The sequence below is a fragment of the Actinomadura kijaniata NBRC 14229 genome (assembly GCF_001552175.1).
Lineage (GTDB): Bacteria > Actinomycetota > Actinomycetes > Streptosporangiales > Streptosporangiaceae > Spirillospora > Spirillospora kijaniata.
On record NZ_BCQR01000107.1, the window covers coordinates 1 to 42,665 of the forward strand.

Annotated in this window: 38 protein-coding genes and 1 pseudogene; 19 read left to right on the plus strand and 20 right to left on the minus strand. The window is 72.6% G+C overall.

The annotated features are described in order from the left end of the window. Positions 1 to 181: 181 nt before the first annotated feature. The 4 genes and pseudogenes from AKI01S_RS30020 to AKI01S_RS30035 form a co-directional block, all read right to left on the minus strand. Positions 182 to 686, minus strand: a pseudogene (locus AKI01S_RS30020) (IS110 family transposase); the annotation flags it as partial. 886 nt (positions 687 to 1,572) lie between these two features. After that, a complete protein-coding gene (locus tag AKI01S_RS30025) occupies positions 1,573 to 1,917 on the minus strand; it encodes a nucleoside triphosphate pyrophosphohydrolase (protein ID WP_067825300.1) in 345 nt (114 codons plus the stop codon). A 31-nt stretch (positions 1,918 to 1,948) separates the two neighbouring features. Continuing rightward, entirely contained in the window at positions 1,949 to 2,839 is an 891-nt protein-coding gene (locus AKI01S_RS30030; protein ID WP_067825373.1) for a hypothetical protein, read from the minus strand. A 137-nt stretch (positions 2,840 to 2,976) separates the two neighbouring features. Next, on the minus strand, positions 2,977 to 4,263 hold the full coding sequence (locus AKI01S_RS30035; RefSeq protein ID WP_067825303.1) for a citrate synthase: 1,287 nt from the start codon (positions 4,261 to 4,263) through the stop codon (positions 2,977 to 2,979). 131 nt (positions 4,264 to 4,394) lie between these two features. Here AKI01S_RS30035 and AKI01S_RS30040 point away from each other — a divergent pair, with 131 nt between their 5' ends. Together AKI01S_RS30040 and AKI01S_RS30045 are read left to right on the plus strand one after the other, a co-directional pair. Continuing rightward, positions 4,395 to 5,057: a thiaminase II/PqqC family protein gene (locus AKI01S_RS30040; RefSeq protein WP_067825306.1), complete on the plus strand. Its 663-nt coding sequence runs from the start codon at positions 4,395 to 4,397 to the stop codon at positions 5,055 to 5,057. A gap of 114 nt (positions 5,058 to 5,171) precedes the next feature. After that, positions 5,172 to 5,957 (plus strand): hypothetical protein, encoded by a 786-nt coding sequence (locus AKI01S_RS30045; RefSeq protein ID WP_067825309.1) that lies wholly within the window; start codon positions 5,172 to 5,174, stop codon positions 5,955 to 5,957. A 364-nt stretch (positions 5,958 to 6,321) separates the two neighbouring features. Here the strand turns inward: AKI01S_RS30045 and AKI01S_RS30050 are convergent, their stop codons facing one another. Then, complete coding sequence (locus AKI01S_RS30050) at positions 6,322 to 7,473, minus strand: hypothetical protein (RefSeq protein WP_067825312.1); 1,152 nt, start codon at positions 7,471 to 7,473, stop codon at positions 6,322 to 6,324. Positions 7,474 to 7,926: 453 nt separating this feature from the next. On the opposite strand from AKI01S_RS30050, the gene AKI01S_RS30055 reads away from it, so the two are divergent. Next, positions 7,927 to 8,886, plus strand: a complete 960-nt coding sequence (locus AKI01S_RS30055) for a class II glutamine amidotransferase (RefSeq protein ID WP_067825315.1) — start codon at positions 7,927 to 7,929, stop codon at positions 8,884 to 8,886. A gap of 162 nt (positions 8,887 to 9,048) precedes the next feature. Next, entirely contained in the window at positions 9,049 to 9,261 is a 213-nt protein-coding gene (locus AKI01S_RS30060) for a helix-turn-helix domain-containing protein (protein ID WP_067825317.1), read from the plus strand. A gap of 39 nt (positions 9,262 to 9,300) precedes the next feature. On the opposite strand, the gene AKI01S_RS30065 is transcribed toward AKI01S_RS30060, so the two are convergent. Together AKI01S_RS30065 and AKI01S_RS30070 are read right to left on the minus strand one after the other, a co-directional pair. After that, the gene (locus AKI01S_RS30065) at positions 9,301 to 10,416 is read right to left on the minus strand and encodes a DUF2786 domain-containing protein (RefSeq protein ID WP_157420248.1); all 1,116 of its coding nucleotides are present in this window, start codon (positions 10,414 to 10,416) and stop codon (positions 9,301 to 9,303) included. A gap of 477 nt (positions 10,417 to 10,893) precedes the next feature. Beyond that, positions 10,894 to 11,160 carry a hypothetical protein gene (locus AKI01S_RS30070; protein WP_067825321.1) on the minus strand — a complete coding sequence of 89 codons (267 nt, stop codon included), beginning with the start codon at positions 11,158 to 11,160 and terminating at the stop codon, positions 10,894 to 10,896. A gap of 250 nt (positions 11,161 to 11,410) precedes the next feature. Between AKI01S_RS30070 and AKI01S_RS30075 the strand changes: the two genes are divergently transcribed. Further along, positions 11,411 to 12,934: a long-chain-fatty-acid--CoA ligase gene (locus tag AKI01S_RS30075; RefSeq protein WP_067825323.1), complete on the plus strand. Its 1,524-nt coding sequence runs from the start codon at positions 11,411 to 11,413 to the stop codon at positions 12,932 to 12,934. Here AKI01S_RS30075 and AKI01S_RS30080 read toward each other — a convergent pair. From AKI01S_RS30080 to AKI01S_RS30090, 3 genes are read right to left on the minus strand one after another with little or no spacing between them, the layout of a single operon-like run. After that, positions 12,931 to 14,025 carry a winged helix DNA-binding domain-containing protein gene (locus AKI01S_RS30080; RefSeq protein ID WP_067825325.1) on the minus strand — a complete coding sequence of 365 codons (1,095 nt, stop codon included), beginning with the start codon at positions 14,023 to 14,025 and terminating at the stop codon, positions 12,931 to 12,933. The two genes, AKI01S_RS30075 and AKI01S_RS30080, sit on opposite strands and share 4 nt — an antisense overlap. Before the next feature lie 56 nt (positions 14,026 to 14,081). Beyond that, entirely contained in the window at positions 14,082 to 15,269 is a 1,188-nt protein-coding gene (locus AKI01S_RS30085) for a low temperature requirement protein A (RefSeq protein ID WP_067825327.1), read from the minus strand. Between the two features lie 21 nt (positions 15,270 to 15,290). Continuing rightward, the gene (locus tag AKI01S_RS30090; RefSeq protein ID WP_218009873.1) at positions 15,291 to 16,220 is read right to left on the minus strand and encodes a LysR family transcriptional regulator; all 930 of its coding nucleotides are present in this window, start codon (positions 16,218 to 16,220) and stop codon (positions 15,291 to 15,293) included. Between the two features lie 142 nt (positions 16,221 to 16,362). Between AKI01S_RS30090 and AKI01S_RS30095 the strand changes: the two genes are divergently transcribed. From AKI01S_RS30095 to AKI01S_RS30105, 3 genes are all read left to right on the plus strand, one after another. Beyond that, the gene (locus tag AKI01S_RS30095) at positions 16,363 to 17,790 is read left to right on the plus strand and encodes an MFS transporter (RefSeq protein WP_067825332.1); all 1,428 of its coding nucleotides are present in this window, start codon (positions 16,363 to 16,365) and stop codon (positions 17,788 to 17,790) included. Between the two features lie 275 nt (positions 17,791 to 18,065). Continuing rightward, positions 18,066 to 18,635, plus strand: a complete 570-nt coding sequence (locus tag AKI01S_RS30100) for a hypothetical protein (protein WP_157420250.1) — start codon at positions 18,066 to 18,068, stop codon at positions 18,633 to 18,635. Between the two features lie 567 nt (positions 18,636 to 19,202). Next, a complete protein-coding gene (locus AKI01S_RS30105; protein WP_067825336.1) occupies positions 19,203 to 19,835 on the plus strand; it encodes an RlpA-like double-psi beta-barrel domain-containing protein in 633 nt (210 codons plus the stop codon). A 363-nt stretch (positions 19,836 to 20,198) separates the two neighbouring features. Here the strand turns inward: AKI01S_RS30105 and AKI01S_RS30110 are convergent, their stop codons facing one another. Then, positions 20,199 to 21,452 carry an aminoglycoside phosphotransferase family protein gene (locus AKI01S_RS30110; RefSeq protein WP_174567432.1) on the minus strand — a complete coding sequence of 418 codons (1,254 nt, stop codon included), beginning with the start codon at positions 21,450 to 21,452 and terminating at the stop codon, positions 20,199 to 20,201. 47 nt (positions 21,453 to 21,499) lie between these two features. Between AKI01S_RS30110 and AKI01S_RS30115 the strand changes: the two genes are divergently transcribed. After that, positions 21,500 to 22,480 (plus strand): DUF418 domain-containing protein, encoded by a 981-nt coding sequence (locus tag AKI01S_RS30115; protein WP_067825338.1) that lies wholly within the window; start codon positions 21,500 to 21,502, stop codon positions 22,478 to 22,480. Here AKI01S_RS30115 and AKI01S_RS30120 read toward each other — a convergent pair. Then, positions 22,449 to 22,991: a hypothetical protein gene (locus AKI01S_RS30120; protein WP_067825340.1), complete on the minus strand. Its 543-nt coding sequence runs from the start codon at positions 22,989 to 22,991 to the stop codon at positions 22,449 to 22,451. The genes AKI01S_RS30115 and AKI01S_RS30120 overlap by 32 nt on opposite strands. A gap of 124 nt (positions 22,992 to 23,115) precedes the next feature. Here AKI01S_RS30120 and AKI01S_RS30125 point away from each other — a divergent pair, with 124 nt between their 5' ends. After that, positions 23,116 to 24,804 (plus strand): GMC oxidoreductase, encoded by a 1,689-nt coding sequence (locus AKI01S_RS30125; protein ID WP_067825342.1) that lies wholly within the window; start codon positions 23,116 to 23,118, stop codon positions 24,802 to 24,804. A 13-nt stretch (positions 24,805 to 24,817) separates the two neighbouring features. On the opposite strand, the gene AKI01S_RS30130 is transcribed toward AKI01S_RS30125, so the two are convergent. Beyond that, complete coding sequence (locus AKI01S_RS30130; RefSeq protein WP_067825343.1) at positions 24,818 to 25,753, minus strand: TIGR03621 family F420-dependent LLM class oxidoreductase; 936 nt, start codon at positions 25,751 to 25,753, stop codon at positions 24,818 to 24,820. A 141-nt stretch (positions 25,754 to 25,894) separates the two neighbouring features. Between AKI01S_RS30130 and AKI01S_RS30135 the strand changes: the two genes are divergently transcribed. The 3 genes from AKI01S_RS30135 to AKI01S_RS30145 all read left to right on the plus strand — a co-directional run bounded on the left by AKI01S_RS30135 (position 25,895) and on the right by AKI01S_RS30145 (position 28,795). Then, positions 25,895 to 26,125, plus strand: coding sequence for a DUF3311 domain-containing protein (locus AKI01S_RS30135; protein ID WP_067825345.1), 231 nt, complete (start codon positions 25,895 to 25,897; stop codon positions 26,123 to 26,125). Then, complete coding sequence (mctP, locus tag AKI01S_RS30140; protein ID WP_067825347.1) at positions 26,122 to 27,759, plus strand: monocarboxylate uptake permease MctP; 1,638 nt, start codon at positions 26,122 to 26,124, stop codon at positions 27,757 to 27,759. The genes AKI01S_RS30135 and mctP overlap by 4 nt, the downstream gene beginning before the upstream one ends. Positions 27,760 to 27,877: 118 nt before the next feature. After that, positions 27,878 to 28,795, plus strand: a complete 918-nt coding sequence (locus AKI01S_RS30145) for an oxygenase MpaB family protein (protein ID WP_067825349.1) — start codon at positions 27,878 to 27,880, stop codon at positions 28,793 to 28,795. Here the strand turns inward: AKI01S_RS30145 and qcrB are convergent. Together qcrB and AKI01S_RS30155 are read right to left on the minus strand one after the other, a co-directional pair. Next, positions 28,779 to 30,218, minus strand: a complete 1,440-nt coding sequence (gene qcrB / locus AKI01S_RS30150; protein ID WP_067825351.1) for a cytochrome bc1 complex cytochrome b subunit — start codon at positions 30,216 to 30,218, stop codon at positions 28,779 to 28,781. The genes AKI01S_RS30145 and qcrB overlap by 17 nt on opposite strands. Positions 30,219 to 30,324: 106 nt before the next feature. Next, positions 30,325 to 31,383 carry a phosphotransferase family protein gene (locus tag AKI01S_RS30155; RefSeq protein ID WP_369688750.1) on the minus strand — a complete coding sequence of 353 codons (1,059 nt, stop codon included), beginning with the start codon at positions 31,381 to 31,383 and terminating at the stop codon, positions 30,325 to 30,327. 121 nt (positions 31,384 to 31,504) lie between these two features. Here AKI01S_RS30155 and AKI01S_RS30160 point away from each other — a divergent pair, with 121 nt between their 5' ends. From AKI01S_RS30160 to AKI01S_RS30175, 4 genes are all read left to right on the plus strand, one after another. Then, a complete protein-coding gene (locus tag AKI01S_RS30160; protein WP_067825353.1) occupies positions 31,505 to 32,797 on the plus strand; it encodes an acyl-CoA dehydrogenase family protein in 1,293 nt (430 codons plus the stop codon). Continuing rightward, positions 32,794 to 33,444 (plus strand): TetR/AcrR family transcriptional regulator, encoded by a 651-nt coding sequence (locus tag AKI01S_RS30165; protein WP_067825356.1) that lies wholly within the window; start codon positions 32,794 to 32,796, stop codon positions 33,442 to 33,444. The genes AKI01S_RS30160 and AKI01S_RS30165 overlap by 4 nt, the downstream gene beginning before the upstream one ends. A gap of 166 nt (positions 33,445 to 33,610) precedes the next feature. After that, positions 33,611 to 35,044, plus strand: a complete 1,434-nt coding sequence (locus AKI01S_RS30170; protein WP_067825358.1) for a hypothetical protein — start codon at positions 33,611 to 33,613, stop codon at positions 35,042 to 35,044. Continuing rightward, entirely contained in the window at positions 35,041 to 36,201 is a 1,161-nt protein-coding gene (locus AKI01S_RS30175; protein WP_067825360.1) for an ARPP-2 domain-containing protein, read from the plus strand. The genes AKI01S_RS30170 and AKI01S_RS30175 overlap by 4 nt, the downstream gene beginning before the upstream one ends. 189 nt (positions 36,202 to 36,390) lie before the next feature. Here the strand turns inward: AKI01S_RS30175 and AKI01S_RS30180 are convergent, their stop codons facing one another. The 4 genes from AKI01S_RS30180 to AKI01S_RS30195 form a co-directional block, all read right to left on the minus strand. Beyond that, positions 36,391 to 37,200, minus strand: coding sequence for a PIG-L family deacetylase (locus tag AKI01S_RS30180; RefSeq protein ID WP_067825362.1), 810 nt, complete (start codon positions 37,198 to 37,200; stop codon positions 36,391 to 36,393). Positions 37,201 to 37,274: 74 nt separating this feature from the next. Then, positions 37,275 to 37,787, minus strand: coding sequence for a hypothetical protein (locus AKI01S_RS30185; protein ID WP_067825364.1), 513 nt, complete (start codon positions 37,785 to 37,787; stop codon positions 37,275 to 37,277). A 39-nt stretch (positions 37,788 to 37,826) separates the two neighbouring features. After that, entirely contained in the window at positions 37,827 to 38,681 is an 855-nt protein-coding gene (locus tag AKI01S_RS30190; protein ID WP_067825379.1) for a class II glutamine amidotransferase, read from the minus strand. Positions 38,682 to 38,797: 116 nt separating this feature from the next. After that, the gene (locus tag AKI01S_RS30195) at positions 38,798 to 40,258 is read right to left on the minus strand and encodes an amino acid permease (protein WP_067825366.1); all 1,461 of its coding nucleotides are present in this window, start codon (positions 40,256 to 40,258) and stop codon (positions 38,798 to 38,800) included. Positions 40,259 to 40,501: 243 nt separating this feature from the next. Between AKI01S_RS30195 and AKI01S_RS30200 the strand changes: the two genes are divergently transcribed. After that, a complete protein-coding gene (locus AKI01S_RS30200) occupies positions 40,502 to 41,005 on the plus strand; it encodes an HAD domain-containing protein (protein WP_067825369.1) in 504 nt (167 codons plus the stop codon). A gap of 51 nt (positions 41,006 to 41,056) precedes the next feature. Here the strand turns inward: AKI01S_RS30200 and AKI01S_RS30205 are convergent, their stop codons facing one another. Next, on the minus strand, positions 41,057 to 41,686 hold the full coding sequence (locus AKI01S_RS30205; protein ID WP_245681837.1) for an HNH endonuclease family protein: 630 nt from the start codon (positions 41,684 to 41,686) through the stop codon (positions 41,057 to 41,059). Between the two features lie 221 nt (positions 41,687 to 41,907). Here AKI01S_RS30205 and AKI01S_RS30210 point away from each other — a divergent pair. Beyond that, on the plus strand, positions 41,908 to 42,665 hold a 758-nt coding region (locus AKI01S_RS30210), incomplete at its 3' end, for an SDR family NAD(P)-dependent oxidoreductase (protein WP_067825371.1).

Below are 42,665 nucleotides of genomic sequence, written 5' to 3' on the forward strand. Positions count from 1 at the left end.
AGCCCAGGTGCGTCGACTCGGACATGACCCCAGCACGATAGCCATTTCGGGAAAGCAGCGTCTCTGCTTGCGAGCCTGCGAGAACACCTCGCGCAGCGCATCCCAGAACCCCACCGCGCCATCGCCCACGGCGAAGACTGAGGCGCACATGCCGCGCCGCTGGCATTCGCACGACAGGCCGCCCCAGGACTCGTTCCAGCGAGGGACGGACCTGGGGCAGCAGGCCGTGCCGCCGGTTCGAGACCCGGGTGGCCTCGCCAGTGAGGTCGTCATCGAAGCCGGCGATCATCTCCGGCTCGGCGATCGTCCCGTCCTGACCGTCGATCGCAGCGCGTCCGCGATATCGCGCGGGCCGTGTCCACGATGATGAACGCGTCATGGGCGTCGATCTTGGCCTCACCCGGATGGAGGTCGGCGATCCGCCGCATCGTCCGGCCGGGCAGATAGGTGACCGAGCAGCCCATGTCCCGTGCGACCGCCAGCGGCAGGGCCCCGATCGGGGCCGACCGGCCGACCACGACCAGCACCGTTCCGTGCTTGGCCTGCAGCTCGCCGAGCTTGGGCTCGATGTCGGGCAGGCGGTTGTCGAATGCCCTCTTGCCGGCCGGGGTGACGGGGGTGGCGTGGTGTTCGCCCTTGCAGACGTCCAGGCCGAGGAAGACGTCGATGTCGCCGGTGCCGATCACGTGCGGGCCCCTCCCTCACGCTTTCGTCCGGCCTCGCCAGGACCCCGAGCCGTCACCTCCATGTCACGGAGAGATCTTCTGGCTCGGGTGAAGCCGGTGCTCAAGTCCCTCATCAGCGGTCCGTCGCTGCTTTCGGATCCGGTGGCACGATCCCCGGACCATGAACAACAAGGGGGGTGATGTCATGCCGGAGCCGAAGGCTGGAGGCCCCATTGCGGAGCCACGAAAGAGATGAAGGGGGCGCGCCGCGTGCGTTCAGCGCACGCGGCGCACCCTTGAGCGGGGCGCTCTTACGGATCGCGTGCCCTTCGTGCAGGTTGCGCCGTCTCTCCGGGCTGCTGATGAGGGCTGTCCCTCGCATGCTGATCGCGTTGTGGGTACGAGGTTCCGCGCAGGCATGCTGCGCCGTTCGCACACCGAGCGTTGTTCACGCGGAACGGGTGGAACGTGCGGTTTGTGGAAGCTGTGATCCTCGGATGGGTCGCGTCGTTTGTATGGCGTGCGCTGTGTGTACGGGACAAGTCGTTCATGAGTGCCTCCGGGAACGTTCTTGGGATTGCGGCTGATCTGGCGTCGGCGGGGGCTCCGCGCTGACGGGATCGTTGGGGGGCTGGTTCGGTCGAGGGGAGTTGAGCTGCTCGTGTGCGGTGGATGCTTACGCGAGGCGCGCTGTGTAGGCGATCGAACGCTGATGTGATCGGTTTTGAGTGAGGGTGCTGGCGGAGCTGGCCAGAGAGCTATTGGTGCTTCGGCTGGCTCTTGCGTTGGACTGCGCGTGTGCGTCGGATGCTTGTGGGGTGCGGCGCGCATGTGGTGGTACTCGGATGTCTGGGCCGGGCTCGTTTCGTTCGGTGGATGTGCCCCTTGGCGTGTGCTTTGGGGCTCGTTACGGGGTCTGGGTGGGGTGGGGCGGCGGTGTAGGGACTTGTAGGACCATGCGGGCTTGGAAGCCGCCACGTTCGGACGCTTTGGCGGCGCGTAGGGCCTCCAGCTTCTCGGGGGTCAGGTCGTGCAGGGCGGCCAGGGCGTGGAGCACCTCAAGGATGTCGGCCAGTTCGGCGGGGTCGTTCTCCGCCGTGTACTCGGCGACTTCTTCGTGAAGTTTGGCCCGGAGCAATGTCGCGTACTCGTCTTCGGCTGCGACGCGGGCGTCCGGGGTCGCGCCGCTCGCCCGGATGATCTCGGGGATGCGGTCGCGGACGAGTTTCTCGATGTGGCCGGTGGCGCTCATGGGGCATGACGTTAACGCTCCTTTCCGCCTGTCAGGCCGCGACCCGCTCCGGTGAGCAGGCGACCAGTTCGTGCAGGGCCGGTGGCAGCCCCTTCCCGAGCCACTCGTTGAGTGAGCCGGGGAAACGGGTTGGTGGGTCCACGCGCAGCAGGCGCTGATCGAGCGGGGTCAGGCGGATGGGGACGGGGTCGCCGTCCCAGGCCGGGTCTCGCACACCCCAGTGGGCGGCGAGGTCGTTGCCGGTCAGCTCCAGCTGTTCGGGTAGGCGGTGGAGGCCGGGGCGGTTGCAGAGCGGGAGGAGTCGCTGGGCCGTGGTGCGCAGGAGGTTGAGGGCGGCCAGGCCGTGTGCGCAGGCGGCGCCGGCGAGCCGCAGTTCGGGCAGGCCGAACCGGCCCATGCCCCTGGTGGTCAGGGTGACGCAGGCGCAGCCCTCCGCCGTGCCCTCGGCGGTGGCGCACGCGCCGTCGGACGTGTCCTCGCGTTCGGGCGGCAGCCAGACGCCCAGCCAGTCGTCGGCCGGAACGAAGCTGGGGTGCTCGACCGGGCCGGGAAGCACCTGGCCGGTGTCGGCGTCGACCGGCACTCCGTGAACGGCGAGGGCGATCGCGCGGGCCACGGCCCGCGCCACCCGCAGACCGAACGGCCGGTCGGTGGCGGGCAGCACGGCGGTGACCCCGACGTGCCAGCGGGCGGCGTGGGCGCGGTCCGCCAGCCAGCCGGTCCGCGCGCCGGGCTGCAGATCCCAGGGGGACAGGGCCGCCGGATGGGTGGTGATGCCGAGGCGGGTGCTGCCGACCCGGCGCGCCGCCTCGGCGGTGAACGGCCCGGGCAGCGAGGGGATGCCGCTCGGCCGCCGGTCGGCGGCGACGACGAACGTCGCCGTGGTGCCCTCGGGAACGGTGATGGTGACGCTGCCTGACATGGTCGCCTCCATGGGCCGGTGACGCTTTCCGTTGACGCACACCACGGTGCGTGACCGGACCAGGGCGACGGAAGACAGAATCCGATTCTGTGGATAACTCGGTTCGGAAGCCCCGAAAGGGCGGTGCGGTCAGCGCGTCAGCGCGCCGACGGGTCGATGTAGTGGCGCTCGCCCGGACCGACGTAGACCTGCCGCGGACGGCCGATCTTGGTGGCCGGGTCGTTCATCATCTCGCGCCACTGCGCGATCCAGCCGGGCAGGCGGCCCAGCGCGAACAGCACGGTGAACGCGTTGGTCGGGAAGCCGATCGCCCGGTAGATGATGCCGGTGTAGAAGTCGACGTTCGGGTACAGCTTGCGCTCGATGAAGTACTCGTCGTTGAGCGCGACCTCTTCCAGGCGCATCGCCAGGTCCAGCAGCGGGTCGGACTTGCCGAGCGCGTCCAGGACCTTGCTGGTGGCCTTCTTGACCACGGCGGCGCGCGGGTCGTAGTTGCGGTAGACGCGGTGACCGAAACCCATCAGCTTGACGCCGGGCTCCTTGCGCTTGACCCGCTCGACGAACGAGTCCACGTTGTCGCCGCCGGAGTGGATGCGCTCCAGCATCTCCAGCACGGCCTGGTTGGCGCCGCCGTGCAGCGGGCCGAACAGCGCGTCCACGCCCGCCGACACCGAGGAGAACAGGTTGGCCTGGCTGGAGCCGACGAGGCGGACCGTGGAGGTGGAGCAGTTCTGCTCGTGGTCGGCGTGCAGGATGAACAGCATGTCCAGCACGCGCACGATCTCAGGGTCGACCTCGTACGGCTGGGTGGGCAGGCCGAAGGTCATCCGCAGGAAGTTCTCCACGTACCCCAGGGAGTTGTCGGGGTACAGCAGCGGCTGGCCGATCGAGGTCTTGTAGGCGTAGGCGGCGATCGTCGGCAGCTTGGCGATCAGCCGGATGCTGGACTGGTCGACCTGCTCGGGGTCGAACGGGTCCAGGCTGTCCTGGTAGAAGGTCGACAGCGCGCTGACCGCCGAGGACAGCACCGCCATCGGGTGCGCCCGCCGCGGGAAGGCCGAGAAGAACGCCTTGAACTTCTCGTCCAGCAGCGTGTGGTTGCGGACCCGGTCGGTGAACGACGCGAGCTGGTCGGAGGTCGGCAGCTCGCCGTAGATGAGCAGGTAGGCGACCTCCAGGAAGGAGGACTTCTCCGCCAGCTCCTCGATCGGGTAGCCGCGGTAACGCAGGATGCCCGCCTCACCGTCGATATAGGTGATGGCCGAGGTGGTGGAGGCGGTGTTGGTGAAGCCGGGGTCGAGGGTCACATGACCCGTCTCTTTCAGCAGCTTCCCGACACCCAGGCCCGACGGGCCCTCGGTCGCCTGCGTCACTTCGAGGGGCATCCGACCGCCGCCGCCGTGGCTGAGCTCGAAATCCGACATACTCGCTCGCTCCCAACTCCGTCCACAACTGCGTAGACGTTCCGATCCTCATCGTATCCAGGCGATCATGCTGGTTTGATCCCGGGCGTCACCGTTGACGAACGCGCGTTCACGATGCTGCGCTGGGCGACATGGACCCCCACAGCGCACCCGAACTCATCGCACGGGCCCGGGAGGAGATCTCGGTCACGCCGTTCCGCAACCGTTTCCTGGACCTGCTCGACACGGGCCGCATACCGCGCGAACGCCTTGCCTGGTTGGCCGGAGAGGAGTATCGCATCGTCGGCAGCGACCGGCGCAGCTTCGCCCTGCTGGCCTCCCGACAGCCCGGACCGCCCGCCGACGAGCTGTTCCTCGGGCTCGCGCAGGGGGAGGGGCAGGCCCTGGCGCTGCTCCAGGACTTCGCCGCGGCCCTCGGTCTGAGTGAGAAGGATCTCAGAGAGTACGAGCCGCGACCCGCCGCCCAGGCCTATCCCGCCTACCTCGCGCAGCGCGCCGCGTTCGGAACGGCCGCCGAGGTCGCGCTGGCCATGCTCGCCAACCTGGAGGAGTGGGGCGGCTACTGCGCCCGCGCCGCGGAGGCGCTGCGCGCCCACTACGGGATGGACGAGACGGCGGTCGCGTTCTTCCGCTTCTTCGCCGAGTCGCCGCCCGGCTTCGAGGAGCAGGCCACCGCCGTCGTCGCCGCCGGGCTCGCCGCGGGCGAGGACCCGAAGGCCGTCCTGCGCGCCGCCCGACTGCTGCACGCCTACGAGACCGGCTTCTGGGACTGCCTGGTGGAGGGGCTGGGGTAGGTCCGTCAGGCAGACCCGCCACCGGGTTTTCCACAGAACGCGGTTCGCCCTGGCGGGGCGGGGGCGCGGAAGCCGAGGCTGGCGGAAACGCCCCGGCGACAACGAGGAGCAGCCATGCCCGCCACCGCCAAGTCCACCGCCAAGCCCACCGCCCTGAACGCCCGCGACCTCGCCGCCGAGCTCGGCCTCACCTCCTGGCAGCTGCGCCTGGCCAGGGCGGACGGGATGATCCCCAAGGCCGATCTCGACGGCCGCTGGTCGCCCGAACTCGTCCGCTCCTGCGCCGAACGGGTCCCCGACGTGCTCGCCGCGTACGGCGATCGACCCCCGATCGGCGCGGTCCGCGCCGCCGCCCTGCTGTCAACCCGCGCCGGTATCGACGTGGAACGCGCCGACGTGGAGACGCTGGTCACGCGCGGCGTTCTCCAAGTGATCGGGAACTACCGGGGCAAGCCCCTCTATCTACGGCACGATCTGGAGGAACTGGACGACGCGACGGTCGTGGAGGTGGTCACGGCCCGCAAGGGAGTGCTGCACGACACCGTCGACGGGCACGGGGCGGCCCGCGTGCTCGGCTGGCCGAAAGCGGTCTTCGATCTGATCGCCGCACGGAGTGGCCTGACCGCCGACCAGCTCGGCCGCTACCCCCTGGACAGGGTCCGGGCCCTGGCCGCCGACCCCGAACTGTCCGAGCAGGCCCGCCAGAAGGCGCACGCCGCCGCGCTGGCCAAGGCGCGCAGAGACGAGAACCGTCACGAGGAGACCCTTCGCGACTGGCTCCAACGCTGCGCCGCCTACCTGGATCGGGTCACCGAACGACCACCCGACGCGACCCAGGTCGCCCGAACCCTGCGCGCCTTGACCACCGCGAGACGACAGGCCGCCGAGCCACCACCCTGACCGTCGGGCTGGCCGCTGCCCTGGCCGCCGACCCTGATCGCTGGCCCAGGCGAGGCCGCCGGAGAGGAGGCGCATCTTGATCGGCGGGTTCGGCCCGGGTGACATGGGTTGGTTTGTCTGTGCGAGTGGGGCGTCGGGGCGGCGGTGTGCCCGGACAGGCGCCCTGGCTGACCTGCCCGGTCTCCCAGGCCGTCTTCAGATCCCTCCGATCCGATGATCGCGCTTGGACTGAAGACGGCCTCTCAGGGGTGCGGTCACCGGGCCACGGTTGTCGTGGAGGTGAGGCGCTGGTTTTGAACGGGTTGTCGGGACGGACGTGGTCGATCGGCTTGCCGGGTCCCGGCTCGGCGGGGGAGCGGCTTGGTCAGGGGCGTTTGGGGCGTCGCTTCCTGGAGCGGCCGGCTTCGACCGCGGCGAGGAGCCGGTCGCGGGCCTCTCCCCGGGACATCGCGGGCACTCGTTCGGGCAGGTCGATGGTCAGGCCGGGAGGTGTGCGGACCAGGCCTTCGTCGTCCACCGCGACCCGAGCTCCGGGCCAGTCGCCCAGGAGGACCGCCGACAGGCCCTCGGGATGGCGGTCGAGCATCCTGAGGACGCGTTCGGCCTCGGTCTCGATGTCGGCCACCAGCAGCAGGCGGCGGGTGGAGGAACCGTGCCCGTCGCGGCGGGCGGCCAGCTCGGTCTCCAGGTAGGCCAGCGCGGCGTCGAGGTTGCCGGGGATGAACAACTCCTCGGCGGTCTCGTCGAGCCACTCGTCCTCGGCGAGCCCGAACAGGGCGGTCGCGTCCGGGCGCGGCACCACCACCAGCGCGGTGTCCCGGCACTCCTCCAGCGCGGTCAGCGCCATCACCCGCGCGGTGTCGGCGGCCCCCGGGCCGGTCAGCCCCAGCACCGGAACGGCGAACGGGTCGATGCTCGGCCGATAGGTGAACTGAACGGTCTGCTCCGGGCCCTCGGCGCTGACGGCGGGGGCCGGCGACGCCGCGCCCGCCGCGGCGTAGATCCGGCGGCGCAACGGGTAGGCGATGCCCGCGGCAGCCGGGATCAGCAGCCCGAGCAGCAGCAACGGCTGCAACGCGTTCGCCTCGTCGTCCCCGCCGCCCGCGCGGGGCCTGACCGGCGGGGGCGCGGCGGTGTCGGACGGGCGCGTGGTCGGTGTCGGACTGCTCACCCTGGGAGAGGGGGACTTCACCCGTGGAGCGGGCTTCGCGGGAGTCGCGACGGGTGTGCGCCGGACGGCGCGCGGGGCGCGGTCCGGGGGCGTCCGGCGGTTCGGCCTGCGTTCGACGGCGCGGGGACGCTTGATCCGTTTCGACGGCCCGTACATCACCCGCCACGCCTCCTCGCACATGCGCGCGGTGTACCGGTCCTCGAACGCGGCGGCCCGGCGGCACACGGCCGGGATCTCCTCGCGCGGATTCGGCCGCGCCGCGACGGCCGCCCCCGCCGTGGTGCTCGCCTGCGCCGGAACGGCCGTGACCAGCAGGGACGTGCCGAGCACGGCCGGAGCCAGCACGGCCGGAGCGAGAGCGCGGACTCCGGCCGCGGACACGCAGCCCAGCGCGCCGCACGCGCATCGCCAGGCCGCACCCGCGAGCCTGCGGTCTGCCAGGAAACGGTTCATCTATCGCCTCGGGGGATCGCGGTGGGCACCGTCAGGACGACGATCGTAGTCAATCCGGCTACGGAGCGTCGCGGATTGCTCACAGTAGATCGTTCGCGGTGCCCGCGAAAGCCCGCCGGGCTTCCCGGTGGAACCCCGGACAGAAGTGGCAACGGTTTGTAAAATGATGGTCACCCGCAGTGAGTACGCCGAACGTGGGGCTTGCATTCCGGCGACCGCTCGGGATTTCGGACGTGTTCCCCGTGGGGGAGCGTCCGGGGCACCGGCTCATCCCGCGTATCCGGGCCGGAGAGAACACGGCACTACGGACGAGTGAGAGGTGACGGGATGTGCCGACTGTTCGGTATGAGCACCGGCGGACCGCGCGCCACGGCCGCGTACTGGCTGCTGGACGCTCCACAGAGCCTGCGGGCGCAGAGCCACCGCATGTCGCACGGGGCCGGGCTCGGCTGGTTCTCGTTGGGGAACGAACCGGTCCGCGACCGCGCTCCGCTGGCGGCGTTCCAGAGCACCGACTTCGCCCTGCACGCGCGCAACGTGGTGTCGCACACCTTCGTCGGGCACGTGCGCGACGCCTCGGTGGGCGGGCTGACCGTGCACAACTGCCATCCGTTCGTCATGAACGACCGGTTGTTCGCCCACAACGGCGTGGTCAAGGGCTGGGACACGCTGCGCTCCTGGCTGACCGACGTCGAGCGGGCGCACGTGGCGGGGGAGACCGACTCGGAGCTGGTCTTCGCCTACATCTCGGCGGAGATCCGTAGACGCGGCGACACCACGAAGGGGATCATCGAGGCGGTCGGGCGCATCGGCGCCGAACTCCCGCTGTTCTCGCTGAACCTGATCATCGCGGAGGCGGGGCGGCTCTGGGCGCTGCGCTACCCCGACTCCAACGAGCTGTGGGTGCTGTCGCCCGGCACCGGGGAGCCGGGCGGCGCTCCCGGCGGGCCGGGCCGTGCCCCGGGGCCGTCGGGAACGGCTCCGGCGGTGGTGGTCGCCAGCGAACCCATGGACGGGGACCCCGGTTGGAGGCTCATGACCCCCGGTGAGCTATTGATAGTGGAGGGGCTGGCGGAGACGTCGCTGACCCCGTTCGACCCGCCCCGCCATCCGCTGCGGCGGTCGGACCTGACCGCGCGCGAGGCCGCCTCCCAGGACCTCGGCGCGGGTGCGCTGCCGGAGGGGATCACCTTCGGGGAGACCGCTCCCCTCGGGTCGGTCACGGTGGGGAACGACCCCGCCGCGGAGCCGTCCTCGACGGGCGGGATCGCCGATGGTGTCGCGGAGCCGTCTGTCCAGTGTTGACACGCCCCGAGCCACGAAAAAGACCGGCTGTGGCCGATCTCGTGGCGTTTCCAGTGGTATCGACAGGAAATTTGCGGGGAATGTGTACGTTGGGTAGATCAACAGCGTCGTGAGCTGCGGGGTCGTTCGCAGCCCGGCGTACCGCACCATCAGGAGGTACACGTGACTCGCACTCTGGCGAGGGGCACCCGCGTCACAGGGGCCGAACGCACCCAGCTGGCGGCCGAACTGGCACCGCGCTACGCGGCCGGGGAGAGCATCCGCGACCTGGCCGCCGAGACCGGTCGCTCCTACGGCTTCATCTACAACGTGCTGAAGGAGGCGGGCGTCACCCTCCGCGGCCGCGGCGGCAACACGCGCAAGAAGAAGGGCTGACGCGGTGTCCCCCTTGCCCCCCAGGGGGGCGCCGACAGCCTAGGGACGGCCGGACGTCTCCGTGACAGCGGCGCGTCCGCCGAGGTCGGCCAGGTCTGCTGCCGCCCGCCCGGCCAACCATCCCTCATAGTTGGAAACCGAGCCCGTCCGGCCCCGAGACAGATTCGGGAACATCTCGTCAACGGCCCGCCGGACGGCACGGTCACGCTCGACCAGCACGGGAAGCAGATCCTTCCCGGCGGTCTCCGCGGCCACCCGGTCCACCGTCTCCCGCAGCCGCTCCCCGACACGCGTCGCGTACGCGTTGAGGAAGGCGTGGCGGAACGACCGGGTGCGTGACCTGCCCCGCGCGTCGCGTCGAGGCCCCGCGTGCACCATCTCCGCGGTCGCCTGCACCAGCAGCGAGGTGAACAACACCTCCACCGCGGCCAGGTCCGCCGGGAACCCCAGCACCGTGGAGAACCCCAGCTCGCGGTGCCACACCGCCCGGCAGCGGTTGGCCTCGGCCACCACCGTCAGCAGCACGGCCTTGGGAGCGTCGTAGGGGCTGTCGACGGCCACGCGCCGCCCGGCCGGGGCCAGTCCCGGGCCGTCGCCCGCGCCCAGCAGGGCCTGGTCGATGCTGTAGCGGGCCATCAGCTCCTGGGCCCGCGCGCTGAGCGCCTCGGCCTCCTCGGGGAACTCGGTCGACTCCGCCTTGGCCAGCAGCGCCCGGACCCGGCCCAGTATCCGCTGGTCCACCTCGTGCTCTCCCGCGCCGCTGAGCGGCCCGGCCCCGGCCCCACCGGGCCGCGGCCCGAGGTGCGGAAGCCGGGGGAGCGCGACCAGCAGCCGCAGCAACTCCACGGCGCACGCGTCGAGAACGTCCGGGGCGACGCCCTCGCGTTCGCACCAGGCGCGCGCGTGGTCGCCGTCCCCGTCCCACCACACCCGCGCGTCGAGCGCGGAAAGCTGATCACGCCACCGGCGGTCGAACGTCTCGGCGGGGTAGGCGCGGACCTCGGCGGCGACGGCGTCCACCAGCAGCCGCCGGTGCCGTGCGCTGAGCCTGCGGCCGGCGTAGTGGACCAGGTCGGCGGGTTGCCAGCCGCGCTCCCAGACGACTGTGACCGCCCGGCTCAACCGCCCCAACTCCCGGCCCCCGCCCGCCGTCACATCCGCCTCCGTCGTCCCACGAGCCCCGGCGGTTCCAGGGCCCTGAGCATCCTGTCACGCGCCACCGACAAACATGCCGAACGACGAACATCCGCTGACCGGATCGCATGTGGTGGCGGTGTCTGGGGGATGAGGAAGGCTTCGGCGGGGTGGGGCTGGAGTCGTGTCGTGCTCGATCGCTTGTGGCCGCCGACCGGATCCCGGCTCTCTGGGGGCGACACGGTCCGGGGAGCGCCGAGCCGGGCCGGTCGCCGTCGGCGCGGGTCATGCCCTCAACGCGTCGCGGCGCCGACGAAGTGGTCGGCGCCCCGGAAACCCACACGCGCGATGTTATGAACTTGTTTCATTATTCATAATGACACCGGCGGTCATTGGTCCACTGGCGCTTGCGATATCGCCGATTTTTCTCAGTGCCATTGATGCTTATGTCGTCATTGGCGCTTGCGGCGGTCGTCCGCGCGGTCTCGGAGGCGTCGATCAGGGCTGGGCTTCGCCGCGGAGTTCCTCGTTCAGGACGCTGCGGTAGGCGCGGGTCGTGTCGGGGACGTAGGTGAGGCGGGCCAGGGCTTTGCCCCGGTCGTCGCGGATCTCGAAGTGGTAGCCCTCGCTGGAGTCGCCGATGCGGGCGGCGGCCTGGTCGTGCCGCAGGCGGCATACCGTGTCGACCTTTTCCAAGGCGAGCCTGAGGCTTCCGGCGTCGCTGATGAGCCGGGCAGGTTCGCTCGTCTCCCAGATCTCGAACATGGTCGCGTCCCGTCGGCGGTTCGTTTCTCGGCGAATCGGATTCGGTTGCTTTGCGCGGTCTTTCGGACGTTCCTGGACAGCATGCGGCCGAACGGCGCTCCTTTCAAGCGCCATAGATTTCGGAAAGATCACTTTTCGGAGTCGGTCGCCTTCGCGGGGTCATCCGGGAGGGGGCGTGCCCTTCCGCCGGTGCCGCGGCGTGGGTAGGGTCACATGCCTGATACCGAATGGCATTCGGAAAGGGGTCGCTGTGGGCTACCGGGTCGTCTCGATCGTCCGTGACCACGCGCGGGAACGCGGCGCGGAGCCCGCTCTCACCGGCGACGGCCGCACCGTCAGCTACGCCGAGCTCGACGAGCGGTCCAGCCGGGTCGCGCAGGCGTTGCGGGCCGCCGGGCTCGGGCACGGATCGCGGGTCGGGTACGTCGGCAAGAACGCCCCCGAGTACTTCGAGGTGCTGTTCGGGGCGGCGAAGATCGGGGCGGTCGTCGCCCCCGTGAACTGGCGGTTGACCCCCGCCGAGATCGCCGCCGTGGTCGCCGACGCCGGAGCCCCGGTGACGGTCGTGGACGCCGGGTTCGCCGCCCTCGCCCCCGATCTTCCCGGACAGATCGTCCTCACCGGCGACGACTACGAGAAGTGGCTCGCCGGTCATCCCGCCGAGGACCCCGGTTTCGTCGGTGAGCCCGACGACATCGTCGTGCAGCTCTCCACCTCCGGCACCACGGGCGTCCCCAAGGGCGTGCAGCTCAGCAACGTCAACTTCTCCGTCGGGGAACGCATGGCGGCCCGCTGGCGGCTGGACGCCACCTCCGTCAGCCTCGTCCCGATGCCCCTGTTCCACATCGGCGGCACGGGCTGGGCGCTGGCCGGACTGTACGCGGGGTGCCGCCAGGTCCTGGTCCGCGACATCGACCCGGCCGCGCTGGTGGACCTCTTCGAACGCGAGCGCGTCACCAACGCGTTCGTCGTTCCGGCGGTGCTGCGGTCCATGTGCGAGGTGCCCGGCGCGGCCGGACGCGACTACTCGGCGCTGCGCGCCATCACCTACGGCGCCTCGCCGATCACGACCGGCGTGCTGCGGCGGGCGCTGGAGACGTTCCGGGCCCCGCTGTTCCAGCTGTACGGGATGACCGAGACGACCGGCGCGATCGTCCAGCTCGACCCCGAGGACCACGACCCGGACGGGCCGCGCGGGCACCTGATGCGTTCGGCGGGCCGCCCCTACGACTGGGTGGAGGTCCGGATCGCCGACCCCGCGACCGGGGAGGAGCGCGCGCCCGGCGAGGTCGGGGAGGTCCTGGTCCGCTCCGACCAGAACACCCCCGGCTACCGGGGACGGCCGCAGGAGACCGCCCGGCTGCTGGCCGGGGACGGCTGGCTGCGCACCGGGGACGCCGGATACCTCGACCGCGAGGGCTACCTGTTCCTCACCGACCGGATCAAGGACATGATCGTGACGGGCGCGGAGAACGTCTACCCGATCGAGGTCGAGGAGGTCCTCGCGTCCCACCCCGACATCGCCGACGTCGCCGTCATCGGCGTGCCCGACGAGCGCTGGGGCGAGACCGTCAAGGCCGTCGTGGTGCGCCGCCCCGGGTCCGCGCTCACCGAGGAGGAGGTGCTGGAGTACGCCCGGGAACGCCTGGCCGGGTTCAAGCGCCCCCGCTCGGCCGACTTCGTGGACGCCCTGCCCCGCAACCCCAGCGGCAAGATCCTCAAGAAGGACCTGCGCGCCCCCTACTGGGAGGGCGCGGGCCGCGCGATCGGCTAGTCCCCGACGACCACGCCGTGCTCGGCGGCGTCCGGCTCGGCGAACCGCAGCAGCGCCTCGCCCTCGGCCGTCAGCGCCGCCACCGCGTCGCCGCCCAGCGGCGCGAACGGCCGCAGCCGCAGCGTGGCGGCCTTGCGCCTGCGTTCGGTCTCCCACAGCCCGGCCACGAACCCGTCCCACAGGAACGTGGCGCGGACTCGCAGGTTCCTGGTGGTCAGGGCGGGCCGGTGGGCGTCGGCGACGATCCGGGAACGGTCGGCGTGCGCCAGCACCAGACTGTCGAACTCCGGCAGCAGCCGCGCCGGGGCGGGCGTGTCCGGGTCCGGGCGCGGCGCGTCCGGCAGGTCGAACAGCTCCCGGCCGTTCTCGTCGCGGAACGTCCGGAGCGCGGGCCGCAGCCGTTCGAACACCTCGCCCAGGCCGCGCAGCCCCGACCAGGTCTGCGCGTCGGCGACCGACGCGGGCCCGAACGCCGCCAGGTACCGCAGCACCAGCCCGTCGGGCTCGGCCCCGGGGCGCAGCGCCACGCCCGTCCACTCCTCGGCCAGGGTGAACTCCGCCGTGCGCGGGAAGCCCCACCGGTCCCGCGTCGGCACCATCGCCAGCGGCAGGAGCATCCGCACCGCGAACCCCAGCGCCCGCTCGTTGACGTCGGGGAACCTCTCCTGGAGCAGGTCCCGCAGCTCGGTGAAGGTGCGGGGCCGCTCGGCCAGCAGTTCCCGCGCGACCGGCGGCACCCGGTCGGTGTCCAGCCCGGCGGCGCGGTCGCCCAGCACCTTCAGGCCCGCGTCCAGCACCGGTTGCAGCGGGCGGCGGAAGGCCGCGTAGTCCCCGGTGGCCAGCAGGTGCAGGGTGCCGCGCATCGCCGTCGCCCGCACGATCGCGCGGTCGTGCAGCGCGGCGAGCAGGTCGGCGGCGGCGAAGCCCTCGACCCGTGACCACAGCCCGAGGAACGGCGGCCTGGGCTCCTGCGCCTGCATCCCGCCCAGCCGCTCGACCGCCGGGACGACGCCCACCCGTTCCCGTGCCAGCAGCATCTGCCGCGCCAGCGTGGCGCGGTTGAGGTCGCGAAGGGTGAGCGCGTCCGCCATGGTCCGACCGCCTTACGTCCGAAGGTAGCGGTGACCCTACCGAGTGGCGGGGACGGTCAGGCGCGACGGCCGAGGCGGCCGAGGCGGGTGTTGTGGGCCAGGACGCTGAGGCCGATCAGGGCGGCCATCAGCGCCCCGATGACCGGGACGGGCCAGGGGGTCAGGCCGGCGGCGACCGCCAGCAGCCCGACCAGCGGCATCGTCCAGCTGAACGGGGCGTCCGCGCCGTGCGGGCGGACCAGCAGCAGCCAGGTCGTCAGCAGGTACAGGAACACCGGGACGCCCAGAGCGAGTCCGGCGACGGCGGTGGAGACGTGCGCGTGGTGGGCGGAGCGGGCGGCGTTGACGGCGATCCCGGCGCCGACCGCCGCGCCCGACGCGAAGATCACGTAGTGGCCGTAGCCCCACAGGACGGCCGTGCGCCTGCCCTCCAGCAGGCCCGCCGAGGACATCGAGAAGTACACCCACCACAGGGCGAACACGGTGACCAGCCCGCCCGCCGCGACCGGCCACAGGCCGGCGGAGTGCGCGCCGGCCAGCCCCTCGCGGACGGTGTTGGTGGACGACAGCACCACCTCGCCCAGCACGATGATGGTCAGCAGCCCGTACCGCTCGGTGATGTGGTGCGGGTGCCAGGGCATCCTTCCGGCGGACTCGGCCCACGGCGGGACCGCCAGCTCGCAGGCGGCCGCGAGCAGCCACGTCGCCAGCATCCACCCCTTCGGCACCACGAAGATCGCCAACGCCCACAGCGCCATGCAGCCGAGGTCGCCCGCCACGAAGCGCAGCATCGTGGGACGCGCCCGGGCGTCGCTCGCTGCGCGCAGCCGCTGGGAGTCCAGGCCGATGCGCATCACCAGGTAACCGGCGAACACCACCCGGAAGTCGCGGTCCTCGAACGCCTGCGGCACGCCTGCCGCCAGGATCAGCGCCCCGGCCATCACCACCATCGTGGCGAGCCGGTAGGGGGTGTCGTCGGTGTCGAACGCGGAGGCGAACCAGGTGAAGTTCATCCACGCCCACCAGATCGCGAAGAAGATCAGCAGGAAGCTCAGGATCCCGCCGCCGAGATGCCCCTCGGCCAGCGAGTGCTCCAGCCGGGCGGCGTTCGCGCCGATCGCCACCACGAAGCACAGGTCGAAGAACAGCTCCAGCGGGGTCGCGACCCGGTGCGCCTCCCGCGGGTCGCGCGGGCGCATCCGCAGCCGCCACGGGCGCGGGCCCGCCTCGACATGATCACTCATGTGCGCATCGTACGGATGTGATCACAGCAGGTCGCGATCCGGGGGTTCCCCGGCGACCTCGGCGACGGTCTCCCGGACCAGCCCGCGCAGCCAGGCGTGCGCGGCGTCGGCGTCGTAGCGGGCGTGCCAGGCCAGCGACATCCGCAACGGCGGCAGCTCCAGCGGGATCGGCGCGGTGACCAGGCCGAACCGTTCCACCAGCCGGCGGTGCGTCCGCTCGGCGGCGAAACCGACCAGGCCGGTCTCCACGACCAGCAGCAGGGACGTCACCACGTTCGACACCGAGCCGACCAGGCGGCGTGACCGCCCCTGCCCGGCCAGCAGCTCGTCCACCGGGCCGCTCAGCCGCCCGCGCCGCGTCGAGACCAGCTGCGCGGCGGCGGCCCACTCCTCCAGGGTGAACCCGCCGCGCGCCAGGGGGTGGTCCGGCCGCACGACCGTCACGAACCGGTCCTCCAGCAGCGGTTCCACCCGCGTCTCGGGGCTCCGCTCGCCGATCACCCCGATCTCCAGGTCCACGGTGTCGCGGCGCAGCGCCCCGGTGTCGCGCGGCCCCTCGCCGAGGAACCGCAGCCGCAGCCCCGGCGCCTCGCGCGCGACGCGTCGCAGCAGCGGGCCGCCGAGCACCGCGACGACGCCCTCGTCGGCCTGGAACGTGAAGTCGCCGCTGAGGGTCCCCGGGTCCAGGTCGTCGCCGGCCGTGAACACCGCCCGTGCGCGCTGCACGAGCTCGTGCACCTCGGCACGTAGCGCCAACGCGCGGGGCGTCGGCACCATTCCCCGGCCCGAACGCACCAGCACCGGGTCGCCCAGCGCCCGGCGGATCCGGCCGAGCGTGCGGCTCATCGCGGGCTCCGACAGGTGGAGCCGCTCGGCCGCCCCGGTGACGCTGCCCTCCTCCAGCAGCGCGTCCAGGGCCACGAGCAGGTTCAGGTCCATCTTGGATTGCACGAAACGCATTCCTCACGTGCGAAAGATGCATTTGAAAGCAGGTCACGGCCACCCTACGTTGAGGACGCGGAGGCGACGCGCGCGGCCCGGATCCCGCCTCCGCCCCTTCCTTCTCCTCTCACCGAGTTCGAGGTGTGACCTCATGACGACTTCCGCCGTGCCCGTCGCCGCGCCCGTTCCGGGTCGCGAGCGGCGCCGGGCCATGACCCTCCTGATGTCGGCCTGCGTGGTGCTGGTGGTGGGGATGGTCGCCGCCGTCAACCTGGCCGTCCCCAAACTGGCGGCCGGGGACCTGCGCCCGTCGCGGACCGAGCTGCTGTGGGCGGTGGACGCCTACGTGCTGGTGTTCGGCTGCCTGCTCATCCCCGCCGGGGCGCTCGGCGACCGGTTCGGCCGCAAGGGGACGCTGCTGGCCGGGCTGGCGCTGTTCGCCGCCGGATGCCTGCTGACGGCCGCCGCCCCGACCGTGCCGGTGCTGCTGACCGGACGGCTGGTCACCGGCGCGGCGGCGGCCCTGATCATGCCCGCGACGCTGTCGCTGCTGCTCCAGGGCACCGAGCCCGCCGCCCGCCCGCAGGCCATCGCCGCCTGGACGGCCGCCACCGGCGTCGCCGGGGCCGTCGGCAACCTCACCGGGGGAGCGGTGCTGCAGTGGCTGCCCTGGCAGGCCCTGTTCCTGCTGGGCGTGCCCGCCGCCCTGCTGCTGGCGGCCCTGGTGGCGCGGCTGGCCCCGCGCGGCGAGCGGCACCCCGCCGACCTGGACCTGCCGGGCGCGGCGCTGCTCACCCTGGCGCTGTTCGCACTGCTGTTCGGGATCATCGAGGGGCCCGAACGCGGCTGGGCCTCGCCGCTGGTGCTGGGCGCGTTCGGCGGCGCGGCGCTGCTGCTGGCCGCGTTCACCGCGCACGCCCTGCGCGCCGCGCACCCGCTGCTGGACCCGCGGATCTTCGCCGACGGCGGGCTGCGCGCCGGGGTGCTGGGCGTGGGCGCCGCGTTCTTCGGGCTGTTCGCGCTGTTCTTCGTGAACGCCCAGTTCCTCCAGTACGTCAAGGGCTACTCGCCGCTGGTCACCGGCATCGCGATCGGTCCGCTGGTGATCGGGATGCTGGTGGTGTCCAGGCGGAGCGTGGGGTGGGCCGCGCGGATCGGGCGGCGCGCGGTCGTGGCGCTGGGCCTGGTGAGCCTGGCGGCCGGGCTGGGGCTGCTGTCGACGGCCGGCGCCGCCACCCCGTACCCGCTGTACGCGCTGTTCCTGACGATCATGGCGGCCGGCATGGGCCTGTGCGTGCCCTCGCTGTCGGTCGGGGTGATGGCGGCGCTGCCGCCCTCGCGCGCCGGTCTCGGCTCGGGCCTCAACAGCGCGGCCCGCGAGCTGGGCAGCGCCCTCGGCGTCGCCGCCATCGGCACGGTGCTCAGCGCCCGGCTGGGGACCGGGCACGCCGTGTCCGGCGGGCGGGCGTTCGCCGACGCGACGGCGGTCGGCTTCCGGGCGGTGGCGCTGGTGGTCCTCGTGCTGGCCGTCGTGGTGGTCGCCGGTCTGCGAGAGCGCACAAACAGTCACGCCGAGTGACCGAAGATCCGGGCGACCGCTCCCGGTCAGAGAATTGTTTTCCCGGATTCACGGCCCGGTCACTCACGGTCCGGAGGCCGAGCCGTGAGTGACCATCCGGTCAGCTAGCAGCGGGAAGATCCTTCGGCGGAGGGCGGGGCGGGGCGCCGGAAGGGAGGTCGGGGGCGTCTGCTCGGCCAGATGCACGTGCATCGGCTCTTGCACCTGCACGCCATACCTAGCAGGATTGCCCCGACCCCCGCACTTCCCCGCACGTGAACTCCCCGGAGATCGCGATGACCGCACACCTGAGCGACAGCGACCGACAGGCGCTGCGCCTCGCCCATGACCTGCGTGAAGAGCTGCGCCAGGCGCTTCCCGGCCAGGCCGCCCCCTCCATCTCCCCCTTCGTCGACCCCTCCGGCCGCCCCAGCGTGCTGATGCGGATGGACGCCGACACCGCCCACGCGCTGATGGCGTTGCTGGGGGAGCGGCGCGCGGCCCCGGCCGATCCGCGCCGGGCCGAGGGGATGCCGCTGGCGGCCCCGGCCCCGCCGCCGGCCTCGCGGCCTCCCTTCCCGGGTGAGGGCAACGTGTACGGCGGTTCGTCGTACCCCGGATCGACGCACACCGGCCCGATGCCCACCGTGCCGGGCGGCGTGGTGTCCGGCGGCGCGATGCCCGGCGCCCCCATGCCCAGCGGCGCGGTGCCGAGCGGCGCCCTGCCCGGTGGCATGGTGCCCGGCGGCATGGCGCAGGCCGACGGTTTCGGCGGCGCGTCGCGCTCGCCGGCCGGGTTCGGCGACCCCGGCTCCACCGGGACCGGGGGCCTGCCCCTGATGCCGTCCGCATACCCGGGGCGCTGACCTCTCGTACGGGGCGACCGGAACGCGATCTCCAGCGACGCCCGGGGCGTGAAGCCCCGGGCGTCGCCTTTTTCATGTTCATCTCCAGATCGGTCAAGAACGCGCAAACCCCTATGCCATAAGGGTTTCAAGGAAAAAGATCTACCTAACCAGGGGCAAAGACGGCCTGGATTTGGCAGAAACGTGGTAAAGCTGCCTATACTCGCTGACGGGCCGCCGGCAAAGTGCCATTGACCGGGGCCCGTTCCTGAGCCGTCGTGTCCCGCCCGCCAGGCGGGTCCACCAGCCGGACCACGACCGTCCATGCAGCGGTCGTCTCCCCCTGAGGCCTGTGCGCCTCCCCGGCACCATTCCCGCTCTCCCACGTTCGCGTCGAACGCGCACGCCGCCATTCGGCCCTGCCCGTTCGCGTGGCTGACCCTGCCCTGTCGCCGGGTCCTTCCCCCAGCGGGGTTCCTTCCACGACGGCCATTCATCCGAGCTTTCGACTCGGGCCGTACACCCCTTTTCGCCTGCCGTCGTGCGGGCGGGTGACGGCTGCCCAAATCCGCCGAACGAAGGATCCTCATGCAGAAGCGAGCGCTCAACGCCGTACTCACCGGTGTCACCGGCACCTGCCTGGCCGGAATGATGGTGGCCGGAGTCGCGGCCGCCAGCGGCGACAACGCTCCTGAGCAGAAGAAGATGCCGTCCCAGCAGCCGGCCGCCGCCCACGACCAGGCCCGCGCCGCCGCGCCGCCGCAGCGGGCGAGCCGGTCGGGGAACGCCCGGAAGGCCGAGCCGAAGAAGAGCGAGAAGAAGGCCGAGCAGAAGGTTCTGCTCGCCGGCAAGACCACCGCGTCCTACTTCTGGGACGACGGTTCGGGCGTGAACGGCGACACCGGCGCCCCGGCCGGTGGCAAGCCGATGCAGAAGGGCCTTTTCGCCAGCCCGAGCTGGCCGCTGCACACCAAGGTGAAGGTGAGCTACAACGGCCGCAGCGTCGTCGGTTTCGTCGGCGACCGCGGTCCCGGCGAGCCCTCGCACCGCGGTGTGATGCTGGACCTGGACACCTACACCTTCCGGTACCTGCTCGACGGAAAGAAGCCGGCGAGCAAGTACAACGCCGGTACCGGCGAGGGCCACCTGAAGGGCCTCAAGTGGGAGGTCCTGGAATGGGGCAAGGGCGCCGGCAAGAAGGGCGCGCCCCAGCCTTTCTGATCCCGCGATCCACTCGCGGAACGTAAAGTCCCCGCCGCCCGTCACGGTCGGCGGGGACTTTACTCTGCGATGTGATGTGCCTTACTTCGCGAGGCTCTTCTCGATGTCGGCCAGGACGCCCAGCGCCGCCGCCGGAGTGATCTTCCTCGGCCGGTCCAGGATCTTTCCGGAAGGAGCTCGGCCAGGACCAGGCCGGACCGGACGGCGGTGACCTCGTCCCGCGCCGGGGTTCCCAGATTGCCGAGCACCTCGTGGTCGCCGGTCAGCCGGGTCCTGAGGTAGGCCCCCGCCATCATCTCCGGGGGCGATCCGAGGGGACGGGCGGGCGGCGCGGTGCCTGGGGCGGTCCCCAGCGAAAGGGCGTTACTGCCTGCCCGATCCCCGCGGAACTCCTTCCATGCTGACACGGGACCCCGCCCCGAGGTAAGGGCTCGGCTCACGGGCCACGCGCAGCGCCTCGCGCACACTGGCCACCGGGTCGTCCAGGTGGTAGATCCGTTCGGACGGCTCGATGCCGTCCAGGAACTCCTGGTAGCGGACCGCGTAGGCCAGGTGCGCGAGGGGCTCGGCGAGGGCGAGCGCGCGTTCCGGGCGGGACCGGGGCCGGTGCCGCCGCCAGGCGTCGGCCCAGGCGCGGGCGGCCACGGCCTTCCGGTCCTCGGACAGGTAGTCGAACGCCCGCAGCCCGTCGAGCACCGGGTCGCCGAGGTGCGCGTCGGCGAAGTCGAGGACGACCGGCGGGCCGCCGCCGGACCGCCAGTTGCCGGGGTGGAAGTCGCCGTGGACGAGGGTGGCGGGCAGCCCGCACTCCGCCAGCGCGGCCCAGCGCCGGTTGAGGTCGTGGGCGGCGGCGCGCTCGTCCTCGGTCAGCTCCCCGGCCAGGCGCTCGTCGAGCAGCGCGGCGACCCGGCCGGCGAGCACCGGCGGGCGCCGGTCGGGCAGCGCCTCCCCACCGCCGTCGTAACGCGCCTGCGCGGCGGCCATGCGCGACACGGCGCTGACGACGAGCGGGGCGGCGGCGTTCCAGCAGTCCTCGCCGGGCAGGTCCTCCATCAGCAGCCGGCCGCTCCCCGCCGCCAGGACGGTCGGCACGATCCCCGGGTCGGTCCGGGCCAGGGCGGCGATGGCGGCGGCCTCGTCGGCGGCGAACGCGGGAAGGGTCTTCATCCACACGGGCCCGGCGGCGGTCGGCAGCCGGAACAGGCCGGACAGGTTCCAGGTCCGGTGCTGCTCGGCGGGGCCCGTCACCGGACGGCCCAGGCCGGCCAGGGCGTCCGACGCCCAGTCCAGCAGCTCGCGCAGCCCGTCGAGCCGCGCCCACGGCGCCCGCGACGGCTCGGGGGCGGTGAGCGCGTCATGATCGACGTTGCCGGAGAGGACGCCGGGCGCGGGCCGTCCGAGGGCCTCGACGTGGTAGGTCACGTGCCCGTCCCGTCCGCCCTCCCCGCCTGCCACCTCCAGCAGGCGCAGCACCACGACGGGAACGCCGAGCGCCCGCCGCAGCCGGGCCACGACGGGTCCGGTCTCGGCCCACCAGGGGGAGTCCACCGGGAACGGGCCGACCACGCCGAGCCCCTCGCCGTCCGCCGTCACGTGCGCGCTGACCGTTCGCCCCATCGCACCAGGTTAGGTTCTCGGTAGCCGACGTTCACGCGAGGGAGACGATGACCGCTGCCCCGTCCCGCCGGATCGCCGAGGTCGACGCGGTCCGGGGGCTGGCCCTGTGCGGCATCCTGGCCGTGAACGTCGTCGGGATGTCGGGCATGCCGCTCGGCTCCGGGGTCACGGCCGCGCTCTACGAGACGGCGCTGCACCAGCGCTTCTTCCCGGTCTTCTCGTTCCTGTTCGGGGTGGGCTCGGCGCTGTTCCTGCGCTCGGCGGCGCGGCACACCGACCATCCGGGAGCGCTGCTGCTGGCCCGCCTGGGCTTTCTGATCTTCATCGGGCTGGCGCACCGGACGCTCCAGCCGCGCGAGGTGCTGCTGTCGTACGCCGTGGTCGGGATCGTGGTGCTGCTGCCGTTCTCCCTGCTGCCCCGCCGGGCGGCGCTGGGCGCGGGGGCCGTGCTGACCGGGGCGGGCCTGGTCGCCTTCCACGGCGGCAGCGCGCTCATCCCGGGGCTGTTCCTGCTGGGGCTGGCCGCCGCGCGCTACGGCCTGGCCGACGATCTCGAACGGCGTCCCCGCCGGACGGCGGCGGCGTTCGGGACGAGCGCGCTCCTGGCCCTGGCGGCCGACGGCGCGCAGCTCCTCACCGGCGCGCGGCCGGGCGACTCGTGGCTGCCCGCCGCCGCGGGCCTGCTCACGGGGGCCGCCTACGTGACCGGCCTGCTGCTCCTGCTGCGGACGCGGGCCGCCCCTCCGCTGCTGGCGGTGCTGGTCCCGCTGGGACGGGCGGCGCTGACGAACTACCTGACGGCGACCGTGCTGATCGTGATCGCCCTGCGGGTGGTCCCGCTGGACGACGCTCCCCACCATGACCGGGTCCTGGTGCTGAGCGTCGCGATCCTGGCCGTCCAGACGGCGTTCTGCCGCTGGTGGCTGGCCCGTTTCCGGTACGGCCCCGCCGAGTGGGTCTGGCGCTGCCTGACCTGGTGGAAGCCCCTGCCGAACGCTATCGGTAGCGCCGGGAGAACGTCTGGTTGATCCATTCCAGCGTGGCCCCGGGAGCGTCGGAGGCCGGTCCCTCCGGCGGCGGGGCCGCGCGCTTGCGGGCCGCCTCCTCCGAACGGTCCACCGAACCGACCAGGCGGCCGTTCTGGAACGTCAGCTCGTGGACGCGCTCGTACTTCCACGCCGCCTGGAAACCCATGTGCACGTAGAGGTCCTGGACGAAGTCCCGGCCGATCAGGAGCCCGCCGGTGAAGTCGACGGGGATCTCCAGCCCGGTGTGCGGGGGGTTGCCGTGCCCCCGGCCCCGGGGACGCACCCCGAACACCTCGGCGTCCCGGTCCTCCAGCCCGAGCTCCACCTCGGTGAGGAGCAGGCGGTCCCCGGCCACCGTGTACTCGGCGATGAATCCGCGCCAGCAGGCGGTCGACAGCGGCCGCACCTCCAGGCCGTGGTCGGCCGGGTCGAACAGCCCCTCGCCGTTCTCGCCGACCAGCGAGTACGTCTCGCCCCCGTAGACGACGCGGTCGTTGATCTGTCCCGTCATGGACGCAGTGTCCAGGGGTTGTCATCCGGGTGACAAGACCCTGGCGCAACTGTGGCGTCCGGCCCATTGCCCGGGGAGGGGGCGGGCACGGATAGTCGGGGCGTTCTCGACGCTGGAGGTGCCGGTGGACACCGCCTGGTTCGACGTGCTCGTGGTGGGCTCGGGGTTCGGCGGCAGCGTGGCGGCGTTGCGGCTGGTGGAGAAGGGGTACCGGGTCGCGGTGCTGGAGGCGGGGCGGCGGTTCGGGGAGGAGGACCTTCCCCGCACCTCGTGGCACCTGCGCCGCTACCTGTGGGCGCCCTGGCTCGGCTGCCGCGGCGTGCAGCGCATCCACCTGGTGCGGGGCGAGGCCGGGGTGCTGGTCCTGGCCGGCGCGGGGGTCGGCGGCGGGTCGCTGGTGTACGCCAACACGCTGTACGAGCCGCCCGAGCCGTTCTTCGCCGACCGGCAGTGGGGCCATATCACCGACTGGCGGGACGAGCTCGCGCCGTTCTACGACCAGGCCCGGCGGATGCTGGGCGTCACCGTCAACCCGATCGTCACCCCGGCCGACGAGGCGGTCCGGCGCGTCGCCGAGCGGATGGGCGTCGGCCACACCTTCCACCCGACGCCGGTCGGCGTCTTCTTCGGCGACGGGACGCCCGGCAGGACCGCCCCCGACCCCTACTTCGGCGGCGCGGGACCGGAGCGCACCTCCTGCACCGCCTGCGGGTCCTGCATGGTCGGATGCCGCACCGGCGCCAAGAACACCCTGACCAAGAACTACCTCCACCTTGCCGAACGCGCGGGCGCGCGCGTCCTGCCCGACACCACCGTCACCGCGATCACCCCGGTGGACGGCGGCTACGAGGTGGAGGTGCTGCGGACGCAGGCGCTGCCGGGGCGGCGGCGCCGGCGGCTGCGGGCCGCGCACGTGGTGCTGGCCGCCGGGACCTACGGCACGCAGCGGCTCCTGCACCGCATGCGCGACACCGGGCGGCTCCCGGGGCTGTCGCCGCGCCTCGGCGAGGTCACCCGCACCAACTCCGAGGCGCTGCTCGGCGTGGAACGCATGACCGGCCGGCACCGCCCGGGCGATGTGGACCACAGCACCGGGCTGGCGATCACCTCCTCGTTCCACCCCGACGAGCGCACCCACATCGAGCCGACCCGCTACGGCGCGGGCAACAACGCCATGGGCCTCATCCGCACCCTCCTCATCGACGGCGGCGACGGCCCCCGCTGGCGGAGGTTCCTCGGGGAGGCGGCCCGCCGGCCGGGGACGATCGTGCGCGGGCTGTCCCTGCGGGACTGGGCGAAACGCACCGTCATCGCGCTGGTCATGCAGACCGACGACAACTCCGTCACCGTCGGCCTGCGGGGCCGCGGCCTGGTCGCGCGGCGCGGCGCGGGCGAGCCGCGGCCCACCTGGATCCCGATCGCGCACACCGCCACGCGGATGCTGGCCGAGGAGCTGGACGCGACGCCCGGCGGCACGTGGTTCGACCTGTTCGACATCCCGACCACGGCGCACTTCCTCGGCGGCTGCGTGATCGGCGACTCCCCGCGGACCGGTGTCATCGACCCCTACCACCGCGTCTACGGCCATCCCGGCCTGCACGTCGTGGACGGCTCGGCGATCTCGGCGAACCTCGGCGTCAACCCGTCCCTGACGATCACCGCGCAGGCCGAACGCGCCCTGTCGCTGTGGCCCAACAAGGGCGAGGACGACCCGCGCCCGCCCCTCGGCGCCCCCTACCGGCGGCTGAGGCCGGTCCCGCCCCGCGCCCCGGCCGTCCCCGGCCACGCCCCGGCCGCCCTGCGGCTGCCGTGACCCGTGCCGTGCCTCACAGCAGCTCCACCACCTGGGCGAACTCCTCCATCTGGCGGTCGGGCACCAGGTAGTAGGAGAAGCCGTACCGGTCGCGGCGCGCGACCATCTGCTCGGCGATGTGCCCGGGCGGCCCGACGAACTGGCTCGGCATGTCCAGCACCAGGTCGGCGGGCAGGTCCCAGCCGCGTTCCCGGGCCGTCCGCTCGGCGACCCGGCGCGGGTCGGGGCCGAACCTCGGCGTCACCAGCATGCTGAGCTCCACCTCGCGCCCGTCGGCGGCCTCCCGCACCCGGTCGACCTTGCGGGCGATCGTGTCGGGGAGCCGTTCGGAGACCTCCTCGGAGATGGCGCCGCCCGGCAGCGCGCGCGGCAGGATCCCGACGATGTCGGCGTACCGGCCCGCCAGCCCCAGCATCCGCCCGCTGCCCGCCCCCACCAGGATCGGCGGCCTGCGCTCGGGGACCGGGAAGACCGTCAGGTCGCGCACCCGGTAGTGCGCGCCCTCCAGGGTGGTCTTCCGCCCGTCGAGAAGGCTCCGCAGCAGCCGCAGCGACTCCTCCAGCCGGTCCACCCGGACGCCCGCCGCGTCGAACGCCATCCCCGCCCGCTCGTACTCCTCCCGCAGCCACCCCGCGCCGACGCCCAGCTCGAAGCGGCCCCCGGAGACCTCGTCCAGGGTGGCGGCCTCCTTGGCGAGCACCACCGGGTGCCGGTAGTCGTTGGCCAGCACCAGCGTGCCGACCCGCAGCGTCCGGGTCGCGCACGCCGCCGCCGTCAGCGCCACCATCGGCGCGAGCTGGTCGCCGAACGGCTCGCTGACGAAGTGGTCCCGCAGCGTCAGCGTCGCGTACCCGAGCTCCTCGGCCCGCCGCGCGAGGGCGACCAGGTCCCGCGCGGTGCGGGCGGACTCGGCGGCCACGCCGAAGCGGAAAGGTCTCACATCGTTCATCCGTCCATGCTGCGGGCGGCGGGAGGGGCGGTGCTGGCGGGAAAACGACATCGGATTTGCGTGAGGACCCTGGTGCGGAGGGTGATCGCGAAGCAGGATTGCGGGGACCGTGTCCGGCCGCTCCCCTCTGGAGGACCGCCCATGAGTGAGACTCCCCCCGCGCGGACGCCCACGCCCCGACGCGTCCTGGCCGGTGTCCTGCTGGTCGTCCCGTTCGTCGTGTACCTGGCCGTTCCCAGTTACGCCAAGGTGACCCCGAAGCTGGCGGGGTTCCCGTTCTTCTACTGGTGGCAGCTGCTGTGGGTGGTGCTCACCGCCGTGTGCATCGGCGTCGCGCACCGGCTGACCCGCGGGCGGGGAGGCGCCGAATGAAGAACGTCGACGTCGTCCAGCTGAGCGTCTTCGTGCTGTTCCTGGCCGCGGTGACGGTCGTGGGGTTCCTGGCGGCGCGGTGGCGGCGCGGGCAGACCCTCATGCACCTGGACGAGTGGGGGCTCGGCGGGCGCAGCTTCGGCACGTTCGTCACCTGGTTCCTGCTCGGCGGCGACCTGTACACCGCCTACACCTTCATCGCGGTGCCCGCCGCGGTCTTCGCGGGCGGCGCGATGGGGTTCTGGGCGGTGCCCTACGGGGCCATCGCCTACCCGCTGGTGTTCCTGATCGGCCCGCGCCTGTGGTCGGTGTCGCACCGGCACGGCTACGTGACCACCGCCGACTTCGTCCACGGCCGGTTCGGGTCGCGCGCCCTCGGCCTGGCGGTCGCGCTCACCGGGATCCTGGCGATGATGCCCTACATCGCGCTCCAGCTGGTCGGCGTGCAGGCGGTGCTGACGGTCATGGGGATCACCGGAACCGGACCGGCGGCGGACCTGCCGCTGTTCCTCGCGTTCGCGCTGCTGGCGGCCTACACCTACACCTCGGGGCTGCGCGCCCCGGCGCTGATCTCCTTCGTCAAGGACACGCTGCTGTACCTGGTCGTCATCGTCGCGATCGTCTACATCCCGGCCCGGCTCGGCGGCTGGGGGAGCGTCTTCGACAGCGCCGAGGCCGCGCTGTCGAAACCCGACCCGGCCACCGGCAGGCCGTCGGGGTCGCTCGTCACCACCGAGACGACGCACTGGGCGTACGGGACGCTGGCGCTCGGGTCGTCCCTGGCCCTGTTCATCTACCCGCACACCGTCACCGGCGCGCTCGCCGCCGGACGCCGCGACGTGGTGCGCCGCAACGCCGCCATGCTGCCCGCCTACTCGGTGGTCCTGGGCCTGCTGGCGCTGCTGGGCTACATGGCGCTGGCCGATCCGGGCGTCGTCGCCGCCGTCCGCGAGGCCGGGAACCCGCAGCTTGCGGTGCCGTTCCTGTTCGACGCGGCGTTCCCGCCCTGGTTCGCCGGGGTCGCGTTCGCCGCGATCGGCGTGGGCGCGCTGGTCCCCGCCGCGATCATGTCGATCGCGGCGTCCAACCTGTTCACCCGCAACGTCTACACCGCGTTCCTGCGGCCCGACGCGACCCCCGAGGAGGAGACCCGCGTGGCGCAGCTGGTGTCGCTGCTGGTGAAGGTGGGGGCGCTGGTGTTCGTGTTCGCGTTCGGTAAGTCCCTGGCGATCAACATGCAGCTGCTGGGCGGCATCTGGGTCGTGCAGACCTTCCCGGCCCTGGCGCTCGGCGTGTTCACGCGGTGGTTCCACCGGTGGGCGCTGCTGGCCGGGTGGGCGGCCGGGATGGTCTACGGGACGTGGACGGCCTACCTGTCCTCCTCACCGGCCCAGGAGCACTTCGCCTCGCCGCTGGCGGAGATCCCCTTCCTGGGGCGGAGCGGCTACATCGCGCTGACGGCGTTCGTGCTCAACATGCTGGTCGTGGTGGCGCTGACGGTGGCGTTCCGCGCGTTCGGCGTCCCCGACGGCGCGGACGAGACCTCCCCGTCGGACTACACCGCCGACGCCGCCGACCGGCTCGCCGCCCCGGAGGACCCGGGGCGCGCCCTCACCGGGGAGGGTCCGCGCTGAGCGACACCACGTGAAAGCGGCGGACCGCCGGGTGCAGCCGACACCCGCGAGGCGTGCCCGGAGCACATCACCGCGCACTGGACGGGGACCCGCCCCCTCATGTAAGCATCCACTTATCATGGTGGACACGCGGAAACTGATCGTGCACGGCCCCGAGACCGTCTCCTGGCGGGTCGTCCTGGACCCGCTCATGCTGGTCGCCGGGGTGCGGGCGCTGATGCTCCAGGCGTTGCAGCCGACGACGATGCGCGGTGTCTGGCAGAACTCGGACTTCCTGGAACGGCCGCTCGACCGGCTGTTCACCACCGCCGACTTCGTCGCCGTCACCGCCGTCGGCACCCCCGAACAGGCCGAGGAGCTCGGCGCCCGCGTCCGCGCGGTGCACCGGCGGCTCCGCGTCCACGACCCCGACACCGGGCGCACCCACCGCATCGACGAGCCCGAGCTGCTGCTGTGGGTCCACTGCGCCGAGGTGTCGTCGTACCTGGAGGTCGTCGAACGCGGCGGGCTGAGGCTCACCCCCGCCGGACGCGACCGCTACTACGACGAGCAGAGGCACACCGCGACCTACGTCGGCCTGCACGCCGACGAGGTCCCCGGGAGCGCCGCCGCGATGGAGGAGTACTTCGCGCGGGCCCGCGTCGGGCTGGACCTGCGGGTCATCCCGGAGTCGCGGGCCACCCTGCGCTTCCTGCTGTGGCCGAAGGTGCCGCGCGAGCTGCGGCTGCTCGCGCCGCTGAAACCGCTGTGGGTGCCGGTCGGGCTGATGGCCTACTACACGCTGCCGCGCTGGGCCCGCGACCTCTACCGCGCCCTGCCCGAGGTCCCCGGCGTCCAGCCGCTGGTCACCGCCGGCCTCCGGCTCACGCGGCTGCTGGCGACGGCGGTGCCGCCGGAGATCCGGGGGAGACCGTTCAAGCCGGAGACCCGGGCGCTGATGGCCGACCTGCACGTCCGGCTCGCCAGGTGCGGCGTGCGGCCGCGCCGCAACCTGATGAGGGTGTGGCGGCGCGCGGAGGCTACCGCCCCGAGGTGATCTTCCTGTGCGCGCCCAGCCGCACGGCGGTCTCCTCCGGCACCGGCACGGTGCGCTCGCGGTACTCCCCGGACGGCGACATGGTGATGATCCCGGTCTCGACGCCGTGCCCGAGCAGCAGCATGTCGCGGCGGCGCAGCCCCAGGCAGATCCGCCTGGTGACGACGAACGCCAGCACCGGCCCGGCCAGCAGCGCGATCCGGAGGAACCACGTGGTCGCGAACAGCGACAGCCGGAACGTCTCGGCGATCACGTCGTTGCCGCCCGCCGCCCACAGCACCCCGTAGAACACGATCCCCGCCACGCCCAGCGCCGTGCGGTCCGCGGCGTCACGCGGCCGGTCCAGCACGTGGTGGACCGCCCGGTCCCCGGTGAGGCGCCGCTCCAGGAACGGGTACAGCGCGATCCCCGTGAAGAACACGGTGATGACCAGCAACGGCACCACGATCCCGAGCGCGACCGTGTGCCCGGCGACCGTGACGTCCCAGCCCGGCATCAGCCGCAGCGCCCCGTCGCCGAACCCCACGTACCAGTCCGGCTGCGACCCCGCGCTGATCGCGCTCGGGTCGTAGGGCCCGTACAGCCAGATCGGGTTGATCTGCAGGAACGTCGCCATCAGCGTGACGACGCCGGTCACGAACAGCAGGAACGCCGCCGTCTTCGCCATGAACACCGGGAGGAACGGCCGCCCCTCCACCGCCTTCTCCGTGCTGCGCCCGCGCCGGAAGTCGGTGTGCTTCTGCACCCACGGCAGCACGATCGCGTGCACCGGCACCAGCGCCAGCATCAGCCCCGGCACCAGCAGCACGTGCACGATGTAGAGCCGCGGCACCAGGTCCGTTCCGGGGAACTCGCCGCCCACCAGCAGGAACGAGGCGTACGAACCGACGATCGGCAGCGACTGCACCGAGCCCAGCACCAGCCGCAGGCCCGTCCCCGAGAGCAGGTCGTCCGGCAGCGAGTAGCCGGTGAACCCGTTCGCCATGGCCAGCGCGAACAGCGCGAACCCCAGCAGCCAGTTCAGCTCGCGCGGCTTGCGGAACGCCCCGGTGAAGAACACCCGCAGCAGGTGCGCCACGATCGCCGCGACGAACACGTTCGCCGCCCAGTGGTGGACCTGCCGCATCAGCAGCCCGCCGCGCACGTCGAAGCTGAGGTGCAGCGTCGAGGCGTAGGCCTCGCTCATCCCGATCCCGCGCAGCGGCGCGTAGGAGCCCTCGTAGACGGTCTCGGCCATGCTCGGCTTGAAGAACAGCGTCAGGAACACGCCCGACAGCAGCAGCACCGCGAAGGAGTAGAGCGCGATCTCCCCGAGCATGAAGCCCCAGTGGTCGGGGAACGCCTTGCGCATCGCCCGCCGCGCGAAGCCCGCGCCCCCGAGGCGTTCGTCGATGGCCCGGGCCGAACGTCCGGCCGCTGACATCACACCACCCCCGGTGGTCGGTCGTCGAAGACCTGTACCACCGAACGTAGTACGACAATCCGTAGTACTACAAGGGTGAGTTTTCGGGTCCGGGCGCGGCGCGGTCTCAGGAGGCGATGAACGCCTGCGCCCGCCGGAACAGCGCCAGCGTGATCGAGTGCAGCAGGTCCCCGGTCTCCTTGGGGGCCTTCCCGGCGAACGCGCGGGCGTGCGTGCCCTCCAGCACGATGCCCAGCTTGAAGCAGGCCAGCACCGCGTACCAGGTGATCGACGACAGGTCGCGGCCCGCCGTCGCCTCCGCGCGCTCGCCGTAGGCGGCCACCAGCTCCCCGGGAGAGGGCAGGTCGCCCGCCTCGCCCAGCGGACCGGCCAGCATCGCGCTCTCGGCGTCCCCCGCCGGCCAGGTCGCCAGCAGCCAGCCGAGGTCCAGCAGCGGGTCGCCGATCGTGCACATCTCCCAGTCCACGATCGCCGCGACGTCCGGGCCGTCCGGCGCGAACATCAGGTTCGCCAGGTGGTAGTCGCCGTGCATGACGCCGGGCCGCCAGGTGGCCGGCCGGTTGTCGTCCAGCCAGGACGCCACCTTGTCCAGGCCCGGGATGTCGGGGCCGGGGTAGCCGTCCAGGGCGCCGTAGGACTCCAGCTCCGACATCCAGCGGCCGACCTGGCGCTCCAGGAACCCCTCGGGCTTGCCGAAGTCGGCCAGGCCCACCGCCTCGTGGTCGACCGCGCCCAGCGCCGACAGCGCGCGGGCGGCGTTCAGGCCCATCGCGCGGCGGACGTCCGCGTCGCCCCGGTGGAGGTCGGGGAGGGCGACGGTGGCGTTGAAGCCCTCGATCGGCGTCATCAGGTAGAAGACCGCGCCGTTCAGGACCGTCTCGTCCGGGCACGCGGCGATGATCCGGGGCGCGGGGACGTCGGTGCCGTCCAGCGCCGACAGCACGCGGGCCTCGCGGCGCAGCACGTCGTTGGTGCGGGCCCGCAGGTGCCGGGGACCGCGCCGCAGCACGTAGTCGCGGCCGCCGCGCCGGAAGCGGACCAGCACGTTCTGGGTGCCGCCCGACAGCGGGGTCACGTCCTCGAACGGCCCGCCCGGCAGCCCCTGCCGGTCCATCCATCCGGCGAGGACGGCGAAGTCCACCAGTTCGGGGTCGATCTGCTGCACGGCGGGTTCCCTCCCCAGGCCACGGTCCTACCGGAGGGTAACAGTCATGCACTTGCATTAACCAATCAGGCAGGGCGATTATCGCGGGGAGACCGGACCCCGAGGCCCGAGGAGGCCGCCGATGGCGTGGGACTTCGAGACCGACCCCGAGTACCAGCGGCTCCTGGACTGGGCCGACGCCTTCGTCCGCGACGAGGTCGAACCCCTCGACCTGGTGCTGGGCGACCCCTACGACAAGACCGACCCGCGGTTCAAGGAACTGGTCCGCCCCCTCCAGCAGCGGGTGAGGGACCAGGGACTGTGGGCCTGCCACCTGGGCCCCGACCTCGGCGGGCAGGGCTACGGCCAGGTGAGGCTGGCGCTGCTCAACGAGATCCTCGGCCGCTCCCGCTGGGCCCCGTCGGTGTTCGGCTGCCAGGCCCCCGACTCCGGCAACGCCGAGATCATCGCCCACTTCGGCACCCCGTCGCAGAAGGAGCGCTACCTGGCGCCGCTGCTGGACGGCGAGATCTCCTCGTCCTACTCGATGACCGAGCCGCACGGCGGGGCCGACCCGACCCTGTTCACCACCCGCGCGGTCCGCGACGGCGACGGCTGGGTGATCAACGGGGAGAAGTGGTTCTCCTCCAACGCCCGGCACGCCACCTTCCTCATCGTCATGGCCGTGACCGATCCCGACGTCAGCGCCTACGAGGGCATGTCGATGTTCATCGTGCCCGCCGACGCGCCCGGCCTGGAGATCGTCCGCAACGTCGGCGTCGGCGGCGAACGCGAGGGCTCCCACGGCTACCTGCGCTACGACGGCGTCCGCGTGCCCGCCGAGAACCTGCTCGGCGAGGAGGGCGGCGCGTTCGCCATCGCCCAGACCCGCCTGGGCGGCGGCCGCATCCACCATGCCATGCGCACCATCGCCCAGGTCCGCCGGGCGTTCGACATGATGTGCGAGCGCGCGTTGTCCCGGCAGACCCGCCACGGCCCGCTGGCGAAGCTGCAGATGACCCAGGAGAAGATCGCCGACAGCTGGATCGAGATCGAGCAGTTCCGGCTGCTGGTGCTGCGCACCGCCTGGCTCATCGACAAGCACCGCGACTACCGGAAGGTCCGCAGGGACATCGCCGCCGTCAAGGCCGCCATGCCCAAGATCTTCCACGACGTCGTCCAGCGCGCCATGCACCTGCACGGCGCGCTCGGGGTGTCCAACGAGATGCCGTTCGCGTCCATGATGATGGGAGCGCAGGCCCTGGCCGTCGCCGACGGCCCCACCGAGGTCCACAAGATCACGGTGGCGCGGCAGGTCCTGCGCGACTACCGGCCCGTCGAGGGACTGTGGCCGACCGGCCATCTGCCCACCCGGCGCGCGGCCGCCCGCGAACGCTACGCCGCCGCCCTGGAACACCTGATCGGAAACGAGTGACCGACACCCGGGAACGCCTGCTGGACGCCGCCCGGCGCCTGTACGCCGAACGCGGCCTGGACGCGGTGAGCCTCCGCGAGATCAACCAGGCCGCCGGGGCGCGCAACGCCACCGCCGTCCAGTACCACTTCACCGACCGCGCCGGGATCGTCCGGGCGATCTTCGCCCGGCACTCCCCGCAGGTGGACGCGGGGCGGCACGCCCTGCTGGACGCGATCGAGGCCGCCGGGGAGACGGACCTGCGGGCGTTCGCCGCCGCGCTGGTCCGCCCCCTGGCCGCGCTGCTGGCCGACGAGGACGGCCGCCGGTTCCTGCAACTGTGGGCCGACGTCGTCAACCGCCCGGACCCGATCATCCCGGCGGCGGTGCTCGACGACCCCGCCGACAGCCTGTGCCGCTGGCGCGCCCTGGTCGAGCCGCTGCTGGCCGCCGACGCCGCCCGGCTGCACCGCCGCTTCACCGCGATCCTGCACGCCTCGATCGAGCTGGCCCGCCGCGCCCGGTCCGGCCCGCACGCCGACGACCGGCTGTTCACCAGCTACCTCATCGACGTGATCACCGCCGTGCTGGCCGCCCCGGTGTCGGAGGAGACCCGCCGCCTGGCCGCCGAGCGCGACGCCGCCCGCGCCCGCCGCCCCCACGCCTGACCGCCCGCCCGATAACGGGATGATCCGCCCCCGCCCCGGGTGCTAGCGTGCCGGTGCCGGCCGCGGGACTCCGGCAGCGACTTCCGGAACCCGCCTGTACAGCGATGATTCGCAGCTCGCGCCCCCACTCCCCGGCCGGCACCGCGCTTCCTCCCGAGGGGGACCGATGGACGAGACGCTCGCCGACCTGGTCGCGTGCGAGGACGCGCTGACGTTCGTCAACGCCGCCGTCACCGCCACCGGCCAGCGCGAGTTCCACGACGACGCCTGGCGGCAGGTGCTGTCGCTGGGGTTCCTGCACGACTACACGCGGGAGAACTACCGGCACCTGTACGCCGCCGCGCTCGCCCTCGGCGTCAACGACCACAACGCCACGCTGATCATCCGGAACCTGCTGGTCCACGCCGCCGCCGTCGACGCCGACCGCCGCCGCGCCGAGGGCCGCCTGATCGCCCGCCGGCTGGAGCTGCTGCCCGCCCAGCGCGTCTACAAGCTGTTCGGCGAGCTGCGGCGGCTCGGCGTCAACAACCGCCGCACCCGCGCGATCATGCGGGACTGGCTGGCGGCGCGCCCCGACCCGGCGTTCGACGCCGTCAAGTACCGGGGCCGCCTCAAGGTCGCCGCGCGCCACGCCCACCTGCGGCTGCGCGGCGAGACCGGCGACTTCCTGTTCGCCCCCACCGCCCGCAAGCGCTTCGAGACCCCGATGTTCGAGAGCTGGCGGCGCGCCCACCACGAGCAGGCCGCGATCTACGACCTGCCCTACACCGTCGCCGAGGGCTTCGCCGCCAAGCACGGCGTCCCCCGCGCGGCGTTCCTGGAACGCGTCGAACACCGCATGACCCGCCTGGAACGCCTGCGCCTCCAGGAGAACGCCCGCGCCCGGAAGGTCGAGGCGATCCGCGAGCGGGCCGACCTGCCCGGCATGGGCCTCACCCGCCTGGCCACCTACGCGCTGTCGCTGAAGCTCGACGACCGCGCCGCCCGCCGCGCCGAGCTCACGCGCGCCCTGCGCACCGCCGCGCTGCGCGCCGCCGGGGAGCAGGCGGGCCGCTGGGGCGCGGTCGCGGCCGTGCTGGACGACAGCTACTCGGCGACCGGCTCGGCGCAGAAGCGCCGCCGTCCCCTCGCCGTCGCCCTGGCCTGCCACCACCTGCTGGAGGCGCTGGCCGCGCCCGGCCGCTACACCGCGCACTGGACCTCCGGACGCGGCGACGCGCTGCTGCTGTACCCCTTCGGTCCGACCCCGCTCGGCACCCGGATCCTGGACGCCCTCGACACCGGCCCCGACCGCCTGGTGATCGTGTCGGACGGCTGGGACAACGCCCCGCCCGGCCTGGCCGCCGAGGTGCTGCGCGTCTGGCGCACCCGGCTGGACCCCGGCCGCCGCGTCACGGTCACGCACCTGAACCCGGTGTACGACGCCGAGGGGTTCGACGTGCGGCGGCTCGCGCCGACCGTGCCCACCGCCGGGATCCGCGACGCCGAGGACCTGCCGGTCCTGGTGGAGCTGGCCCGCTTCGCCGAGGGCCGCGCCGGCCTGGCCGAGCTGACCGCCTACCTCGACGCCCGCGTCGCCCGCTTCCTGGAGCAGCCGTGAACCCGCTCGACCTCGACCTGTCGGGGCTGACCACCCGTCCGGCGCAGGTGTGGGGCTCGGTCCGCCTGGTGCCCCTGGTCCGCGACGAGCCGGTGCCGCACCTGCGCCTGCACCGCCGCGCCACCAACGACGCCCCGAGCGTGGTGGACGTGGGCGACGGCACCGCCTACGTGTCGTTCGTCCCGCACGCCTTCGTCGCGACCTGGGAGGGCGACCAGCTCCCGGCCGCCTCCTACGGCACCCGCCTGCTGGAGCGCGACATCCCCGAGGCTCCACCGCGTATGCCGATCCGGACGGTGCGCCGCATGGCCCGCCGGATCGACAAGAACCGGCTGCGCTTCCTGCCGCTGCACCTGGCCGTCGAGGGCTACCTGGCGCTGCACTTCAACGGCCCGGACGTCCTGTGGGAGGAGTGGTCACAGCGGGCTGTGCGCAACGGCCTGTCGCCGCGCGCCGAGGAGGCCTACTGCGGCGCGTGGGTGTCGGGCCTGGAGGACGCCCTGCGGATCTTCGAGATCCATCCCGGCCAGTGCGGAGTGATGATCTACGTCGCGGACGCGCTCGCCGGGGCGTTCGCCGTGCCGCACCCCGACGACTACCGGGAGCTGCACCCCACCCTGGTGGAGGACCTCTACGGCGAGACCGTCTACCACTACGCCCTGCTGACCCTGCACAACGACCTGTCGGTCCCGCTCGACGCGACCGCCGTGCGCTCCCTGGCCGATCTGCGCGCCCAGGCCGGGGCCAGGTGGCGCGAGTGGGCCGCGTTCCACGACGAGGTCATGGCGGGCGGCCTGTTCGACCCGGACGGCTCGCTGGAGGACGTGCAGTACCTGAAGGGCTTCACGCTGAAGCGGTTCCTGCCGTCGTTCACCCCGCGCCGGGAGAACCACATCGGCGAGGTGATCGTGGGGGAGGACGGCCGCGTCGCCTACCTGAAGTCGTTCCGCCTGTCGGAGGCCCAGATCCGCCGCGGCTACCTGATCACCCGGCTGGCCGCCAACGACTGGCGGCTGTCGGACGCCGCCGCCGACCTGGGCACCGACGAGGCGTCGCTGGCGCTGCGCCTGGAACGCGCCGGGTTCGGCCACCTGCTGCGCCAGGACGTCCTGGACCACCACCGGGCGCGGGCCCGCAAGGGGACCGGCACGGGCTGACAGGCACGGGCTAGGGCCTGTTTCACAGTGGGCCTCAGCCGCGCACGCGAGCGCGTGACCTGACCTGCGGGGCCGACGCCGCAGGCGAGGGCCCGCGGGTCAGATCGCGAAGCGATGTCGCGCTCGCCAAGACCTGGTGAGGTGCGAGCCCCTGGGCGAGCGCCGTAGGCCAGGGCTTTGAAACACAGGCTAGCGCAGCCCGGTGAACAGGTCGTCCTCCCTCTCGGGGACGTCGACCCGGCTGAACACGCGGGTGAACGCCTCGCTGCCGAACATCGCCTGCCGGGCCTCCTCGGGCAGCCGCAGCAGGAAGATGCTGTCGCCCTGGCTGGCGTGCGCCTCCAGCGCCTTGAACTTGCGTCCGGCGTGCTCGGACACGTCCAGCACCGCGTGGATCATCTCGTCGGGCACCCCGAAGTCGTCGGGCAGCTCGTCGAACCCCTCGATGCCCAGCTCCCGCATCCGCAGTCCCATCTCCCGGACGGCGGAGCGGGGGACTGCGGGGTAGTAGAGCTTGTCGGCGATCCCGGTCCGCTCCACCGCCGCGACCGCGACCCGGTGGGCCTGGATGTGGTCGGGGTGGCCGTAGCCGCCGTTCTCGTCGTAGGTCACCACGACCTGCGGCCGGTACTTCTCGATCAGCTCGGCGACCCGCGCCGCGCCCCGCTCGACGGGCAGGTTCGCGAACGCCTCGGGGTGGCCGTTGGCGTCCCACCCGTCCATGCCCGAGTCCCGGTAGCCCAGCGGCTCGACGTGGTCGATGCCGAGGATCCGCGCCGACTCGGCCAGCTCGGCCAGCCGCCGGCGCGCCACGCCCGCGTCGTCGTGGCCGGGCTCACCGGGCTTGCGCCCGCCCTCGTCGTCGCCCTGCTCGCCGTTGGTGCAGGTGACCAGGACGGTCCGGATGCCCTCGGCCGCGCACCGGGCCAGCAGGCCGCCGGTGCCCAGCACCTCGTCGTCGGGATGCGCGTGGACCGCCATCAGGGTGAGCTGCCGCATGTTCCGGACTCCTCGGACGCACTGCTCGGACCGGGCCACTGTACGGCCAGGGACCGACAGTCCCACGGGCGGCCCTACCGGGCGGGCCCGTCGTGGACGTCGCGCAGCATGATCACGGAGAAGCCCTGGCGTTCGGAGGCCTCGGCCATCTCCTCGACGGTCGGGACCCGCTCCACGTTGATCCGGAGGCTGAGTTCGCGCTGGGCGCGGCGCGCTCCCATCGCCTCGATGCGGCGCACGTAGACCTCCCCCACGGTCGCGGGATCCTCGACGAGTTCGCCGCGCATCGGCCGGATCCGGCCCCGGTGCAGCACCTCCACCTCGTGGCCGCCCCGGAAGTTGAGCCGCCATCCGGCGGCGGTGAGGGAGGCGATCCCGTCCCCGACGGGGTGCGCGGTGACCGGGACGGCGTACCGGCGGCCGGTCCGGCGGCCGGTGAACCGCAGCACCATGCGGCGTCCGGGCAGCGGCCCGCGCAGCGGTCCGGGCAGCGGCAGGCCGAGCAGGAGCCTCATGGCCGGGTTGAGCGCGCGCAGCAGCGGCGCGGGCGGCGGGGACAGTTCCACGGGCGGGCGGCGATCGGGCATGCCCCCACCCTCACGCGGCCGCCCGCCGCCGTCCAGGGCTCAGACCTGGGAGGTGGCCTCCTCCAGCGACAGGTCGTCGACGGTGAGCGGGTGGGCGGGCGGGTCGAACGGGAACAGCGACGTCGCCGTCAGGCCGTCGACCACCAGCAGCTCGCCGGGGGCCAGCAGCCGCCAGTCGGGGTCGTCGTCCATCCGTTCGCTGGCCACGACGTAGGCGGGGGTGGCGGCGTCGCCGGCCGCCACGTCCAGGCTCCCCGGCTCGTGCTCGGACTCCAGGTGCCGCACGTTCCCGAACCCGCCCAGCTCGGGGGAGAGGGCCCACAGCTCGTTGGGCTCGGGGTAGCGCAGCGCCCACAGCCGCCGGGGTTCGGCCAGCAGCAGGTTGAGGGAGTAGACGGGCAGCTCGGCGGCGATGCGCCGGACGGCCGAGACCAGCCCGGCGGTGGTGTCGCCCTGCCGCCGGATCTCGGCGGAGATGTAGGCGAACACCCGTTCGGAGTCGGTCTGTCCCTCCATCAGCGCCCGGTCCACGTCGGTCAGCCACGAGTCGAGGACGTCGAGTCCCTGCACCACGCCATTGTGGGCGAACAGCCGGTCGTTCATGTCGAACGGATGGGAGTTGTGGACGCTGACCGCGCCGGTGGAGGCGTAGCGCACGTGCGACACGAACGTGTGCGACACCACGTGCTTGGCCATCGCGGAGAAGTCGGTGTTCTCGTACGCCGCGATCGGCGCCCGGTCCCGGACCGGTTCGTCGCCCAGCGAGAACCAGCCGAGGCCGGTGCCGTCGGGCATCCTGCGGCTCTGCGTCCGGAGGCTCTGCGGCGCGTCCAGCAGCCAGAACGTCGCCCGCACGCGGGGCCCTCCGGTGGTCATCCCGAACAGTCGGCACATGCCCACCACAATGGCCGAGGCCCCGGCCCCGCGTCAGCGGTTCCGGGGCCCGGGCCTCAGGTGGGGACCGATCCTTTACACGGGGGCCGGCCCCCGTCGCGGGAGCGGCCGCGGGGTCAGTCGTGCGGCTGCTCGACGCGCAGCGCCTGCTTCTCGCGGACCTGGCCGCGCACGCAGAACCAGCCGACCACCAGCGCCAGGATGATCACCGGGATGGCCAGCACGGTCATGTGGCCCGCGCCGTCGTAGTCGAACCACATGAGCACGATCACGGCCGCCAGGAAGGCCAGCGTGACGATCTCCGAGACCGGCGACCAGGGCAGCCGGAACGCGGGCCGCCGCAGCTCACCGGTCTTGGTCCTGCGCACGAACAGCAGGTGGGACAGCATGATCATGGCCCAGCTGCCCAGGATGCCGATCGAGGCGAAGTTCAGGACGATCTCGAACGCCTTCTTCGGCACCCAGGCGTTCAGCCCGACGCCCAGCACGCAGACCGCGCCGGTCATGAGGATGCCGCCGTAGGGGACGTGCGACCGGCTCATCGCGGTGGTGAACCTCGGCGCGGACCCGGCCGCGCCGAGGGAGCGCAGGATGCGCCCGGTGGAGTACAGGCCCGAGTTCAGCGACGACAGCGCGGCGGTCAGCACGATCAGGTTCATGATGTCGCCCGCGGCGGGCACGCCCAGCTTCGACATCACGGTGACGAACGGGCTGACGCCCTCCTTGTACTCGCTCCACGGCAGCAGCATGGCCAGCAGCACGACCGAGCCGATGTAGAAGATCAGGATGCGCCAGACGATCGAGTTGACCGCCTTGGGCATGACCTTCTCGGGGTTCTCGGTCTCGCCGGCGGCGACGCCGACCAGCTCGGTGGAGGCGTAGGCGAACACGACGCCCTGGACGAGCACCAGCATCGGCAGCCAGCCGTGCGGGAAGACGCCGCCGTGGTCGAACATCAGCATCGGGCCGGAGTCGTGGCCGCCGACCTTCTCGCCGGTGACCAGCAGGAAGATGCCGATGCACATGAAGACGATCAGCGCGCCGACCTTGACGATGGAGAACCAGAACTCCAGCTCACCGAAGATCTTCACCGAGATCAGGTTGACGGTCAGCACCACCGCGAGCGCGATCAGCGCCAGCACCCACTGCGGGATGGTGGTGAACATCTTCCAGTAGTGGATGTAGAGCGCGATCGCGGTGATGTCGACGACGCCGGTGGTCGACCAGTTGAGGAAGTGCATCCAGCCGGCGACGAACGCGCCCTTCTCGCCCATGAACTCGCGGGAGTAGGACACGAACGAGCCGGAGGAGGGCCGGTGCAGCACCAGCTCGCCCAGCGCGCGCACCACCATGAACGCGAAGAAGCCGCAGACCGCGTAGGCGATGGCCAGCGAGGGGCCCGCGTTGGCCAGCCGGCCGCCGGCGCCCAGGAACAGGCCGGTGCCGATGGCGCCGCCGATGGCGATCATGTTGACGTGCCGGGTCTTGAGGGTCTTGCTGTAGCCCTCGTCACCGGCGTCCACGACTCGCGCCGCCTCGGGGGGCGACGTTGCCGCCCGGAGCTGGTGCTCGCTCACGCCTGGTTACCGCCTTTCAACGGGGTGTCGGTGGGGGATGACCCGGGGCAGTTTCGGCCATGAGTCCCAAACGTGTCAAAACGTCGCCCAAAAATAACCCCACGTGCACCCAAAAGTGACCGGTGACCGCTGGGACCGCCGGGGCGGGCGGGGCCGGTGGGGCGGCATGTCCGTGGCAAGGCGCCGTAACGTCGCGGGCAACAAAGATCCACGACTCGGGCCCGGATGCCGTACGGTCCCGGTATGGGATCCCCGTTGGTGCTGCTGGACGTCGACGGCGTCCTCAACCCCTTCACCAAGCCGCGTCGCGGCGGCTACCGCCGCCACCGCTGCTCGCCGAACGGGGTGACCTACAAGCTGTGGCTGAGCGGCCGGCACGGCCCGTGGCTGCTGGAGCTGGCCCGGGCGGCGGGCGCGGAGCTGGCCTGGGCCAGCTACTGGTGCGACCAGGCCAACGAGTGGATCGCGCCCCGGGTCGGGCTGCCGGAGCTGCCGTTCGTGCCGATCCCGCGCTTCCCGGGCATCGAGGAGGGGCGCACGCTGGGCGCGTGGAAGGCCCGGCACGTCGCCGGATGGACGGCGGGGCGGCCGTTCGTGTGGTTCGAGGACGAGCCCGACGCCACCGACTGCATCGCGGGCGAGCCGGACGTGGGCGAGCACCTGCTGGTCGCGATCGACCCCCACGTGGGGCTGACCGAGGACGACATCGGGCGGGCCGCCGCCTGGCTGCGCGACCTGGGGAGCTGACCGGGCGTCCCCCGGGGCGCCGGTCGCGCGGCCGGGCGGCGGCGCGCCGGGTCAGCAGGCGCGGAGCATGCGGGACAGCGCGTTGCGCTCGGCGACGTCCACGGTCAGCTTGTAGCGGTGCTTCACGTCGATCCAGGACCGCGCGTACATGCAGCGGAACGAGGCCAGCGGGGGCGTCCACTCGGCCGGGTCCTTGTCGCCCTTGGCCTGGTTGACGTTGTCGGTGACCGCCCACAGCTGCGAGCTGGAGCGGTCGTTGGCGAACGCCCGCCGCTGCGCGGTGGTCCACCGGCTGGCGCCCGAGCGCCACGCCTCGGCCAGCGGGACCATGTGGTCGATGTCGACGTCGGAGGCGCGGCGCCAGGTGGCCCCGTCGTAGGGGCTCTTCCAGGTGCCCGCCACGGGGGAGCACCGGGAGTCGGTCCGCACGCCCCGGCCGTCGCGCTTGAGCACGGCCTCGCGGGTGTTGCAGGCCCCCGACACGGTCGTCCAGTGCGGGAACTTGGCCCGGCTGTAGCCGGTGCCCGGCCCCTCGGACGCGACCCTCAGCGCCGCCAGGTGGCGGGCGGCCTCGGCCTTGCCGGGCGGCGGGGGCGGCGCGGCCAGGGCGGGGGCGGGGCCCAGGGCGGGAACGAGCGCGGCCGTCGCGAGGGTGGCGACGATGATCCCCGTTCGCTTCACGGGTTCTCCTCTCCGTCTCATGATCATGAGGCGGCAAGTCTGGATTTCCCGCATTAAGAGGAAATGTCGATTAGATGATCAATGGGATCACAAACCGATCACACGGCGAACGGAACCCCGTCCCCTGCGTCAGGGGTCACTTACATTCCGGCCGGATCACCGGGCAGGATGGGATCCCCGGGAGAGGGCCGAAAAATCGGCCTGACCGAAAAGGAGTTTCGATGGGTTCCCTTACGGGTCGTCTCGCCCTGGTCACCGGCGGCAGCCGCGGCATCGGCCGCGCGGTCGCCCTCGCGCTGGCCGCCGACGGGGCCGAGGTCGCCATCGTCTACCGCCGGGACGAGGAGGCGGCGCGCAAGACCCTGGCCGACGTCGGGAGCGCCGGATCGCGCGGCTTCGCCTACCGGGCCCCGGTCGACGACCTGGACGCCTGCCGCGACCTGGCCGCCCGGATCGAGGCCGACCACGGCCGCCTGGACATCCTGGTGCACAGCGCCGGGATCGCCAGCCGGGGCCACGCGGTCGCCGACACCGACCCCGCCGAGCTGGCCCGCGTGCTGGCCGTGCACGCGCTCGGCCCGCACCACCTCACCCAGGCCCTGCTGCCGCTGCTGCGCCGCGCCGACCGCGGCGACGTGGTCTTCGTCTCCAGCGCCATCACCGGGATCTGGCCGCCGTTCAGCGCCCCCTACGCCATGGGCAAGGCCGCCATGGAGGCCCTGGCGCACACCCTGGCCAAGGAGGAACGCGGCCACGGCATGCACGTCAACATCGTCGCCCCCGGCCTGGTCGACACCGACATGGGCCGGCGCCTGGTGCGCGCGACGACGGGGGTCGAGGACATCCGCCGGCAGGACGCCGCCTCGCCCTACGGGCACGTCTGCTCGCCCGAGGAGGTCGCCGACGTCGTCCGCTTCCTGGTCTCCGACGCCGCCTCCTACGTCACCGACCAGCGGATCGTCGTGGACGGCGGGACGTT

Excerpts from the sequence above, each read along its gene's own strand:
- AKI01S_RS30110 (WP_174567432.1), bottom strand. The coding sequence starts at position 21,452 with ATGGGGCGAACGGTCAGCGCGCACGTGACGGCGGACGGCGAGGGGCTC.
- AKI01S_RS30045 (WP_067825309.1), top strand. The coding sequence starts at position 5,172 with ATGCCCGCCACCGCCAAGTCCACCGCCAAGCCCACCGCCCTGAACGCC.
- qcrB (WP_067825351.1), bottom strand. The coding sequence starts at position 30,218 with ATGTCAGCGGCCGGACGTTCGGCCCGGGCCATCGACGAACGCCTCGGG.
- AKI01S_RS30135 (WP_067825345.1), top strand. The coding sequence starts at position 25,895 with ATGAGTGAGACTCCCCCCGCGCGGACGCCCACGCCCCGACGCGTCCTG.
- AKI01S_RS30160 (WP_067825353.1), top strand. The coding sequence starts at position 31,505 with ATGGCGTGGGACTTCGAGACCGACCCCGAGTACCAGCGGCTCCTGGAC.
- AKI01S_RS30180 (WP_067825362.1), bottom strand. The coding sequence starts at position 37,200 with ATGCGGCAGCTCACCCTGATGGCGGTCCACGCGCATCCCGACGACGAG.
- AKI01S_RS30095 (WP_067825332.1), top strand. The coding sequence starts at position 16,363 with ATGACGACTTCCGCCGTGCCCGTCGCCGCGCCCGTTCCGGGTCGCGAG.
- AKI01S_RS30080 (WP_067825325.1), bottom strand. The coding sequence starts at position 14,025 with ATGGCGGACGCGCTCACCCTTCGCGACCTCAACCGCGCCACGCTGGCG.
- AKI01S_RS30035 (WP_067825303.1), bottom strand. The coding sequence starts at position 4,263 with ATGTCGGATTTCGAGCTCAGCCACGGCGGCGGCGGTCGGATGCCCCTC.
- AKI01S_RS30040 (WP_067825306.1), top strand. The coding sequence starts at position 4,395 with ATGGACCCCCACAGCGCACCCGAACTCATCGCACGGGCCCGGGAGGAG.
- AKI01S_RS30200 (WP_067825369.1), top strand. The coding sequence starts at position 40,502 with ATGGGATCCCCGTTGGTGCTGCTGGACGTCGACGGCGTCCTCAACCCC.
- AKI01S_RS30105 (WP_067825336.1), top strand. The coding sequence starts at position 19,203 with ATGCAGAAGCGAGCGCTCAACGCCGTACTCACCGGTGTCACCGGCACC.
- AKI01S_RS30120 (WP_067825340.1), bottom strand. The coding sequence starts at position 22,991 with ATGACGGGACAGATCAACGACCGCGTCGTCTACGGGGGCGAGACGTAC.
- AKI01S_RS30030 (WP_067825373.1), bottom strand. The coding sequence starts at position 2,839 with ATGTCAGGCAGCGTCACCATCACCGTTCCCGAGGGCACCACGGCGACG.
- AKI01S_RS30185 (WP_067825364.1), bottom strand. The coding sequence starts at position 37,787 with ATGCCCGATCGCCGCCCGCCCGTGGAACTGTCCCCGCCGCCCGCGCCG.
- AKI01S_RS30115 (WP_067825338.1), top strand. The coding sequence starts at position 21,500 with ATGACCGCTGCCCCGTCCCGCCGGATCGCCGAGGTCGACGCGGTCCGG.
- AKI01S_RS30190 (WP_067825379.1), bottom strand. The coding sequence starts at position 38,681 with ATGTGCCGACTGTTCGGGATGACCACCGGAGGGCCCCGCGTGCGGGCG.
- AKI01S_RS30100 (WP_157420250.1), top strand. The coding sequence starts at position 18,066 with ATGACCGCACACCTGAGCGACAGCGACCGACAGGCGCTGCGCCTCGCC.
- AKI01S_RS30145 (WP_067825349.1), top strand. The coding sequence starts at position 27,878 with ATGGTGGACACGCGGAAACTGATCGTGCACGGCCCCGAGACCGTCTCC.
- AKI01S_RS30055 (WP_067825315.1), top strand. The coding sequence starts at position 7,927 with ATGAGCACCGGCGGACCGCGCGCCACGGCCGCGTACTGGCTGCTGGAC.
- AKI01S_RS30085 (WP_067825327.1), bottom strand. The coding sequence starts at position 15,269 with ATGAGTGATCATGTCGAGGCGGGCCCGCGCCCGTGGCGGCTGCGGATG.
- AKI01S_RS30070 (WP_067825321.1), bottom strand. The coding sequence starts at position 11,160 with ATGTTCGAGATCTGGGAGACGAGCGAACCTGCCCGGCTCATCAGCGAC.
- mctP (WP_067825347.1), top strand. The coding sequence starts at position 26,122 with ATGAAGAACGTCGACGTCGTCCAGCTGAGCGTCTTCGTGCTGTTCCTG.
- AKI01S_RS30130 (WP_067825343.1), bottom strand. The coding sequence starts at position 25,753 with ATGAACGATGTGAGACCTTTCCGCTTCGGCGTGGCCGCCGAGTCCGCC.
- AKI01S_RS30170 (WP_067825358.1), top strand. The coding sequence starts at position 33,611 with ATGGACGAGACGCTCGCCGACCTGGTCGCGTGCGAGGACGCGCTGACG.
- AKI01S_RS30025 (WP_067825300.1), bottom strand. The coding sequence starts at position 1,917 with ATGAGCGCCACCGGCCACATCGAGAAACTCGTCCGCGACCGCATCCCC.